General features: G+C 40.4%; 35 protein-coding genes and 1 riboswitch (1 of these 36 running past the window's edge). Of the genes, 2 read left to right on the forward strand and 33 right to left on the reverse strand.

Annotated features, from left to right (window positions below; genetic code table 11):
* The 16 genes from BLV55_RS04375 to BLV55_RS04445 form a co-directional block, all read right to left on the reverse strand.
* Nucleotides 1–574: the 5' portion of a DUF362 domain-containing protein gene (locus tag BLV55_RS04375; RefSeq protein ID WP_093311619.1), read on the reverse strand. Its footprint begins 587 nt before the window's first position; 574 of the gene's 1,161 nt are visible here — the first part of the coding sequence; the start codon lies at nucleotides 572–574; the stop codon falls past the left edge of the window.
* A 158-nt stretch (nucleotides 575–732) separates the two neighbouring features.
* Nucleotides 733–3,924, reverse strand: a complete 3,192-nt coding sequence (carB, locus tag BLV55_RS04380; protein WP_093311621.1) for a carbamoyl-phosphate synthase large subunit — start codon at nucleotides 3,922–3,924, stop codon at nucleotides 733–735.
* The gene (gene carA / locus BLV55_RS04385) at nucleotides 3,915–4,994 is read right to left on the reverse strand and encodes a glutamine-hydrolyzing carbamoyl-phosphate synthase small subunit (protein WP_093311622.1); all 1,080 of its coding nucleotides are present in this window, start codon (nucleotides 4,992–4,994) and stop codon (nucleotides 3,915–3,917) included. The genes carB and carA overlap by 10 nt, the downstream gene beginning before the upstream one ends.
* Nucleotides 4,995–5,035: 41 nt before the next feature.
* Nucleotides 5,036–6,124, reverse strand: coding sequence for an ornithine carbamoyltransferase (argF, locus tag BLV55_RS04390; RefSeq protein WP_093311625.1), 1,089 nt, complete (start codon nucleotides 6,122–6,124; stop codon nucleotides 5,036–5,038).
* 270 nt (nucleotides 6,125–6,394) lie between these two features.
* On the reverse strand, nucleotides 6,395–6,661 hold the full coding sequence (locus BLV55_RS04395; RefSeq protein ID WP_093311627.1) for a Veg family protein: 267 nt from the start codon (nucleotides 6,659–6,661) through the stop codon (nucleotides 6,395–6,397).
* A 170-nt stretch (nucleotides 6,662–6,831) separates the two neighbouring features.
* Nucleotides 6,832–7,683, reverse strand: coding sequence for a universal stress protein (locus BLV55_RS04400; RefSeq protein ID WP_093311629.1), 852 nt, complete (start codon nucleotides 7,681–7,683; stop codon nucleotides 6,832–6,834).
* 345 nt (nucleotides 7,684–8,028) lie between these two features.
* Nucleotides 8,029–8,124: an iron-sulfur cluster biosynthesis family protein gene (locus tag BLV55_RS14740; RefSeq protein WP_242870031.1), complete on the reverse strand. Its 96-nt coding sequence runs from the start codon at nucleotides 8,122–8,124 to the stop codon at nucleotides 8,029–8,031.
* Between the two features lie 71 nt (nucleotides 8,125–8,195).
* On the reverse strand, nucleotides 8,196–9,704 hold the full coding sequence (locus tag BLV55_RS04405) for a leucyl aminopeptidase (protein ID WP_176968254.1): 1,509 nt from the start codon (nucleotides 9,702–9,704) through the stop codon (nucleotides 8,196–8,198).
* A 67-nt stretch (nucleotides 9,705–9,771) separates the two neighbouring features.
* On the reverse strand, nucleotides 9,772–10,971 hold the full coding sequence (locus BLV55_RS04410; protein WP_242870032.1) for an AI-2E family transporter: 1,200 nt from the start codon (nucleotides 10,969–10,971) through the stop codon (nucleotides 9,772–9,774).
* Nucleotides 10,972–11,109: 138 nt separating this feature from the next.
* Nucleotides 11,110–12,444 (reverse strand): glutathionylspermidine synthase family protein, encoded by a 1,335-nt coding sequence (locus tag BLV55_RS04415; RefSeq protein WP_093311633.1) that lies wholly within the window; start codon nucleotides 12,442–12,444, stop codon nucleotides 11,110–11,112.
* On the reverse strand, nucleotides 12,441–13,748 hold the full coding sequence (locus BLV55_RS04420; protein WP_093311635.1) for a glutamate--cysteine ligase: 1,308 nt from the start codon (nucleotides 13,746–13,748) through the stop codon (nucleotides 12,441–12,443). The genes BLV55_RS04415 and BLV55_RS04420 overlap by 4 nt, the downstream gene beginning before the upstream one ends.
* Before the next feature lie 172 nt (nucleotides 13,749–13,920).
* Nucleotides 13,921–15,915: a TRAP transporter permease gene (locus BLV55_RS04425; RefSeq protein ID WP_093311637.1), complete on the reverse strand. Its 1,995-nt coding sequence runs from the start codon at nucleotides 15,913–15,915 to the stop codon at nucleotides 13,921–13,923.
* Nucleotides 15,916–15,922: 7 nt separating this feature from the next.
* Nucleotides 15,923–16,426: a DUF1850 domain-containing protein gene (locus BLV55_RS04430; protein WP_176968255.1), complete on the reverse strand. Its 504-nt coding sequence runs from the start codon at nucleotides 16,424–16,426 to the stop codon at nucleotides 15,923–15,925.
* Between the two features lie 14 nt (nucleotides 16,427–16,440).
* Nucleotides 16,441–17,436: a TAXI family TRAP transporter solute-binding subunit gene (locus BLV55_RS04435; RefSeq protein ID WP_093311641.1), complete on the reverse strand. Its 996-nt coding sequence runs from the start codon at nucleotides 17,434–17,436 to the stop codon at nucleotides 16,441–16,443.
* A gap of 364 nt (nucleotides 17,437–17,800) precedes the next feature.
* The gene (locus BLV55_RS04440) at nucleotides 17,801–19,162 is read right to left on the reverse strand and encodes a sigma-54-dependent transcriptional regulator (RefSeq protein WP_093311643.1); all 1,362 of its coding nucleotides are present in this window, start codon (nucleotides 19,160–19,162) and stop codon (nucleotides 17,801–17,803) included.
* Nucleotides 19,162–21,198: a transporter substrate-binding domain-containing protein gene (locus BLV55_RS04445; RefSeq protein WP_176968256.1), complete on the reverse strand. Its 2,037-nt coding sequence runs from the start codon at nucleotides 21,196–21,198 to the stop codon at nucleotides 19,162–19,164. Before BLV55_RS04445 ends, BLV55_RS04440 begins: the two co-directional genes overlap by 1 nt.
* 294 nt (nucleotides 21,199–21,492) lie before the next feature.
* Here BLV55_RS04445 and BLV55_RS04450 point away from each other — a divergent pair, with 294 nt between their 5' ends.
* Entirely contained in the window at nucleotides 21,493–22,770 is a 1,278-nt protein-coding gene (locus BLV55_RS04450; protein WP_093311649.1) for a LysM peptidoglycan-binding domain-containing protein, read from the forward strand.
* A gap of 128 nt (nucleotides 22,771–22,898) precedes the next feature.
* Here BLV55_RS04450 and tkt read toward each other — a convergent pair whose 3' ends face one another.
* Nucleotides 22,899–24,881 carry a transketolase gene (tkt, locus tag BLV55_RS04455; protein ID WP_093311652.1) on the reverse strand — a complete coding sequence of 661 codons (1,983 nt, stop codon included), beginning with the start codon at nucleotides 24,879–24,881 and terminating at the stop codon, nucleotides 22,899–22,901.
* A 265-nt stretch (nucleotides 24,882–25,146) separates the two neighbouring features.
* Here tkt and panC point away from each other — a divergent pair, with 265 nt between their 5' ends.
* Nucleotides 25,147–25,989 (forward strand): pantoate--beta-alanine ligase, encoded by an 843-nt coding sequence (gene panC, locus BLV55_RS04460; RefSeq protein ID WP_093311654.1) that lies wholly within the window; start codon nucleotides 25,147–25,149, stop codon nucleotides 25,987–25,989.
* Nucleotides 25,990–26,004: 15 nt separating this feature from the next.
* On the opposite strand, the gene purD is transcribed toward panC, so the two are convergent.
* The 16 genes from purD to BLV55_RS04540 form a co-directional block, all read right to left on the reverse strand.
* A complete protein-coding gene (purD, locus tag BLV55_RS04465) occupies nucleotides 26,005–27,258 on the reverse strand; it encodes a phosphoribosylamine--glycine ligase (protein WP_093311656.1) in 1,254 nt (417 codons plus the stop codon).
* Between the two features lie 12 nt (nucleotides 27,259–27,270).
* Nucleotides 27,271–28,803: a bifunctional phosphoribosylaminoimidazolecarboxamide formyltransferase/IMP cyclohydrolase gene (gene purH / locus BLV55_RS04470; protein WP_093311659.1), complete on the reverse strand. Its 1,533-nt coding sequence runs from the start codon at nucleotides 28,801–28,803 to the stop codon at nucleotides 27,271–27,273.
* Nucleotides 28,800–29,435 (reverse strand): phosphoribosylglycinamide formyltransferase, encoded by a 636-nt coding sequence (gene purN / locus BLV55_RS04475; RefSeq protein ID WP_093311662.1) that lies wholly within the window; start codon nucleotides 29,433–29,435, stop codon nucleotides 28,800–28,802. The genes purH and purN overlap by 4 nt, the downstream gene beginning before the upstream one ends.
* Nucleotides 29,417–30,460, reverse strand: a complete 1,044-nt coding sequence (gene purM, locus BLV55_RS04480; protein WP_093311664.1) for a phosphoribosylformylglycinamidine cyclo-ligase — start codon at nucleotides 30,458–30,460, stop codon at nucleotides 29,417–29,419. The genes purN and purM overlap by 19 nt, the downstream gene beginning before the upstream one ends.
* 12 nt (nucleotides 30,461–30,472) lie before the next feature.
* Nucleotides 30,473–31,900, reverse strand: a complete 1,428-nt coding sequence (purF, locus tag BLV55_RS04485) for an amidophosphoribosyltransferase (RefSeq protein ID WP_093312270.1) — start codon at nucleotides 31,898–31,900, stop codon at nucleotides 30,473–30,475.
* A 31-nt stretch (nucleotides 31,901–31,931) separates the two neighbouring features.
* A complete protein-coding gene (gene purC, locus BLV55_RS04490) occupies nucleotides 31,932–32,666 on the reverse strand; it encodes a phosphoribosylaminoimidazolesuccinocarboxamide synthase (protein WP_330386574.1) in 735 nt (244 codons plus the stop codon).
* 3 nt (nucleotides 32,667–32,669) lie between these two features.
* The gene (purE, locus tag BLV55_RS04495; protein WP_093311667.1) at nucleotides 32,670–33,188 is read right to left on the reverse strand and encodes a 5-(carboxyamino)imidazole ribonucleotide mutase; all 519 of its coding nucleotides are present in this window, start codon (nucleotides 33,186–33,188) and stop codon (nucleotides 32,670–32,672) included.
* Nucleotides 33,189–33,217: 29 nt separating this feature from the next.
* Complete coding sequence (locus BLV55_RS04500; RefSeq protein WP_093311668.1) at nucleotides 33,218–34,363, reverse strand: 5-(carboxyamino)imidazole ribonucleotide synthase; 1,146 nt, start codon at nucleotides 34,361–34,363, stop codon at nucleotides 33,218–33,220.
* Between the two features lie 148 nt (nucleotides 34,364–34,511).
* Nucleotides 34,512–34,613: riboswitch (purine riboswitch) on the reverse strand.
* Between the two features lie 115 nt (nucleotides 34,614–34,728).
* Nucleotides 34,729–37,125, reverse strand: a complete 2,397-nt coding sequence (locus tag BLV55_RS04505) for a PocR ligand-binding domain-containing protein (RefSeq protein WP_176968257.1) — start codon at nucleotides 37,123–37,125, stop codon at nucleotides 34,729–34,731.
* A 35-nt stretch (nucleotides 37,126–37,160) separates the two neighbouring features.
* Nucleotides 37,161–39,524, reverse strand: coding sequence for a PAS domain-containing protein (locus tag BLV55_RS04510; RefSeq protein WP_176968258.1), 2,364 nt, complete (start codon nucleotides 39,522–39,524; stop codon nucleotides 37,161–37,163).
* 180 nt (nucleotides 39,525–39,704) lie between these two features.
* Complete coding sequence (locus BLV55_RS04515) at nucleotides 39,705–40,289, reverse strand: TetR/AcrR family transcriptional regulator (RefSeq protein WP_093311675.1); 585 nt, start codon at nucleotides 40,287–40,289, stop codon at nucleotides 39,705–39,707.
* A gap of 300 nt (nucleotides 40,290–40,589) precedes the next feature.
* On the reverse strand, nucleotides 40,590–42,134 hold the full coding sequence (guaA, locus tag BLV55_RS04520; RefSeq protein WP_093311678.1) for a glutamine-hydrolyzing GMP synthase: 1,545 nt from the start codon (nucleotides 42,132–42,134) through the stop codon (nucleotides 40,590–40,592).
* 25 nt (nucleotides 42,135–42,159) lie between these two features.
* Complete coding sequence (gene guaB, locus BLV55_RS04525) at nucleotides 42,160–43,620, reverse strand: IMP dehydrogenase (protein ID WP_176968259.1); 1,461 nt, start codon at nucleotides 43,618–43,620, stop codon at nucleotides 42,160–42,162.
* A gap of 124 nt (nucleotides 43,621–43,744) precedes the next feature.
* Nucleotides 43,745–44,149: a thioesterase family protein gene (locus tag BLV55_RS04530; RefSeq protein WP_093311680.1), complete on the reverse strand. Its 405-nt coding sequence runs from the start codon at nucleotides 44,147–44,149 to the stop codon at nucleotides 43,745–43,747.
* A gap of 48 nt (nucleotides 44,150–44,197) precedes the next feature.
* On the reverse strand, nucleotides 44,198–44,395 hold the full coding sequence (locus tag BLV55_RS04535) for a hypothetical protein (protein ID WP_093311683.1): 198 nt from the start codon (nucleotides 44,393–44,395) through the stop codon (nucleotides 44,198–44,200).
* A gap of 10 nt (nucleotides 44,396–44,405) precedes the next feature.
* The gene (locus BLV55_RS04540) at nucleotides 44,406–45,509 is read right to left on the reverse strand and encodes an aldo/keto reductase (RefSeq protein WP_093311686.1); all 1,104 of its coding nucleotides are present in this window, start codon (nucleotides 45,507–45,509) and stop codon (nucleotides 44,406–44,408) included.
* Nucleotides 45,510–45,898: the final 389 nt, after the last annotated feature.

Here is a 45,898-nt window from a genome sequence, read left to right on the forward strand (position 1 = left end):
TTGCATGACCAAATTCAATAGGATCTGTAAATCGAAAATGAAGCTCTGCTTTTTTCAAACCTGGCATAATACCAAACATATTTTTTACGGCTCCTGTCATCATGGTCATGCTGTGAGTTTTCATCTTGCTTACATTTATAATATGATCCGCCTCTTTTATCGCCTTCATCACGTGAAAATCTTTTAATCGATAACCGGCCGAAAAATAAACAGGGTCAGACTCCAGGTTCCAGTTCAATGAAGCACCGGTTTCTTTAGCTACCGTTGTCATTCCTGTAAGCTGATATATCTTCCTCATCCGACCTTGAAGAAAAGGTCCCGCCGGACTATCACCTAATATTACCAAAGCACCTAGTTCCATCAATAATTCCGTCAATGCTTTCACCAGCTGCGGATGGGTTGTCACAGCTTCCTTAGGTTCTTTTCCTGTCAATAGGTTTACTTTAAGAAATACCAGGTCCCCAGGCTTAATCCATTTTTCAAGACCACCAAGAGCCTCCAAGGATTCTTTGAGTGTCGTTTTCACATGATCCGGAGTATAATCAGGACATTCTCTGATAACAACTTTTTTCAACGAACTTCCTCCTGCCTTCTCTTGCTTCTTTCTATTTATTGTACAATAAAGCTACCATTATTTCTAGTTTTGCTATAAAGATGGCAACACCGCTATTGGGAAGACAAAAACAAATAGAAACTCAAAAGAAGTCGCCAACCTACGGCGACTTCTTTCCTTCACATATTAAGGTATTCTCTTAAAGATCGATAGGACAATTGAATGCCTACCTGTTTTCGCTCCATTACTCTTAAAAAAGCCTCCGCTGTCTCAAGGGTTGTAAAGGTGGGGAGTTTATATAAAATACCCATTTTTCGAAGTTGATGACCTTGGGAATTTGTTTTGCGACTTCCTGACGGTGTATTGACAATAATATTGATTCGCTTATCCCGAATTTCTTTCAAAAGAGATTCTTTTTCTATCTCCTGGCAACGAACCCCATTTTCTTTAAGAAATTTAGAAGTTCCATTCGCGCTGTAACAACGAAATCCAAGCCTTGTATAATCACTGGCCAGTTTGAGACCCGCTTCCTTATCTTCGTCTTTTAATGAAAAATAAATGCCGCCTGTTTCAGGAAGGTGAATGCCAGAAGCGATAAAACCTTTCATTAAAGCTTTTACATAATCTTCATCTATCCCTAATACTTCACCCGTCGATTTCATTTCTGGCCCTAACGCCATATCTGCGTCCGAAATTTTTTCGGCCGAAAAAACGGGAACTTTTACCGCATAATAGGGTCTTGAAGGTAAAATACCTGTCCCATAACCCATTTCCGTTAGCGATTCTCCCAGCATGGCTCTTACAGCCAGCTTCACCATAGGAACATCTGTTATCTTGCTAAGAATCGGTACGGTTCTTGAAGCACGAGGGTTTATTTCTATTACAAAAACGTCTTCTTCCTTTATCACATATTGAATATTGACCAAGCCTGTTATCGCCAACTTTTGAACAATAACTTTTGTCGTCTTTTCTATTTTTTCAAGAATCATTTTACTTGTTTTCTCTGCTGGATAAACAGAAATACTGTCTCCCGAATGCACCCCGGTTTTTTCGATATGCTCCATAATTCCCGGAATCAGGAGATTTTCCCCATCAGCTACTGCATCTACTTCTATTTCAACACCACTGATATATTGATCAACAAACAGGGGATATTTCATAAAAAGTCGCTGCATCTCTTCCAGGTATTCTCTCATTTCATTTTCATCGCCAATAATTTGCATCCCTCTTCCGCCAATAACGTAGGAAGGTCTTACAATCACAGGATATCCTAATGTTTCAGCTTTTCTTATCGCATCTTCCTCTGAATCGGCGGACATTCCTTTTGGCGTTCCGATATTATGTTTTAGCAGAAATTCGTTGCATTTCATCCGATCTTCCGCCAGATCCATTGATGAAAAAGAAGTGCCTAGAATATTGACACCTCTGGCATATAGTTCTGGTGCCAAATTAACAGACGTTTGCCCTCCCAATTGAAGAATAACCCCCTCAGGCTTTTCCTCCCGAACCACATTCATGACATCATCAATATGCAGTGTTTCAAAATAGAGCTTATCCGAGGTATCAAAATCCGTGCTCACCGTTTCCGGATTATTATTCATCATAATTGATTCATATCCAGCTTCTTTTATTGCCCAGGCACCATGAACACAGCCGTAGTCAAATTCAATCCCCTGACCAATCCGAATTGGCCCTGACCCAATAACCAGTACTTTTTTATGATGGCTTATCCTATTCTCATTTTCCTCTTCGTAACAGGAATAATAATAAGGTGTCGCTGCTTCAAATTCACCGCCACAAGTATCCACCATCTTATATACAGGAAAAATAGCATGATCCTTTCTCAATTTTCTAAGTTCAGAAGCTTTTGTTCCTGACAGATCAAGAATTTCTTCGTCAATAAACCCCATCGATTCTGCAGCATAGAGCAATGCTTCGTTCATCTTTTCATCTTTTAGTCGTTTTTCCATATCGATAATATTTTTAATTCCTTGCAAAAACCAAAGATCTATTTGTGTCATTCGAAAAAGTTTCTCCAGTGTGTACCCTCTTCTGACAGCATCCGCCAATGCAAAGATTCTTTCATCATCACAGGCATCTATTTTTCTATCCAACTCACTTTCTGCCAAATGACTCATTTGCGCTAAACGAAGTCCGGTAAAGTTCCCGTCTAAAGACGTAATTGCTTTGAGTAAAGCAGCTTCAAAACTTCTGGCAATGGCCATTACTTCACCAGTAGCTTTCATTTGTGTCCCCAAGGTTCTATTCACATTCTTAAATTTTTCAAAGGGCCATTTAGGAAACTTTACCACCACATAATCTAAAACTGGTTCAAAAAACGCACTTGATTTTTTTGTAACGGCATTTTTAAGTTCATTCAGATGATAACCCACCGCAATTTTCGCAGCAATTTTTGCGATTGGATAACCCACGGCTTTTGAAGCCAACGCACTGGATCTACTAACCCTCGGATTTACTTCAATGACCACATATTCACAACTATTCGGATTCACAGCAAACTGAATATTACATCCACCGGAGACTTTAAGACTGCGAATAATTTTTATGGAAGCCTTTCGAAGCATTTGATATTCCCGATCTCTCAACGTCTGCGAAGGAGCTATCACAATGCTGTCTCCCGTATGAACCCCTACTGGATCCATATTTTCCATATTACATACAATCATGCAATTATCCTGGTGATCCCTTATCACTTCGTACTCTATTTCTTTCCAGCCTGCTACACTTTGTTCTAAAAGTATCTGTCCGATAGGACTAGCCTTCATCCCTCTTTCAGCTATTTCCATTAAAGATTCGTCGTCAGTGGCAATCCCTCCACCATATCCTCCCAAGGTATAGGCAGGACGAATAATCACTGGATACCCCGCTTCCTCTATAAATGTTTTGCATTCGTCTAACCCTGTAGCAATAACACTTAACGCCATCGGTTCATCAATTTCTTCTAATAATTGCTTAAAAGCTTCCCGATCTTCTGCTTTTTTGATTGTTTCGCTTTCTACACCTAACAACTTTACCCCCATAGACTGCAAAATTCCATCGTTTTGAAGTTCCATCGCAATATTTAATGCCGTCTGCCCACCAAAACCAGCCAAAATGCCATCCGGCGCTTCTTTATTTAGTATCTGAAGAATGCTTTCCTTCGTCATAGGCTCTAAATATACTTTATCCGCTAAATCAACATCTGTCATAATGGTCGCAGGATTACTATTGACCAAAATGGTTTCAATTCCTTCTTCTTTAATGGCTTTACATGCCTGTGTTCCCGAATAGTCAAATTCAGCTGCTTGCCCAATCATAATTGGCCCTGATCCCAATATCATTATTTTTTTCAGTTCTTTATTTAAAGGCATTTCTTTCGCTCCTTCATATTTTCAATAAATTGGTCAAAAAGATATTCTGTATCTTGAGGACCAGGAGACCCTTCCGGATGAAACTGAACTGAAAAAACAGGCAGAAATTCATGTTGCATCCCTTCAAGACTATCATCATTAAGATTGGTATGTGTTATCATCATGCCTTTTTTTATGACGCTTTCCGCATCAACCACGTAACCATGATTTTGTGAAGTAATATACGCTTTCTTTTTGAGTTGGTCATATACGCCATGATTACCACCACGATGTCCATATTTCATCTTAAAAGTATTTCCACCAACGGCATGTGCAAGAAGCTGATGTCCCATGCAGATTCCAAAAATAGGCCGCTCTTTTAGCCATTGTCGAATAAGTTCAATACCCGTCACGGCTTCCGCTGGATTGCCAGGCCCATTACTAATCAATAATCCGTCCAGTTCATAGGATTTCATCTCATCAAAGGAAGTATTATAAGGAAAAAGCATGATATCACAACCTCTTATTTTTAAAGCTTCCAATATATTTGCCTTTACTCCAAGATCTAGCACCGCTACCCGACAGCCTTCCCCAGGAATGTGCTTTGGCTTAGAAACGCCAACCTCTTTCATCCAGTCTTCTTCCAACGTGGTTCCTTCTAACAGTTGCCTTAATGTCTCTTCAGCAATTTCTTCATTCGATATCACCGCTTTGATAGCTCCCACTTCTCTGATTCGCTTCGTAATGCTTCTGGTATCCACCTCCGCTATACCCGGCAACCCTAGCTGTTGCATCATATGCTCCAAGGTTGATTCGCTGGAATAATGAGATGGATGTTGAGAAATTGATTTCACAACCATTCCTCTCGCATAAATTCCTTCGGACTCAGACTCTCTTAAAGATATTCCGTAATTTCCTATCAGAGGATATGTCATCGTAACAATTTGACCAGCATAGGAAGGGTCTGTCAAAATTTCCTGATACCCGGTGATAGACGTATTAAAAACCATTTCTCCAACAGCCGTTCCACTTCGTCCAAACCCTTTCCCTCTATAGATGGACCCATCTTCAAACAAAAGTGTTCCTTTCATAACAACGCTCCTTTAAGCCTTGGCTGATTAAACTCGGTTGATTAAAAATGACCAGAAGGCCCCATTGTTGCTACTAACATTGCTTTAATGGTATGCATTCGATTTTCTGCTTCATCAAATACGACAGACTGCTCACTTCTAAAAACCGCATCCGTTACTTCTAATTCTGATATGCCATGTTGATCATATATGCCTTTACCCATACTGGTTTCCGTATCATGAAAAGCTGGTAAACAATGCATAAAAATAGTGTCCGGATTACCCGTTTTACTCATAAGAAACTCATTTACCTGATAAGGCACCAGTAATTCTATACGCTCTTCAAACTGATCTTCTTCTCCCATCGAAACCCATACGTCTGTATAGATAACATCGGCCCCCTTAACTCCTTCTATCGGATTTTCGAACCACTGAATGTTAGCTCCCGTTTCCATCGCCACCTCTTGCATTTCTTGCATTAGGGTTTTATCCGGCGCAAGGCTGGCAGGGGATACGGCTCTGAAATTCATCCCCATCTTAGCGGCTCCTATCATTAGGGAATTTGCCATATTGTTGCGAGCATCACCCACATAGGCAAAGGTTACTTCCTCTAAGGGTTTATCCAGCTTTTCCATGATCGTCATCCAGTCCGCCAATATTTGAGTAGGATGATATTCGTCTGTTAAACCATTCCATACAGGAACACCCGCATGTTTCGCTAGCATTTCTACCGTGTCCTGATGGTAGCCACGAAATTCTATCCCTTCATAATAACGGCCTAATACTTTTGCGGTATCTTCCACAGATTCTTTTTTTCCCATCTGAGAATCCTTCATGTCCAGAAAAGTAGCATTGCCTCCTTCTTGCATCATAGCTACTTCAAAAGCACAACGGGTGCGTGTTGAAGTTTTTTCAAAAAGCAGCACAATGTTTTTCCCTTTAAGCAAGTCATTGTGCCGTCCCAGTTGTCGTTGTTTTTTCAACTCAATAGCCAGATTTAGTAAGCTTTTTATTTCTTCCGGTGTATGATTTTTTAGTGTTAAAAGGCTTTTTCCCTTCCATGGTTTCGCTTTCTGCAGCACATCTAGTAATCTATTATCGCTATCAGCCGCTAAGGAACCGCCTTTATGAGTCCAAAATTGTTTTTTCATTTTAATCACCTCAACACATTTTTTATAATTATACATTCTATAGTATTTTTATGCAAGCTTTTTTATTCAAAAAAATAAAGAGTGATCTCCTGCGACATTTCGTAACAGGAGATCACTCTCTAAGGTTGACCACTCTTCTACGGTGGAGATACTTCTTTTAATTTCCAATAGCAATACCAAAGGTGGTCATTCATAATAATTCATTTTGCTTACTATTTATTCTTCATTTTGAATTTTCATCTACAGTCAAAAAGTCGTCCGAAGACGACTTTAGCTGACTTTGATTGGTCTGTTATTTTCGCAAATGGTGATTTCTACGGTTTCTGTCAGGATATCACAGTAACTGTAGGAAACTTTCCTGTCTGTGTCAAAGTCACCAAAAACCTTGACGATGAAAATACTCGGATAAGTATCTTCTAAGATCCCTTCCCGAACGACAATCCGTTTTCTTCCTTTGTTCGCTTTAAGTGTGACTCTTTTTCCCAGATACCCTTCAATGGTCTTCTTGATTTCGCCCAGCGTATTTCGGTCAGCCAAATCATCACCTCTTTCACCTATTCCTTAAACCAGTTTACCATAAGTGAAAGCGCTTGTCAATTGATTTAATAAACTATTATACATTCCCTCGACAGTCTTGTCAAACAAAAATTAGGTTTTTTCATCAGTTTTTAGTTGTTTTTTGGTTATTTATGCCTATTGCCTTTTCCTTATTTGCCACAGGGAATTAAAAGTACTGGCCTTTTAGAATGTCTGGAAACCGCATCCGAGGTGCTTCCAAGCAATAATGATTTCAACAGCCCAGCGCCTCTAGTAGCCATCACTACCAGTGTTGCATTTTCCTGTTCAGCCGTAGTAGTAATCAGTTTCGAAGGCAATCCCACATCTACTTTTATCTTTACAGTTATCCCTAAAGATCGAAAATCTTCGGCAATTTCTTCAAGTTTTTTACGATAATCTTCCAAAATTCGCTCAACTTCTTCTCTGGTTTCGCCATGCTCTGCCACAGACATCAGGATCATTTCATCAATTCCAGATTTCATTTCCTTTATCTCGTCCAGTACTAATTGTGAACATTTCGAGAAATCTACAGGCACCACAACTTTCTGGAACTTACTAATGCAAATATTTTGCAGTTCTTCATCTTCGTCTTTCCGATACTTTTCTATTAAAACAGGCGTCGTCGTCATGCGAATGAGATCAAAGGTAGTGCTTCCCAGAAATATTTCTCTCAATATACTTTTTCCAATTGAACCTATTAAAATCATCGACGCTTCTTCTTTCTCAGCAATATGGGCAATTTCAGAAGCCGCAAACCCACCTAACACACTGATTTTCGTTGTTATGTTTTTCTTTTTTAGTTCCTCAGCTACTGCTTGAAGTTTTTCTTCTGTTTCCTTTTGAATGGAAACAATGGATCGATCTTCTCCTATTCTCAAATCGATCACATGCACCAGCACTACTTCTTCTAACCCGTTATCCACCAGCTCCTGTACACAGTTGAGTAATTTACTGGATGCGGGAGAAAAATCCATTGCAATCACTACTTTTCTTACTAACATCAGAAATCATCCTCCTTTTGGCTGCTTATTTACTTATCTTATACCCATAAAACGCATTATTTATATACTACCCTTAATCCTTGAAATAGTGCATAAAAAAAAGCGGTTAACACCGCTTTTTTAAGAACTTCTTAGTTTTGTTTTCGTTTAACAACCACCGCTAGTACTTTCACCTGCATAGTTTACCATAAACCTTTTTCCAAGAAAACCAGAACTAAAATCTACCACTACAGAACCAAAGTGTTCATCTGTATTCTCATCAACCACAAATTCAATGTCTTCTACTACCTGCTCTACGTCACCATCTTTTGCCTCGTCCAGAGACAGCGCAAACCTTGGACCTGCTCATCCAATACCAGATACGTAGATTCGTACTTTTTTACCATTCTCATTTTGCTTTAGAATTTCTTTTTTCGCTGCTTCTGTTATCGTGATTTTCATTTCTTTTTCCTCCCTTCCCCCAGGGGCGGGGTCAATATTATTCTACTACTTTCTATTGTTTTTGTCAACCTTCATTCGTTTCTTTTGTTAAAGCCACATGCTACTTGGACTAAAGTTGCAACAGCTGATCCTGTGCCACCTTTTTGCTCATAAGCTACAGGCTCCGAAGTTCGTGCTGTCCCCGCTATATCCAAGTGAACCCATGGTTTCTCTTCCACAAAAGCTTCTAAAAACATACCTGCTGTAATCATGCCTGCACCTTTACCGCCTACATTCGATAAATCGGCAATATCGCTTTTCAATTGATCCTTATACACGTCATCCTTAGGCATTGCCCATAGTCTTTCACCAGCCATTTTACCAGCATCTAACACCGATGCCTGAAAATCATCATCATTGGATAACACACCGGTGTAATGATTGCCTAGTGCCACAACCACAGCACCTGTTAAGGTTGCCACATCAATGATGTGGGTAGCTCCCAACCTTTCAACAAAGGTTAAGCAGTCCGCAAGAACCAACCGGCCTTCCGCATCTGTGTTTAATACTTCAACCGTCTGTCCACTTAAGGACTTCAGAACATCCCCTGGTCTGTAAGAAGAACGAGAAGGCATGTTTTCACAAATTCCTAAGATGCCTACCACATTAGCAAGTGGTCCAATATCAGCAATAGCTGCCATGGTTCCCAAAACAGCGGCGGCTCCTGCCATATCCGTCTTCATTTCTTCCATACCAGCTGCTGGTTTTAAGGAGATTCCGCCACTGTCAAAGGTCAGACCTTTTCCAACCAATCCCAGCATTTGATCTGTATTTTGTGGATCTCCTTCATATCTCATCACTACCAATTTTGGTTCTTTCTCACTGCCTTGAGCTACTCCCAAGAAGCAACCCATTCCGAGCTTTTCAATTTCTTCTTTTCCCATCACTTCTATTTTCATGCCCTTTTTTCGAGCAACCGCTTCCGCTTCCAGCGCCATATTTTCAGGCGTCATTTTATTTGCCGGTTCATTCACTAAGTTTCTAGTTAAGGATATTGCCTCCCCTATGCTTTGACCCATTTCTATGCCCTTCAGGAATTTTTCTTTTTCATCCTGTATAGCTGTATAAATGCGACAAGATGAAACCGTCAGTTCTTCTTCTTTTTCTTTTGTTTTGTACTGATTAAATTCATAGTTGCCTAGAACCAAGCCTTCACTAACAAAGCGTCCCACTTCTTCCGCCTGAAAAGGCAGTGGTTCAATGTTCCAAAAACCTAGTTTAGCACATTTTTCTTTTTTTGACTGCTTTACGGCTTTCGCCGCCGCTTTCTTCAAGGTAAAAACATCGATTTTATCTTTTTTTCCCATCCCTATCAATAACACTTTCCTAACCGGAATTTTTTGATGTGTGTAAATCAATGTTGTTTCATCTCTTTTGCCACAAAAACTTTTTTCTTCAAAGATTTCTGTAAGTTGACCACCTAAGGCTTTATCGATGGCCAGAAAAGAACTGTCCGATCTTTCACTGTCTTCAAATAATGCAATTGCCAAAAGATCAACTTCCATTTTTTCAGGTTTTTGTGCCGATACTTCTATTCTCATATTATCCCTCCAAATCATATTGTATGCTTCTTTTTGTCAGTTATTATATAAATCCTTAAGCATAGCGTCAGCCATGTTCGTGCCCGTTTTCTTCTTCCTTTTGCCGAATCAGAACAATGAATAATTTTCGTAAAAAAAGTCTGATAACACTAAACACCGGGACACCTAGAAACATTCCCATGACACCGAAAAGTTTTCCTCCTATAATAATAGAAAAGATCACCCAGAAAGGTGGCATCCCAACACTGCTTCCTAAAATCTTAGGTCCCAGGTATAGACCGTCAAATTGCTGAAGCGCCAAGAGAAATGCGACCACCCAAAAAGCTTTCACCGGACTGTCTATCAATGTTAATAATCCTGCCGGAATCATTCCTAATATGGGTCCAAAGTATGGAATCATATTGGCTACGCCTACAAATACACTCAGTAATAGCGCATACCGAATATCCATCAAAAGCATTCCAATATAGCACAATATTCCAATAATTAGAGAATCAATAGATTTACCAACAATAAATCGAGAAAACAAGTAATCTGCTTCTCGTCCAAAATCTTTAATTTTCTCCACCTTATCTTTGCGAAAAAATGCACGCAGCACAGATTCCATGCCATTTTTAAAAGATTCCTTATCCGCCAATGCATATACCGAGATTACCAAACCAAGAACAAAATTAAGAAACCCGGAAGTAATTGCCATAGCCCTGTTAATAACAAGAGCAACGGATATTTCCATAATTTCACTGGCTCGATCCAGGTAGCGATCTAAATTTTGCTCGATTGGTTCTGCAAAATCATATAGGTCAATATTAATATGATAGATCTGAATCGTTCTAAACTCCGTTGACCAACGATTAATAAAAGTTTCGATAAACGCGGCATACTCCGGCGCTCTTCTGGCAATATCTCTTACATTAGCAATGATTTGCGGCACAATGATCATAATTAAGGCGGTTAATGCACCTGCAAAAATAAGGTATACGCTTAAAATACTTAGATTGCGCCGTCGTTTTGCACTTTTTTCTTTCCCGAAAATTCTTCTAAAAAACCTGGTTTCAAACCACCTGACTCCTGGATTAAGAAGATAGGCAATAAATCCCGCTATTATAAATGGGCTAAGAAGCTTTCTAAGCCATTTAAATCCAAGCCTCACACTATCAACAAAAATAGTAAGATTATCCACTACATGATAAAAGATAATCGCGATAATAATCGTCAACGATGCATAAAGCGTATATTTTAAGTATTGATGGTCCCATTTAATGCGCAACCAAAACCCTCCCGCCTCTGTTATTATTCTCATGCTTTACAGGCTTTATTATAACGCAATATGCATTTTTCTTCCATCCTAAACAGGATTCTTAATTTCTGGTGGCGTTTAAACTCCACCAGAAGGTTAGAAGCCGTTTTATTTATTCACACGATATGCCGGTACTGTATAACACTCCACCACAGATCCAATAATACTTTTACGCCCTGTTCTGATATAGGGGCCCTGAAACTTTTCATTGTACACAAAACACCCCATCAAGTATTGTTGCTCTTCGAAGGTCACTTCCCCTTTTTCAAACATAGCCATTGGCATTCTAGGAACATGACAATACTGCTGTATCAAGTAGTTCTGTGAACTTGCTTTTTCTAAGAGTTGCTTCCATTCTTCTACTGAATAATCCTGACCTGCATATACTCCTGATGAAGCATACAAATCTTCCGGCTTTATAATATAATGCTGTTTATGATCTACCCATTCTTGCCATTGATCAGGGTTGCCTTTATCTAAAATAGCTGTATAGGGAATATGGTTGCGAATAAAGGCTTTTTCCTCCGGCTCCAAAAAATCATTGACGTCTTCGTTATGCAAAACCGCAAAAAAACGTTTGTTATGAGGTATTTGTGATCGAAAGGGACCTACCACACAAACATTCCCGTCCAAATAGGCGTCTGTCAATGCCTTTGTAGCCGGATACCGTTCTACCGCTTCCCAGCTAACCAATCGACGATATACCGCATCAATGGAAAAGTCTCCAGCCTTAAGCTTGCCTTCCGAATAAGAAAGTTCCCGGACATCTACTATTCGAGTGGGACATCCACAAGTCTCAAAGGCCTTTTGAAATTCGATGAACTCAGACGGTACCTCATCCTGAAACCAGTCAATAATAGCAATGTTCGGAAAGGATTTCTCTCCCGAAAATGCTCGATAATTTTCTAAAAAAGCGGTTGTCCAGCTCTTGAAAAACTCCCCTTCCTTCAGCTCTAACTCATCTAGCGGTGATGTGTTTATGCTTGGTGAAGTCCCAATAATTCGCTGTAATTCTCGGCATTCCGTCATGCCTGAAGAGCCATCCGTATTCATTTCACACAATTGAAAGCTCCCATCAAAATGATAAAAAACATCGATTCGAGTCATTGGTACAGCATAATGGTAGCCGGGATCTTTTAGTATCAATGCTTCCATTAAATCATTAAAACCAAAAAGCCGCCGATAATCCGGTTCTGCTAAATATCGCTCCGTTACCTTCTTTGTGATCTCCAGCATTTTAACTGAAATTTTTTCCAGGTCTTCCCATTGCTCCTCTGTAAGAAAAAAAGGTTGGTAGAGAAATTCCACAGGTTTACCCTTGTATTTTGCAGGCGATGCTTCTACTTCTTTCAGCGCTTCTTGGTAGTCTCTCCAAAATGAGCTTGGATCACGCTTTACCATTTGTTCATATAAGTCAAACCCAATACTGGGAAGTCCCTTCATTTTTTTTCCTCCCCAAATCCTCTATTGGCCGCAAGATACTTCATCCAGTCCGCTTCTTTCTTTGCCCGTTGAAGCGAAATATCCGCCAGCGTTTTTTCTTCTTCAACCAGTACTTCCAATTTGGATAACCAGTTTCTTTCTTCTTTATTGAGGACCCTCTTTGCTAAGTCAAAAAGAATAAGCATTATTTCACGACACGTGTGTCCTTCTATTTTAATCCCATATCCTTTTTCCATTATTTGCCTTCTGTAATTCAATAATTTTTGATCCGTCACATCCTTAGATAATCGATACAGGTAATCCAATGCTTCCTGCTGATAAAATAATCCTTTAATCAGAGCCGTAAAAGCCAAATTGTAAGGAAATGGAATAGAATCCGCCATTCTAATTTCCATATACTGCCTCAGTCTAACATCAGGAAAAACCATAGACAGCAAATGATCCACTTCTTCATCGCTTAGTAAGTCAAAGTTTTCCAGTTCACCAGCTTTTTTGTTTTCCGCATCAATAAAGCGGTTGTCTTTCTTAGTCATAATAGGACAGACATTCAAGATATAACGAGCATACTCTCGATATCCAAAAGACCTGTCCATCACCCCCGGAATCAATCCACTTCTGGCAGGATCCGTTTCATCCCATATAGCTGTTCTCATGCTGTGATGCGTCACCGGATTCCCCTCAAAATAAGGGGCGTTATCGGTTAGCAACGCTAGGACAGGCATTAAAAAATGAGCTACTCTAAACTTTTTACTAAAATCTTCCTCGTTACAGTAATCAATCACTACCTGAAGCGAGGCCGTGCCTTTCATCATATTATGGGCATACCTGCCACGCTTTTTAAGGTATTCCGACATAAAAACATACCGTTCTTTCGGATTAAAAGGTATCTCATTAATGGAAGATTTTGGATGATAACCGATGCATAGTAACCACTGATCCTGAGACTCTGTAATAGGAATAATTTTTTCTAGAAAATTATGATAAATGGAGGCCATCTCTTCTAATTGTGCACATGGTCGAATGCTGATTTCGATCTGCCCCCCCGGTTCAAGGGTAATCTGATAGTCAGGGTGAGACAGTCCTATTAAATGACTTTTCTCCCATATCGGTTCATGTGCTTCATCCTTCATTTGATCAAGAATAGCTTCTATTCCTTTATCCTGTTCATAAGAAACACTCTGCCCACTTATTTTATCAACAACAAAATGCTCCAGTTCCATTCCTATCATTACCGCATCTGGATTTTTTTCTCCTTTTTTAAGTAATTCAATTACTCTGTCTTCTTTATACTGCCATGTATTCATGCTTACACCCGCTTTCCTTGATGTCAAACCTCAAAACGATACTATTACACGTTTATTGCTACCCTCATTCCTTTATTTTACACAGATTCCATCATTTAGCAACAAAAAACCCTCCCCAGAAAACTGGAGAGGGATAAGAAAAGGGCTCCAGAGGGGGCCCTGGAGCAACAAGTTAAGCTTCTGTTGCTGTTGTTCCTGATGGACTCATTTCTTTCTTTTTCTTTTTTACTTTTACATATTGCGAACCTAAAATAATGGCAATAATCAATATTCCAATGGCATCTTGCATCATATTAGCACTAATGAGAAGCAAGGATGCTCCCAAAAGAACTATTCTTTGAATAACCGGTATCGTCGCAAAGAAGTATCCTTCCGCTGCACTGGCCAGTATCGTTACCCCTATAATCGCTGTCGAAGCTACCAATACACCTTCTAAAAAAGTAGTCCCTCTTAAAAGCAAGGCGCTATTATAAACAAACATATAGGGTACAATAAATCCGGCAATCGATAGCTTCATTGACTCAACGCCCGTCTTCATTGCGTTACCACCAGAAATACCTGCGGCCGCAAAAGAAGCCAGAGCTACTGGAGGAGTAATGTTTGCAAACATCGCGAAATAAAAGACAAATAAATGAGCGACAATCGGCTCAATACCCAGTTGGATTAAAGCTGGAGCAGCCATGGTCGCCGTGATGAGATAAGCCGGTATACTCGGTAGTCCCATCCCAAGAATAATACAGGTCAACATGGTGAAAATCAACGTAAACATCAGGCTGGTACCACCTAAAGAAACAATGGTATAGGCCATGCTAAGTCCAAATCCTGTAATGCTAGCCACTCCTACAATCGGCCCAACCGCCGCACAAGCTACAGCTACAGGAACAACGGATCTGGCTCCCGCATCCAAAGATTCAAGGATTTCCTTAAAATTCATCCTAGTAGTAGGTCGCAAGGTACTGATAAAAATCGTTACTAAAATCGTTAAAAAGGCTGAAAAAATAATAGTTCTGCCACTAAAAAACAACATATATACAAGAAATAATAATGGAAGTAACAAGTGACCTCTTTCTTTCATCACTTCTTTTACCGTCGGAAGTTGCTCCTTCGGAATTCCTTCCAATCCTTTTTTGGAAGCTCGCATTTGCACTTGTACCATAATTCCCAGATAATAAAGTAAGGCAGGTAAGATAGCCGCCATTACGATCACCCGGTATTGGACTCCTAACACTTCAGCCATGATAAAGGCAGCAGCTCCCATAATCGGCGGCAAAAGCTGCCCGCCTACAGAAGCAGAAGCTTCCACAGCGCCAGAGAAATCTTCGCTATATCCAGTACGTTTCATAAGTGGAATCGTAAAGGCACCGGTTGTTACCACATTGGCAATAGCGGCTCCATTAATACTTCCCAAAAAACCACTGGCAATGACCGCCACTTTAGCCGGTCCACCTTTTGTATGTCCTGCAGCGGCCATGGCAATGTCATTAAAAAACTGACCCATTCCTGATTTATTCATAATGGCACCAAAAAGAATAAAGAGAAAGATATACGTAGAGGCTACCCCTACAGCTGTACCATATATGCCATCAGTTGTCACAAAGAGATGATTAACAATTTGTTGCCATTGGTAGCCACGATGTCCAAAAAATCCCGGCATATTGCTTCCAAACAACGAATAGGCAATGAAAATAAGTCCTAAGGAAGGCAACGCCCATCCTGTTACTCTTCGTGCCGCTTCTAATACCAAAATGACTAGCACCGCACCAAAAAACAGGTCTGCCTGATTCGGTATCCCGGCCCGATGAACAATCCCCAGATAATCGTAAAATATATACACTGTAACCGATACGGCTAATACCGCACAAACAGCATCATACCAGGACAATTTTTGTCGGCTGGCTCTTTTATGCGCCGGATACAATAAATAAGCTAAGGCTAAGATCATCGCCACATGCAACGATCTGTGTTTCAATGTTACTAGCGTTCCAAAATAGGCCGTATATAAGTGATAAAGCGAAATTGCAATTGCAAAGACGGATATAAAAACAGACATCCCTTTGCTTTTATAGGTTCTTGTTCTTGCTTCGGCATCGTATTTTTCTAGCAATTCCTGCTGTTTTTTCTCATCCAACTCTTCTTCTAACAATATATTATTCTTCATTTCATCCATGCTACCCTCACCTCTCTTCAATGATCATTCTCAAGGATTGGTGATGCGGGAGATCTTCCCCCTTCAATATAATTTCACCATTGTATGTGATTTCAGGAAGTGCTGTATGAGAATGTATCCAATCATAATAATCAATCTGATGGTTTTTTGGTTCAAAAACCATCATCCCTTCCTCGACAAAAAAACCATCTTGATGCTCATGAGGAATTCCTGCACCAAATCCAGCAAATCGACTTTCAATCAAATAAAGGTTTCCTTCCTCATTCAGTTGAAATGTTTCTGACCATTCAATGTGTTCTACCGAGTGAATCCAGTGAAAACCAATCACATCTCCAGCTTGTATAGGACTTTTATACAGCACCGTTTCTTCCGAAGCTTCCCTGATCAGGACCATCCATTCCTTTTCTTGAAAGGCTGAACAGGCAAGTGACAGTAAAGACACGATTGTCACTAAGGTGAAAATGGTTAAAAAGGAGGAGGCAGCCCTCCTCCTACCTGCTGTTTTCGTCATTAGATCCATCACATCTATTCAATCGCTCCGACTTCCTGAAAATACCTTTCAGCGCCTGGGTGTAAAGGAACAATCATTCCATCTTTTACAGATTCCAGATTAATGTGTTGCTTTGCCGCATTGTGAGCACTATGAATAGTAGCAATATGTTCAAAAATTCCTTTTGTTATTTCATAAACAACATCTTCTGGTATTTCATGATGTACCAGCATCAAATTCATGATCGTTGCCGTATTCACATCTTCGTCATTATCATAAGTTCCTGCTGGGATAATTTGTGGTACAAAGAATGGATAGTTTTCTTCCAGATATGCCATTCCTTCTCCTTCAATCGGTACGATCACAATATCATTGGTTGTTCCAAGATCCATCACTGTAGCGTTTGGAATACCACTGGTTACAAAAGCAGCGTCAATCATTCCATTACGCATCTGATCTACCGCTTCACCGTAGTTCAGGTAATCTTCATTAACATCGTCATAACTCATTCCATGAGCTTCAAACATTAACCGAGCATTTAGTTCTACACCAGAATTTGGCGCACCAATACCCACTCGTTTTCCTTCAAGATCATAAAAACTCTCAATACCAGAGTCAGCCATCGCTACCAATTGAACATAGTTGGGATATAAACTCATCAAACCTCTAAGTTCCTCTTTCGGTTCTTGATCTTCAAAAGCTCCAAAAGCTTCATATGCCTGAGTTACAGCATCCGCCATCGCAATTGCCATTTCCGCTTGATTGTTTAACAATAAATTGATATTTTCTACAGATGCCCCTGTAGACTGTGCTGAAGAGCGGAATCCTAAATCATTTTGAATAACACTAGAAAAAGCGCCTCCAATCGGATAATAAATACCACTGGTAGGTCCTGTTGCTACCGTAATAAACAGATCAGACTCCGGAGCAGAAGCTACTTCTTCAGCATCTGTTGCCACATCTTCCGATCCACCTCCACATGCAGCGAGAACCATGGTTAAGGCTAATAAAAGAATTAATAGTTTTTTCATTTCAATCTCCCCTTTTTTCTTTTTTATGTGTAAAGAATGCTTCTCTCTACATATGTTGCAAATATCGTGCCATTTATCAATCTGACACTTATTTTTTTCTGTAAAGTCTGAACACTTTGCAAAATCGCAACTTTGTTAAATTCTTATTTTTTGCTGGCGTAATTTTCCACTCTATTCATTTTTCTTCACATAAAAAAACGGCATATTTTTCCTCAAATATGCCAATAGATGGAGATTATTATGATCTATCTGTGGTACTGACTTATCCTTTGCTTTCATTGAAAAGCATTATCAATACCGGCACTTTTTTCCTGGTCGGCATTTTTTTCCTTCCCCTTTTTCTTGTCTTTCTTGCTGACCGTTGTTACGATTGATGTAACCCATAACGATTTATTTTATTTCTTAGTCCTCTTTCGCTGATTCCAAGGATATCAGCTGTCTTTTTACGATGTCCATTTTGAGATTGAAGGGTTTCAAAAATCACCTGTTTTTCTATTTCCTCCAAAGAAAACCCTACTAATTGCTTAAATGGATTCGTTTTTTTGCTCACAAGATCCGTATTTTGCTGCCTTAGGTTTTCTGGCAAATCCTGCCATTCAATGATATCCCCTTCTGCCATGACACAGGCAGCTTCTAGGATATTGCTTAGTTCCCGTATGTTACCCGGATAATCATATGCCAACATACTTTTCATTGCTTCTTCGGAAATTTTTTTGACTTGATGCCCTTCCTTTTGAAGAACTTCCATGAAATGTTGAAAAAACAGAGGCAAATCCTGTCGTATTTCTCTCAAGGGTGGCAAGAATACGTTAACAACATTCAAGCGATAATATAAATCTTCACGAAACTTTCCATGTTCCACCGCTTCTTTGAGGTCCTGATTCGTCGCAGCCACTACCCGAGCCTTCAGCACTTCTGGTTTGTTGGATCCTAAAGGCGTCACTTCTTTTTCCTGCAATACCCTTAAAAGTTTTGCCTGAAGACCTATGGGCATATCTCCAATTTCATCAAGAAACAAGGTTCCCTGCTCTGCATATTGAAATTTACCAGGCTTATCCGTTACAGCTCCGGAAAAAGCTCCTTTTTTATGTCCAAACAATTCGCTTTCCAATAAATTTTCCGGTATTGCTGCGCAGTTGAGTGCCACAAAGGGATACTTTTTTCGATTCCCCGAATAATGAAGGGCTTTTGCTATCAGCTCTTTTCCTGTACCGCTTTCCCCATATACAAGTACGTTGGTATCCAAATCTTTCAACTTATCCAGAGTTTCAAACACCTTTTTCATCTGAGGGCTTTTTCCAACAATTCCTTCATATCGATACTTCTCTTCTAATTCCTGGCTTAAATACTCTACTCGTTGATTTAATTCCTGATATTCCAGTGCCTGATCAATAATGGAAAGTAGCCCTTCCATCTGGAGTGGCTTCGTAAGATAGGTATAGGCACCTTTTTTAATCGCTTCTACCGAGGTAGCTATCGACCCATAAGCTGTCATGATAATCACTACTAAATCCTTCTGAATGCTTTTCATTTCTTGAAGAACATCGATTCCACTGACACCATCGATCCTAAGATCCAGCAAACAAAGATGAAAACGGCTTTCCTTAAGCCATTCAATGGCCTGCTCCGGTTCTGTCGTTGCTTTTACCTCATAATGATCTTCCAAGGCAAATTCCAAGGACGTGCAAATAGATATTTCATCGTCTAAAATCAATATTCTTTCCATCAGGTCTTCATCCTTTCAAACTGTAGATGCACCGTAGTTCCTTCTCCTTTGATGCTTTCGAAATAGACATGTCCGTTATTTTCTTCAATATATTTTTTTGATAATGTCAACCCCAGACCTGTACCACCTTTTTTTGTCGTATAGAAAGGCTCCATCATCATATTTATCTCTGTCTGATTTAAGCCAATTCCTTCATCACTAATAAGAATTTCGATAAACTCTTCTGTCTCCATTCCTTTTATAGTCATCATAAGAGTTTCTTCCGGTCCTTCCATTTGTCCTTTGGCTTCCATCGCTTCCATCCCATTGAGCATAAAGTTAACCAACACTTGTTTTATCTGATCTCTATCCGCATAGACCAGCAAAGGCTGTTTCACTTCTGCCCTTATTTTCATTCCTTTTTTTTCAAAGCTAGGCTTAAACAACGTCACGCAGGATTCTATGATTTTATCTAAATCCACCCTCTTTTTTTGCGTTTTCTGAGGTTTTGCGTAATCGATTAATCTTTCTATCAATTGACTGACACGATCAATCTCTCTCGGAACAAGCCTCACAATATCCTTTTGAAATTTAGGATTGTTTATTTTGGATGGTAATACTTCCACAAAGGTTTTAATAGAGGTTAATGGATTTCTTATTTCATGTGCAATGCCTGCCACTACCTGATTCAGTGCCCTGCTTTTCTCTTTTTCAAAACCTTGTTCCCTCATCTTCTTCTCTTCCGTTATATCTTCAAAAGAAACAATCGCTCCAACTACTATTTTTTCATAGTTTCTTAATGGATATACCGTATACCTGATATCCATTTTTTTCCAACTCAATTCGTCTCCGATAAACTGAGTTCCTTTTAATAGAACGTCCTCTATTTTATTTTCCAACATATAACGCAATAGCTCTACCTCTTGATAATATCTTCCTTCGGAGGGTTGCATCACATTAATAATCTGGATCGCTCTTGGATTAATAGACGTTATTAGTCCTTCCATATCCATGGTTACAAGCCCTCTGGGGCTGTTTTCTAAAATTTGATTCTTCAACTCTCCCATATTTAAGGTTTCTTGTATTTGTCGGCTTAAATCTTCGTTGGCTCTCTTTAACGCTTTCGTCTTCCTTTGCACTTCTTCTTTTAGCAACCGGTTCCACCACAAGATTCCCAAGAAAATGATGATCCCCGCTCCTCCGAGAATAAATAAAAATCTCAGTAAGTTTTCCAGCCGTCGTTGCAGGTCATTTTCTCCAAACCATTGATCATAAATGGACTGATACTCGCTCTGTCCCCTTGCTTGGGAAATCCCACGATTCAAAAGATTTAAGTCTGTATAATTTTCACTCCGTACAGCCATCGAATATTCTACCGGCATGATAAAACTACTTGTCACCACATAATCTTCTGTTAAATTCGCTTCTTCCAGATAATATTGAAGCACCAGCCGATCGCCAATCAAGGCATCCGCTCGCCCCTTCACCAGCAAGTCAAATGCTTTTTTCTGGCTATGCGTTCCGTTAAAATCAATCCGTCGAACATTTTGCAAAAATTCATATGCTATCGAATTCCGTTGAACGGCAACTAATTTTTCTGCCAGATCAGCAATGTTCTTCACTTCATCTGCCGCATCTTTAGGTACCACCAAGGCAATACTTGAAGAAAAATAAGGTTCCGAAAATTCCATTTCCTGTGCATATCGAGCCTGATAGGTCATCCCCAGAATCATATCAATACGATTTTCCTGTAACCGCTTAATTGCCTCTTCCCTCGACATGGCCTGCCAATGAATTTGAAATAAATTTTGATCGGCCATATACTCCAATAGTTGAATACCAAATCCATCGTACTCTCCCCTCATAAGGGTTTCATATTGAAATGGTGGCATTTCAGGGTCAAAGGCAACTCGAAAAGTTCGTTGCTGCTGTTTGTCATATAGGCTTTCCATTCCCGTATCCGCTCTAACCGTTAACAAGGCCAGTCCACATGTAAAAATCAAGAAAGCGATCATCATGATGTTATTTGCTTTATTTGCTTTTTTTATTTTTCTCACCATAACCCTCTCCCGAAAAACAACTTTCTATCTATTATATAGCAAGAAATCTTTCCTGAATAGTAACCCATTAAACCTCTAATGGCAGCACAAAAAATCCTTCGTTTCTTCTTCAGCTTTACGGGTACATTATTGGTAACGAATCAGTTAACAATCTTTCTTTTCTATCTTTTTACTCTTACTGTTTCTTTTTTCATTGTAAAAAAGGATATTTTACTTATGTATCGAATATAATGGTAGTGGTTTGTGCTTTTCTCTTTCATCATTTTTTTTAGAAAGGAGGCTGCCAATAAAATGCCCCCAGAAAAACTAGTGAATAATCAATATTTAATAGAAGAAACGTTGCATTATGATGCATTTCAACGTATTTATTTAGCTTCTGACCAGTTTACCGAAGCTAAAACACCTGTCTATATTACCGTTTTCAAAGATATGGATGCAGGGTCTCCTATCACAAATGCTTTTTTTGAATACGAAAAAGAATTAAAATCTTTATTTGCTGATTTTTTTCTGATCGATGATGTGCTTTACACCATTTCTCGATGTTGTCCCGGAAAACCACTGGCAAATTTCATCACTAACACCTATCTCAACACCTATGAAAAAGGTATGATTGTCAGCAGTTACTTAAATAAAATAAATGCTTTAGAGCCGCTCCCTCTAATGCTAAAGTATGTTTTATGTTCTTTTGGGAATATTTCTATTATTGACCGCAAAATGGTTTGTTTCAATCATATTCCTTTTTTCTCGCCCCAAGACCTAATTGTTACCCATAAAGAATATATGGAACGTATTGGTGATTTCATTTTAACCATTTATGGCAATTCAACGAACGCCGAACTTACCCCTGCCATCTATGAAATGGATCCAGCCGTAGATGCCATTATCCGTCATTGTTATCATGGAAATTATGAAACGGTGGAAGATATTCAAAATGATTTTAACCCCGTCTTTTTCCGAGCACGAATGAGTCAGGAAGAAACCCGCCAATCCAAACCAAAACCTTTTATCCCTGCCGATGATGCTCCTCTTGTTATGCCTGACCACCCAGATGCACCTAAACGCTCTTTTATCTATACACGTGAAAAAAAGGAAGGACGAAAATCTCGTAAAGCTCGAAAAATACGGCGCTTAGCTATTTCTTCCGCTTTATTACTAGCTGTATTTCTTATTGGTGTCTTTGGCATCAGCCGATTAATAAACCGAGGACCTGCCGATGAGGATTTAATGACGGAAGTAGAACTCCCTGTTGAAAGTCAGGAAGAAGCAGATCCAACATTACCAGAAGATATCGATGATGATTTCACTGATAGCGAAATGACCGATTCTGTGCTACCGGAAACAGAGGATGTTCCAGAAATCCCTCCCCCTGACGAAGCTCAAGAGAGCGAACCACCCCCTCCAGATCAAGAAGATTCACCTAGCCACTATACGGTTCGATCTGGCGACACGCTTTATAGCATCAGCCAGAGAGTCTATGGCGACGGAGGCCGATATCCGGAAATTATGGAAGCCAATAACATCACAGATCCTTCCAGCCTGCGAGCAGGTCAGGTGTTACAGATTCCTTAAGCCAACGAAAACAAAGACGCTTTACGGCTTTTATAAATGAAAATTGAGAACGAATCTTTGAACTAGCAATCAAAAACCGCCGATAATACCGGCGGTTTTTTGATTCAAAATCATTCATTTTTCAACTATTAAAATAGGCTCAATGAAGCTTCTACCACATTGTCAACCGTCAGCCCAAATTTTTCAAACAACACGCCCGCAGGTGCAGAAGCTCCAAAATGATCTAATCCTATCACTTTTCCATCTAAACCGACATACTTATACCATCCCAGAGTAGAGCCTGCTTCTACCGCTACTCTTTTGCGAATTTCCGGTGGCATCACTCTGTCTTTATACTCCTGAGATTGTGATTCAAATAATTCCCAGGATGGCATACTAATAACTCTTGGCTGATATCCCTTTGTTTTTAATATTTCGGCTGCTCCCATCACCAGCTCTACTTCTGATCCGGTAGCCATCAAGAGAATATCTGGTTTTCCATTTTCAGCATCTTCTAAGATATAGGCTCCTTTTAAGGCTTCTTCTCCTGTTTTCTCATACAAAGGCAGCTTTTGTCTGGTAAGAACCAGAGACACCGGCGTTTCCCGCTCCATTAACGCTAATTTCCAACCCATTGCCGTTTCTTTTCCATCAGCAGGTCGAAAAACGATCATATTCGGCAAACTGCGCAACGCCATGAGATGTTCAATAGGCTGATGCGTCGGACCATCTTCTCCCACTCCAATACTGTCATGGGTTAATACATAGGTCAGTGGCTGCTTCATAAGAGAAGATAATCGCATCGCCGCCTTCATATAGTCTGTAAACACAAAGAACGTAGCCACATAGGGCACTAAGCCACCATGAAGAGCTATCCCGTTACCAATAGCTGCCATTGCATGTTCCCGCACACCAAAGCGAAGGTTGGATCCATGAAACTGGTTTGGCAAATAGTCTTCTCTGTCTTTCATTAGTGTTTTGTTGGAGGGTGCCAGGTCAGCCGAACCTCCCACCAGGTTCGGAAGAACTCCTGCCAGTCGGTTGATCATTTCACCAGAAGCACTTCTGGTAGCATCAGCTTTTTCAAAATTCCAAAGACTTTTATCTTCAAGGGCTTCTTTTATTCCAGTATTTCCAAACCACATTTCCCATTCTTTTTCTTTCTCAGGAAACTTTTCAAAATATTCTTCAAGCATCATTTCCCAAGCAGCTTCTTTTTTCATTCCTTCTACTTCAGTCGCTTCTCGTACCTGGTCAACTTCTTTCGGCAATATAAAAGGTTCTTCCTGCCAACTTAAGAATTTTTTTGCTTCCAACAAGTTTTCAGCACCAAGAGGTTCTCCATGTGCCGATGCTTTTCCTTGTTTCGCTGGAGATCCATAACCTATTTCCGTCACTACTTCTATCAAAGAAGGACGTTCTTTCTCTGACTTCGCTTTTTCCAATGCCTCTTGAATGGCTTCAATATCATTACCATCTTTTACTTGTAACACTTGCCATCCATAAGCTTCATACCGTTTTTTCACGTCTTCTCTAAAGGCTAAGGAAGTACTTCCTTCGATGGAAATATCATTGGAATCATATAAGACAACCAGCTTTCCAAGCCCTAGCGTACCTGCCAGAGATGAAGCTTCTGCCGAAATCCCTTCCATTAAACAACCATCACCAGCTAAAACATAGGTGTAATGATCGATTACGGAGTATGTTTCTTTATTAAACTGTGCTGCAAGTTTGGATTCTGCCATTGCCATCCCTACCCCATTGGCAATACCCTGCCCCAGAGGACCAGTGGTCGTTTCTACACCCACAGTATGACCGTATTCCGGATGACCGGGTGTTTGACTGTCCCACTGTCGGAATTGTTTTATTTCTTCCATATTAAGATTATATCCAAATAAATGTAGTAAAGAATACAGGAGCATACTCCCATGACCAGCTGATAAAATAAATCGATCTCTATTTCTCCATGCTGGATTTTTAGGATTATGATTCATTACACGGCTCCATAATGTATATGCCATTGGTGCTGCTCCCATTGGCAGTCCCGGATGACCTGATTTTGCTTTTTCAACGGCTTCAGCCGACAAAACCCTTATCGCGTTAACCGCCAACTGATCCATGTTTTTTTCCATTCAACATTGCCTCCTCTATTATCTCTCATCGTTTTCTGGTATTGCTTCATTGTATCATGTTTACAGAAATCAGAAAAGACTAGTCTTCCCTGTAGCCGTTTCCAAATGATGACAATGACCTATGTGAAAACTTTCCATTATTTTGTTAGATTTTTCTTCTGTAATGATCCCTCTTTTTCTTTCAACATGATACAATAAAGCCGGCTTAAGTCTTAATAATAAAAGTTACTTACCAATAAACAGAAAACCAATGGAGGGGATGACTTTGAAAATCATACGCCAGTTACCCGAAATGCAAGCCTATGCCGAGCAACAAAGAGCCCTCGGAAAAACCCTTGGCTTCGTCCCTACAATGGGAGCTTTGCACGAAGGGCATTTATCTTTGATTCACAGAGCAAAAAAAGAGAATCATCAGGTTATTGTCAGCATTTTTGTTAATCCGACCCAGTTTGGTGTCAATGAAGATTTTGACCAGTATCCAAGAAATTTAGAGGCCGATTCGGCACTCGCCAAAGAAGCAGGGGCGGATGTTATTTTTAGTCCTATCGCCTCCGATATGTATCCTGCTCATTTTTCTACCCGTATCACCATGGGTACGATCGCTGAAGGACTCTGCGGAAAATACCGTTCTGGTCATTTTGATGGTGTTGCAATCGTTGTTAATAAACTGTTTCATTTAGTGAACCCTCATCGTGCTTACTTTGGTCAGAAGGATGCCCAACAAGTTCAAGTGATTCGTCAAATGGTGGCAGATCTGAACATGAGGGTGGAAATCATCGCCTGTCCTATTATCCGAGAAGCTGACGGCTTGGCAATGAGTTCTCGAAATGCTTATTTATCAGAAAAAGAAAGGGTTTCAGCAAGGCTCTTAAATCAAGCCCTTCTGAAGGGTTGTCAGTATATCAAGGAAGGTCATGAGAATCCTCAGGAACTCCATCAGATGATGAAAGAGTTCCTGGAAAGTGATCCTCAGATTCAAATCCAATACATTGAAATCCTTCACCCTACCACATTAGAGCCTGTTTCAACCCTTAAAACACCTTTGATGATCGCTTTAGCTGTTTTTATCGGCAATACCCGCCTTATTGATAATACGATTATTGATTAGTGACACCCTTTCTGTTTATCGAAGCCCGATGTCTTTACGGTAGGTTTTTCCTTTATATTGAATGACATCTACCGCTGCATATGCCTTTTCACGGGCTTCGTCAACCCCTTGACCCAAGGCGGTAACTCCCAGTACCCGTCCGCCATTTGTCACCAGTTCATTATTCCGGATAGTTGTACCAGCATGAAAAATGAGTACTTCCTCCCGAATTTCATCAATCCCATGAATGGGGATTCCTTTTTTATAATCTGCCGGATATCCTTCTGATGCCAGAACAATACAAACAGCCGTTTCTTCTTTCCACTCCAATTGAACTTCTTTTAATCTTTTATTCACTAAATGTTGAAACACCACGCATAAATCGTTTTTAAGCCTGGGCAGCACTACCTGCGTTTCAGGATCACCAAAGCGAACATTATATTCCAATACTTTAGGCCCATCCTTCGTAATCATCAGCCCAATAAAAAGAATGCCACGAAAATCCATGCCTTCCGCTCGAATCCCTTCCAAGGTAGGCCGCAGAATTTTCTGTTCTACTTCTTTCTCCATGGAAACCGTGTATGCTCTATTAGGGGAGTACGTTCCCATACCGCCAGTATTAGGACCTGTATCATGATCACCAATTTGCTTGTGATCTTGAGAACTTGCCATGGGCAGTATGCTTTCTCCATCTACAAAGCACAGCATCGATGTTTCCGTTCCTACTAAAAACTCTTCTAACACCAAATGATTTCCCGCTTGTCCAAAAACTTTTTTTTCCAAAATATCTTCAATAGCATCCATTGCTTCTTTTTTTGTTTGACATATCAGTACCCCTTTTCCCGCTGCCAAACCATCCGCCTTAATAACCAGTGGATACTCAAATGCTTCTAACTTTTCTTTCGCTTCTTCCGAATGAGAGGCTACTTCATATTTCCCCGTAGGTATATCATATTTCTCCATAAACGCTTTTGCAAAAGATTTACTGCCTTCCAACCTTGCACCAGCCTGGTCTGGGCCAACAATCTGAAGTCCGGCTTCACGAAAAGCATCTACCACTCCCTCTACCAGCGGTACCTCCGGCCCAACTACGGTCAGATCGATCTGTTTTTCCAGAGCAAAGTCTTTTAACCCCTCGATATTCTCCACTTGTATCGCAATACCTTCTGCAATCTCGTTAATCCCCGGATTTCCTGGTGCACAATAGATATGCTCTACAACTGAAGACTGCTTTAATTTCCATACCAAGGTATGCTCTCTTCCACCACCGCCAATAACTAATATTTTCACCCGTATCCACTCCTAATGTTTAAAATGTCTCATTCCCGTAAACACCATGCTTATCCCTGCTTTATCACAAGCTTCCACGGAATCCTGATCACGATTAGAGCCTCCGGGCTGAATAATCGCTGTGATTCCATGCTTATCAGCTTCTTCTACACAGTCAGGAAAAGGAAAAAAAGCATCCGAAGCCATGACAGCACCCTTCACCTGGTGAGAGGTGTTTCTCAACGCATTTTGTAATGCCCAGATCCGACTCGTCTGCCCCGGCCCTACAGCAAGGGTTTGTTGATCCTTTACAATTACAATGGCATTGGATTTAATATGTTTCACAATTTTCCATGCGAATTGCAAGTCCTTCTCTTCTTTTTCCGTTGGTTTTTTCTCTGTCGGAACTTCCCTGGCCTCTGATAAAGCTTTATCAGATTCCTGAATCAGCATCCCGCCAGCTATTTTCTTCATATCGAAAGTCGTTCCAGTATCCACTTTGATATCTGGTATTTCCAACAGCCTTATATTCGGCTTTGACGCAAACACTTCTAAGGCTTCCGGTGTAAAAGAAGGAGCTATGATAACTTCTAAGAATATTTCTATCATTTGATCAGCTGTCTCTTTATTAAGAGGACGATTCACAGCTACAATTCCACCAAAAATAGACAGTGGATCTGATTGAAAGGCCTTTTGATAAGCTAATTCTACGGTTTCTGCAGAAGCTACCCCACAAGGATTTGTATGCTTCACCGCAACAGCCGTTGGTTCATCAAATTCTTGCAAAAGACTCAGAGTTTCCGCCGCATCATTGATATTGTTAAAGGATAACTCTTTTCCCTGAATCTGTCTGGCCGTCGGAAGGGTCCCTGAGGTTGATCCAATTTCCCGATAAAAGGCTGCTTGTTGATGAGGATTTTCTCCATACCTTAAATTCTGAACTTTTTCAAAGGTCATGGTTTTGATTTCAGGAAAAGAAACCGGTTCATCTTTGGATAAGTATTCAGCAATCAAGGTATCATAATGACTCGTTAACTGAAACACTTTCTTTGCCAGTCTTTTTCTTGTAGCCAGTTTGGTATTCCCAAACGCTTTCATCTCCGCCAAAACGGTTTCATAGTCTTCAGGATCTACCACCACCGTTACATCCTGATGGTTTTTTGCTGCTGAGCGAAGCATGGCAGGTCCACCTATATCAATTTGTTCTATCACTTCCTGAAAACTCACCCCTTCTTTTTCCATGGTTTCCCGAAAGGGATACAGATTAATAATGACCAAGTCAATCTTTTGAATATCCAACTCTTCCAATGTCTGCATATGTTCCTCTATTTCTCGTCTTGCCAATAACCCTCCATGAATCGCTGGATGAAGTGTCTTTACCCGCCCGTCTAAGCATTCTGGGAATCCAGTAATCTCCGAGACTTCCTTTACCTTAATTCCGTTTTCCACCATCATTTTTGCTGTTCCACCAGTGGATATCAATTCAACGCCTAGATGATCCAATGCTTGCCCAAGTTCTTTTATTCCCGTTTTATCCGATACACTGATCAATGCCCGTTTGATCATCTAACCTCATCTCCTTTAACAAGGATCCGTCCCTGTTGATTTTTTAATTTATTTTTCACAAAAAGTTCCACTGCTTTTGGCAATATCCGATGTTCCACTTCCAATACTTTTTTCCCTATTTCTTCCGGCGTTTCAAGGCCTGTCAAAGATACTGATTCCTGAAGAATAATGGGACCTTCATCCATCCCTTCATTGACGAAATGAACCGTTGCCCCGGTTATTTTCACTCCTCGCTCATGCACAGCCCGATGCACTTTTTCCCCATAAAACCCTTTCCCAGAAAAAGCAGGGATCAGAGAAGGATGTACATTGATGATGCCTTCTTCATAAACCTTTACCACCTTTTCCGGAATTTTTTTAAGGTATCCTGCCAACAGGACCAGATCTATGGAAAAAGCGTGTAAGCGCCTTAGTATTTCCTCTGAAAGCAAGTCTTCCGACATTTCTTTTTCCGGCAAACAATCAACAGGAATTCCTCTTTTTTTAGCCCTATCTAAACCATAGGCTTTCTTGTCGCTGGAAATAACCAAAGCAATTTCCGCCGGAATCTGTCCCGAATCAATGGCATCCATCAACGCCTGCAAATTGGAACCACCGCCAGAAATCATCACAGCTATTCTGACCCGTCGCATAATGTCACCTGCTTATTGCCCGATGTCACCTCTCCAATAACCCAAGCTTGTTGGTCATTAGCACGAAGCAACTCCATCGCTTTTTCTTTTTCTTCCGATGATACTACCAAGATCATCCCAATGCCCATATTAAAAGTTCCGTACATGACTTCTTGATCCAATGGTCCTTTTTCTTTTAGCAAGTGAAAGATGTCTGGAATATGCCAGCTCCCCAACCATATTGTTGCGGCCGTCTCATCAGGAAGAATCCTTGGTATGTTTTCATAGAAACCTCCACCAGTTATATGAGCCAACCCTTTTATAGGCACTTGCTGAATCATTTCCATTATTGGCTTTACATAAAGACTGGTAGGCGTCAGTAAGGCTTCTCCCAAACTAAGCGTCGAATCTCCAAAAGAGCTCCATAAATCCATGCCTTCTTTTTCCAACAACACTTTTCTTACCAAAGAAAAACCATTGCTATGAACTCCAGAGGAAGCCAGTCCAATAATCGCATCTCCCGCCGTAATCGTCTCACCTGTAATCAGTTTGTCTCTATCCACCATTCCGACAGCAAAACCAGCCAAATCGTATTCGCCATTCTGGTAAAAACCTGGCATTTCAGCCGTTTCTCCACCTACAAGGGCACAGCCAGCCTTTTGACACGCTTCTGCAATCCCTGCCACAATAGCCGCCGCCTTTTCCGCTTCCAGTTTTCCTGTCGCCAGATAATCCAGAAAAAACAACGGTTGTGCACCATGACAAAGGATATCGTTCACGCACATTGCCACACAGTCCTGACCAATCGTATCATGCCGATCCATCATAAAGGCCAGCTTTAATTTGGTTCCAACACCATCAGTTCCAGAAACCAGCACCGGTTGATTCATTCCTTTCAAATCCGGTTGAACCATCGCCCCAAAACTACCTAACCCTTGAAGCACTTCTTTTGTCATTGTCTTTTGTACCGCTTTTTTCATTAGTTCAACGCTGCGCTGACCTTCTTCGACATTCACACCAGCAGATTCGTAGGTTACTTTTTCCATTCCAATTCCTCCCTATTGATTCTCCTTATCTAGTCTTTGAAACACTCGTTGTCCATTTTGCTGCTGTGCCTTTTCCGGAAGCTCCATCGGGTAATTACCGTCAAAACAAGCCAAACAAAAGTTTTTTTCCGGTTTTCCCAGCGCTTCCACTAATCCTTCAGGGGTAAGATAATGGAGGCTGTCAGCATGAATAATTTTGCGAATTTCGTCAACGGTTTTTACCGCTCCAATTAATTGATTTCGATCAGGTGTATCAATACCAAAATAACAGCTATAAGCGACTGGCGGTGAACTGACACGAACATGCACCTCTTTAGCTCCAGCCTGTTTTAAGGTTTCCACGATCCGTTTACTGGTAGTGCCTCTTACAATAGAATCATCAATCAGAATCAGTTTTTTACCTTTAATGTTTGCGGCCATCGGCGATAACTTTAGTTTGACCGCCAGTTCACGTATCGCCTGAGTTGGCTGAATGAAAGTCCTGCCAATATAGCGATTCTTTATCAGTCCTTCTCCGTAAGGAATGCCGGAGGCTTCTGCATAACCAAGGGCTACGGGTATGGAAGAATCCGGAACTGCCATTACCATATCAGCTTCTACAGGGCATTCCTTCGCCAGTACCCGACCAGAATTTTTTCTTGCTTCATAGACATTGATCCCGTCTATAATACTATCCGGTCTGGCAAAATAAATATACTCAAAAATACATCCAGCTCTACGAGGCAAAGACTGAAAAAATTCTGACTGAATACCTTCCGGCGTAATAGTCACCATTTCTCCCGGTTCCACATCCCTAACCAGTTCAGCTCCCATAACGTCAAAAGCACTGCTTTCCGATGCCAATACATACCCTTTTTCTGTCTTCCCGATACACAGTGGCCTTAGACCCAAAGGATCTCTCACACCAATCAAACATTCCTCGTTCATAATGACTAATGCATAAGCACCTTTAATCAGCTCCATGGATCTGCGAATAGCTTGATGGATTCCTTCATTACTGTATCTGGCGATTAGGTTAACAATCACTTCCGAATCAATGGTTGTCTGAAAAACAACCCCCGCATCTTCCAGTCTATCTCTCAAAAGCCTGGCGTTTACCAAGTTTCCATTATGAGCTAAGGCAATGGTTCCACCTCTGTAACGAACTACTAAAGGCTGTGCATTTTCAACATCCGATTCTCCAGAAGTAGAGTATCGTACATGGCCAATCCCAATATGACCTGTCAGTTTTTCTAACTCTTCATTATCAAATACCTCTGAGACCAAACCCATATCTTTATGCCACCGGGTTTTATCTCCATCATTCACCGCAATGCCCGCGCTTTCCTGTCCCCGATGCTGCAAAGCATAAAGACCAAAGTAAAGCAGCTCCGCTGTATGATCATCCTCCATCTGAATCACTCCGGCCACACCGCACTCTTCTTTTAATCCATCCCACATCAATTCCTTTGACACAAGAACCCCTCCATTTTCAAACTGCCAATACTTTACTGACTCGCTCCAGCACTTCTTCATAGTGTTCTGATACCTGTCCCATATCTTTTCGAAACCGGTCCTTGTCCATTACTCTTCCTGTCCGAGTTTCCCATAGCCGGCATGTATCCGGCGATATTTCATCAGCCAGCAATACCCCGTCTTTATTCACTCCAAACTCCAATTTAAAGTCGATTAGCTTCAAACCCGCTTTTGAAAATAATTCAATTAATAGCTTGTTAATGGTTAACGCTTCTGAACGAATTTTGTTCAATTCCTCCTCCGTCGCCCATTCCAAGGCAATAATATGATCTTCATTGACAAAAGGATCTCCCAACTCATCCTTCTTCAAAGAATACTCGACAATTGGTTTTTTGAGTACGGTTCCCTCTTTCACCCCTAATTGCCGGGTCATGGAGCCAGCCGCCACATTTCGAACAATAATTTCTAAAGGAATGATTGTTACTGCTTTCACCAACATCTCTCGATCGGATAGCCGTTGAATAAAATGGGTTTTCACTCCTTTTCCTTCCAAGTATGTGTATATCAGTGAAGATAGATGATTGTTCACCTTTCCTTTTCCTTCAATCTGACTTTTCTTTTTTCCATTAAAAGCCGTTGCATCATCCTTAAAATATACAATTACCTTTGAAGCATCTTCTGTGACATAGACTTGCTTGGCTTTCCCTTCATACAACATCTCTTTTTTTTCTATCCCCTTATCCTTTACCATTGCCTATCTCCCCTCCAAGAATCCATCAATCCCCAATTCTTCCAAGGTTTCTGCCTTGTGAAGCACCTGCTCCGTCTGTTGCTTCCGAAAATCTTCCAATTTTTGAGAAACCACTGGATCTTTAATTCCAAGAATTTGTGCCGCCAATAATCCAGCATTTTTAGCTCCATTGATAGCTACCGTAGCAACAGGAATACCCGCCGGCATCTGGACGATCGACAACAAAGAGTCCCAGCCCGATAAAGCGTTGCTTTTTACAGGCACTCCTATCACCGGAAGCGTTGTCATGGAAGCAACCATCCCAGGCAGATGAGCCGCACCTCCCGCTCCAGCAATAATAATTTCTATTCCTCTTTCTTTGGCCTGCTGCGCATAAGAAACCATTGCTTCCGGTGTCCGATGGGCAGATATAATTCTTGTTTCGCATTGGATTCCCAGTCCTTCCAATACCTGCGTCGCCTCTTTCATCACCGGCAAATCCGAATCACTTCCCATAATGATCCCTACTTTGCTTTTTTGCATCCTCGACTCCTCCTAATTCTGTTTTTATCTCAAACGGTTACTTTCAACACCTTGCGGATCTTTTCTGCTTTTTCATTCGCTTCTTCGCTGCTATCCGCCAAGATAGTGACATGTCCCATTTTTCTACCAGGCCTGCTTTCTGTTTTTCCATACCAATGAGGATATACATCAGCTATTCCCATAGCTTCCTCTATGCCTACCAATTTTGCATTTCCACTTTTCACCGGATCTCCCAACAGGTTTACCATCACCGCTGGCTTGAACAAAGTCGGTTTTACCAGAGGCCATCCCATAATCGTGCGAATCTGTTGTCCAAACTGAGAAATATTACAGGCTTCAATGCTGTAATGCCCCGAATTATGAGTTCGGGGAGCAATTTCATTAATCCATAACTGCTGATCTTCCCCAACAAACATTTCAATACAGAAAATACCTGCTCCTTTCAGATGTTTCAAGGTTTTTTTTGCCAGTTTATCAGCTGAATTCAACACTTCCGCTGGCAAGGGAGCTGGTACAATACTTCTATCAAGAATGTTATCCTGGTGAATGTTTTGTCCTACCGGAAAGGTTTCAATATTTCCAAGAGAATCTCTCGCCGCTATTACGGATATTTCCATCTTAAACGCAATGAATTTTTCCGCCATCAGCGGTCTTTCTTTTCCATCTAACAAGTCATAAGAATCATCTAAGACTTCTGGACCATCCACCTTCACATTTCCTTTTCCGTCATAACCACCAAATCTTGACTTCAAAAGAAAAGGATAGCCGAAAAGATCCGCCGCCTCTATCAAATCTTGTTTTTGCTCAATTTTTTTATAAGGTGCAACGGGCAAACAATGACTTTCCAGTTCCTTATTTTGCTGATACTTATCCTGTATCATATAAAGCGTTTCTGGTGAAGGCATTACCTGACATCCTTTGGATTCCAGTTTCATCAACATTTTTGCGTGAATATGTTCAAATTCATAGGTTAATCGTTGGCTTTTTTCCGCCAACTGTTGAATTTTTATTTCATCAAAAAAACGGCCATGAATAAACTCATGTGCCATTCCCTTTGCCGGACAGGTTTTTGAAGGGTCTAAAACAGCAAAAGATAGCCCCATCCGATAACCTTCCATTAATAACATTTTTCCCAATTGTCCACCGCCAACGACTCCAATGTCACAGCGTTTCACAGGTTTTCCCCCTTATCTTTTTACCCGATTTATTAAAAAAGCGATGCAACTCCGTTAAAACGACGAAAAGTCCTGACTAAGATCCCAAGGAGTGAATCAAGCCAGAACTTTTATCAAGAACATACTTTTCAAAAAAGTAATGTTATCTTGTTATACAGGCCTCACTCGTAGTAGAGCCATTTACGGTGACTCTGTAGAAACTGCCGAACCATATTATCAGCATTATAGGATTGAGTTCTTCTTTTTCATCATAACAAAGATCAAACAAAAAGCAAAGGGTTTTTCGAATTTTTTATGTTCCACTCCCCTGTTTATACCTATTATTCTTGAACAATCTTATCATTTTTTGTTTCAATGTTCCGCTTTTAATCTTGGAAGAAAAATCCTTCTTTACAAAAAAGGTGTACACAAGCTTCCACTACCCGAGGTTCATACTTAATCCCACTATATGCTTGTATTTCTTTCAATGCCTCTTCCGTCCCTAAAGCTGGCCGGTAAGGACGATGAGATGAAATGGCTTCCACCACATCTGCTACTATAAGAATTTTTGCACCCATCAATATTTGAGTATCTTTCAATCCTTGTGGATAACCTGACCCATCCAGCTTTTCATGATGCTGTAAAATCATTTCAGCGATTGGCCACTCAAAATCAATATCAATTAAAACCTCATAAGCATTTTGCGGATGGGTTTTGATAAACTCAAATTCTAAGGGAGTTAACTTAGATGGCTTGCTTAGTATTTCTGAAGGAATCATAATTTTACCAATGTCATGTAAAATAGCTGCAATCCACAGACCTTCCAAGGTGTTTTCTGATAATCCCAGGTTCTTCCCGATCGCCATCGCCAGTTGAGCTACCCGCTGTTGGTGCCCATAAATATACATATCTCTTTTTTCCGAAAGCTTTGCAAAACTATTCACCGTTTCTTTTAAGGCCCGCTTTAACTGGTCTTCTTTTTCCTTTTGACCGGAAATATCTTTGTAGGTTGCCTGATACCCTGCCACTTTTCCATCAATCAGTATTGAACCACCTCGGATAATTACTGGTACCCCTTTTCTGCTTTTGGTGTATCTTATCGTCTCCACTTCCAAATTTTGAAGGCGATCCGCTAGTTTTCGAATACGCTCGGCTTCTTCTAATTGTTCCGGCAGCACAATGAGATCATCTATTTTTTTTCCTATACACTCTTCTTTCCCATAGCCAAATAATTTACTGAATGGCTGGTTCACATTTTTAATGACCATTTTATCTGTCAGATGCACAATGCCATCCGGTGACTGCTGAAAAAAAGAGTCAAAAATTTGTTTTTGATATTCAATGGCTTTTTCAAGGTTTTTCTCTTCCGTAATATCTGTAATAATTCCACTAAACGCTACCAGTTTTCCTTGATCATCTCGATGAATAGGCTCACCGCACACCCTTACCCAAAACGGAGTACCATCAGCCGCCTGCATTAGTATCTCGTTTTGATAACTTACCTCTTTTAAAACACTCTCTTCATCCTCTTTTAAGACTTCTCGTCGAATGCTTGGATGAATTTTTTCGTTCCATTCATCCGTTGTGATGATCTCCTTAGAAATTTCTAAGATTTTCCTGCTTCCATGGTCAAGGTAAACCGTCTTATTAACCAAATCCCACTTCCAAATACCTGCCCCACTGCCCTCCAAAACAAATCGAAGCTGCTTCCTGGTAGCAATTAAACGGTTTATACCCTCCCGCCAACTTGTAACATCTGTATGAGTACCTGTAATTCTTAAAGGCTTCCCCTTTCCACACCTCTCCGTTACCTTGCTTCTAGATAATATCCAGCGATAAGTTCCATCTTTGTGTCTCATTCTAAATTCATGCTGATGAAACTCAAACTCGCCATTTTGAAATCGCTTCATTATTTTATGTATTCGTTCATCATCTCCAGGATGAATGTTTTCAGCAAAAAAACGATCGCTATCCTTCACCTCGGATCCTTTATATCCCAGCATATTTGCCCATTGTTCCGTTATAATGATTTTGTTTTCTTCCAGTTTCCAATCCCAGACACCATCTTGACTACCTTCAATGGCAAAAACCCACCTCTCCCTGCTATCTCTTAACTGATCATCTTTCGCTTTTAATGCCTCATATTGATCCATTAGTTCATCCTCAGTTGCTTTCAACTGTTGCAATGATACTTCCTTTTGTTGCCTGGCCGCACTAAGCTCCTGGCGTACTTCAAGCCGCCTCATGATTCCCTGTATCATTTCAGCAACGTATTCTGTCAGTCCACGAAGAAAAGAAACATGATCTGCCAATTGTTCCAAGGTTAATATGGGAACTTCCTGAAGGCTTTCAAGATAAGCATCTTCATCATACTCATAACGACATGCCTGCTTCTTAAAAAAGTCTCTATTCGGTTCTTCCATTTCTTTCAAAAAGAATTCTCCCATCATAAGTGTTGCTATTCTTTCATCCTCTACGACGATGGGAACCGCTACATTAATCAATCCATTGGCACATTTTTGATATTCCAACGTCTCTTCTGTGCTCTCTTTCGCTAGTGTCATCATCTTTCGATTACTGTTTCGACAATGTTCCCTTGATCCAGGCTTTTTTTTATGAAACTCTCTACAAATCTTCTGATGAGATGCTTCTGTCATTGGTTCTCCGTCCTGATCCATTAAAAGGGCTGTTAATCCTGTTGTATTTTGAAAATCTGTCATTATTTGTTGAATTTGAAAAAACTCTTCATATTTTTCCAGCCGGAAAGAATGTGTTACTGACAAAACGCTCACCTCTTCGTTGTAAATCGTAGCCTTTTTCAAAAACTGAAAGATCTTTTTCGAAACAAGAAAAGACATGCTTCTACTACTTCTTCGTCATACCAACTACCCTTAAAATTAGTGATCTCTTCCAAGGCAACCTCTATTCCTAAAGCAGGTCGATAGGGACGATGCGACGATATTGCTTCTACAACATCTGCAACAATCAAAATTCTAGCTTCCGGTAAAATACAATCCTTTTCCAACCCCTGAGGATAGCCACTCCCATCGCAACGTTCATGATGCTGTAAAACAATCTTAGCAACCGGCCAGTCAAATTCAATGTTTTTTAAGATTTCAAAGGCATTTTGAGGATGGGTTTTAATGTATTCGAACTCCAGATTGGTTAGACGCGATGGCTTGCTTAAAATATCCGTCGGAATCATCATTTTCCCTATATCATGCAACAGGGCTGCTGTTCTTAATCCTTCTATTTGATGCTCCTGCCATCCAATTTGTTTTGCAATAGCTACCGCTAACGAGGCCACCTTCTTTTGGTGATCTGCCGTATATAAATCTCTTTTTTCAGATATTCGTGAAAGACCATCCACGGCATCTCTAAGTGTTTTCCGTAATTTTTTTTCTGTTAAAAGCAACTTACTGATATCCGTATAACTGCCTTGTGCTCCTACTACTTTTCCATCTACTATCGCCGGCCCTACACGAAGGACAGCCGGAACGAGTACCCCCTCTTTCGTAATCCTTTCAACCTTGCCTTCATAGTATTCGTTGTGTAACGGCATTTTTGAAATGTTCAACCCCTCATGATAGGTCTTAGCAGGGACTACCAATCGGTCTAGATCATTTCCACAAGCTTCTTCTTCAGAATAGCCAAACATCTCTTCAAAGTGACGGTTAATCATTTTAATGATGTTTTTCCCATCTTCAAACTCAGTATACACTAATGCGTCTGGCGAATAATTAAAAAGAGCTTCCAACTCTTCTTGATGTCTTTTATACCGTTGATCCTTCTCTATTTTTTCCGTTATATCCGAAATCATTCCACTTACCCGAGTCGTGTTTCCCTTTTCATCATAAGCAACGGCTCTGCCTCTATCCAATACCCATCGAATGGATCCATCCGGTCTAAGGATTCGATATTGCTGAACAAAGCTTTTTTGCGCTTTAAGCTTTTGAGCTTCTTCTCTTAAAGCTTTTTCTCTGTCTTCCGGATGAATCAGATTTTGCCACGCTTCAACAGACAGATGATTTTGTTCAATTCCCCACAAATTCTTGGTTATATCAGAAACCGTCACTTCCTTTGTTTTCAGATCCGTATCCCACCATCCATTCCCGCTGGCGTTAATAGCCATCTCGGTGCGTCGCTGACTATCTTTTAATTTTTTCTCTAATCTTCGACTTTCCGTAATATCTCTCTGAGTGCCTACGATTCGAACCGGTCTACCTTCCCGATCCCATTCGAACACCTTGCCCCGAGTTTGTATCCACCGGTAAGCTCCATCTGCCGCTCTCATTCGAAACAAATAGTCCTTTTGAATATAATCGCCTCTAAGAAAGCCTTCCAAGGTTTCTTCCACTTTTTTCATATCTTCCGGATGAACCAAAGACTTAAAAAACTGAAAAGTTCTTTCGGATTTTCTTGGATCATAGCCTAGCATCTCTGAATATCGATCTGAAATGTAGTTGTTCCCCGAAGGAATATGCCAGTCCCACACACCGTCTTGACTGGCTTCTACGGCTTTTTTATACCTATCTTCTGTTTCGATGATTTCTCTTTCTTTTTCTTTCAGCTCATCATAGCGACTACGCAGCTCTTCTTCCGAAGCTACAAGCTGCTGGTAAGCTCCTTCCAGTTCCTGATTGTTTTCAATCAGCTCTTTTTCTTCTTCTATTTGATCTTTTTTAACTTTTTCTACAGAAATAGCAAAAGAAATCAACCGATGGATCATCCTTAAATGAGACAATGCTCTTTCTTTATCGACAACTGAAATCTCCATGATTTTTTCCAGGTATTTTTCCTGGTTATACCCATATTCTTCAGCTTGCTTAATAAAAAAGGTTCTCTTCGGTGCTGTCAGAAAAAAAGGGCCTCCAAAAACACATCCTACCTTTTCTTGATTTAAGTATACATTTTTCACTGCATATCCTATTCCCATGGGACATACAGCCAGCATTCCATCTGTATCTAACAAGGTTTCGCGACAATGTTTTTGCAAGTTCTCATGGCATTGGGTATTGCTTCTTTCATAGGCCTGATGAAAATCAGCACAAACTAAGTGTTGTGCCGATGAAGCAATAAGCTTCGCATCCACATCCATAAACATCGCTGATAAACCCGTCATTTTTGAAAGGTTCTGAAATAACCGACTAATTTTTTTCTTTGACTGCGTTGAAAGCTTCATCATGACTCACCTTTATTCATCAAATGAAATTAATATTCCATAGCTTTATTATTTATCTAAAGAATCTTTTACCTAATTATACGATATTTTTTACGTCTTTCCCTTTTTTTTTCAAAATTTATGTATAAAAAAAGCGAGTCCATACCCGAGACTCACTTTTTTTATTTTCTTTAGGAATAATCACTTGATTCCATTCCAAAAAAACTCCCATGCTTTATCCTCATGCTCTTCAGACAGTTCTTTTTGTCCGCTGATCAGCTGTAGCATATAGCCTGTCACAAAACGATGAAATGCTTCTAAGATATCCTTCATATCTGCCTTAGGCATTTTCTTCTTTTGACTGGAAGCAACAAATTCACTCACTTTCTCAGCATATTGTTTTCTCCAGGTCATATGCATTTCTTGAATTCTTTCACCCATTGACGCCACTGGGAACAATACGTTTCTTAAAAGGAAGGTGTATTCTTCTTTTTGTTTGCGATAATAGTCCAGCAAAGCTTTGTAAATATACAATAATCTTTCTTCCGCAACTTGACTCGGGCAGCTTTCAATAGCTGCTTCAATTACTTCCTGGTGCAGAGCTTCTGCTTCCTTTATCATCTGCATATACAACAGTTCTTTCGAATCAAAATAGTAGTAAAAGGATGGTGCCGTGATTCCAATTTCATTGCAGATATCCCGTATAGTAGTAGCTTCATAGCCTTTTTCATTAAAAAGTCTCATGGAAATTCTTTTGATTTTTTCTGCTGACTGATGCTCTTTCAATATTTACACCTCTTTCTACCTATCGTTAGTTGTTCCTATTCTATCTTTTATAATGCAAGAAATCAAGTAATTTTCTATCAAATCGAAAAAATAATTTATTTATTGCCACAATAATTCATTGACCTTCGGATTCAAACTTTACCTTTCCTCCTATTATGCCTTAGTCATACTGATAAATCTACTAGTGTTTGAAAGAATTTTCTAAAAATCGACCAAGTAGCTCCTTTAGACTCCCTGTTTAGGCAAAAGTCCCTAGATCACTTAAAAAGTGTTCTAGGGACTTTTAAGTTTTGCTTGCTTTTACTCCCACTCGACCGTTGCTGGTGGTTTAGACGTAATATCGTATACAATTCGATTCACATGATCTACTTCATTTACAATTCGGTTAGATATTTTTTCCAGAACATCATGAGGAATTCTTGCCCAGTCAGCTGTCATGGCATCTGAACTGGTGATAGCACGAAGAGCCACTGTATGGGCATAGGTGCGTTCGTCTCCCATAACACCAACAGTCTGAACATTTGGTAGTACAGCAAAGTATTGCCAGATTTGACGGTCTAAGCCTGCATTTTTAATTTCTTCCCGCATAATGGCATCGGCTTCCCGTACAATCTCAAGTTTTTCTTCTGTGATCTCTCCCAATACCCTAACAGCCAAACCTGGTCCTGGGAAAGGTTGTCTCCAAACAATATCTTCCGGCAAACCAAGGGCAGAACCAACGGCTCGAACTTCATCCTTAAATAAATACTTAAAAGGCTCTATCAATTGAAAAGTCATATCTTCTGGCAATCCGCCCACGTTATGATGACTTTTGATCACTGATGCTGTATCGGTACCGCTTTCAATAATATCCGGATACAAGGTTCCCTGAACTAAAAAGTCCATCTCTCCCAGTTTGTTGGCTTCTTCTTCAAATAGACGAATAAAGGATTCCCCTATAAACTTTCGCTTTATTTCAGGATCCGTTACGCCTTTTAGACCTTCAAGAAAACGTTGATGGCCATTAACACGAATAAAGTTCATTTTGAACTGCTCTTTGAAGATTTTTTCCACTTGTTCTGGTTCATCTTTTCTCAATAGTCCATGATCTACAAATACACAGGTTAACTGATCGCCAATGGCACGATGTACCAAAACAGCCGCTACTGAAGAGTCAACACCACCAGAAAGTGCACAGAGTACTTTTTTATCCCCTACTTGATGACGAATTTCTTCGATTGTTTCTTCAATAAAGTTTCCTGTAGTCCAGTTGCCTTCACAGCCGCACGCTTTATAAAGAAAGTTTCTAAGGATATCGGTGCCAAATTCTGTGTGTTCTACTTCTGGATGAAATTGCAACGCATAGCATTTTCTCTCAGCGTCTTCCATCGCCGCCACCGGACAGTCTTTGGTTGAAGCTGTAACTCGAAATCCTGCCGGTGCTGCTTTAATAGAGTCTGTATGACTCATCCAACACACCAATTCTTTTCCGATATCCGCAAAAAGAAGCGTGTCGTTTTCAAGAGCAAGGCTGGTCTTGCCATACTCTCTTTTGTTTGCCCTGGCAACTTCGCCACCAAAGTTCATTGCCATCAGTTGTCCACCATAGCATATTCCCAGAACAGGAACAGACAGGTTGAAAATCTCCGGATCACACTTCGGTGCTTTTTCTTCATAAACGCTGGCTGGACCACCTGTTAAAATAATTCCTGTCGGTTGTTTCTTCTTCACTTCTTCGATGCTTATATGATAAGGGACTACTTCGCAGTAAACCTGACATTCCCTCACACGTCTTGCAATTAACTGATTGTATTGTCCACCAAAATCAAGAATAAGAATGTTTTCTTTTGCTGATACTGATTCCATTGTTCTACTTCCTTTCCACTTTTCTTTAATTAGTTTCTTTCACACTATAATTAGGGGCTTCCTGGGTGATAAAAATATCGTGAGGATGACCTTCCACCAAAGAAGCTCCTGATATTTTTACGAAACGTGCCTTTTTCCGAAGGCTTTCGATATCCGGGGTTCCACAATAACCCATGCCGGATCTTAGGCCTCCCATCATCTGATAGACAGAATCTTTCAGATAGCCTCTATAAGGCACCATGCCTTCTACACCTTCCGGAACTAGTTTTTTATCATCTTCCTGAAAGTACCGGTCTTTACTGCCTTGTTTCATTGCTCCCATTGAACCCATTCCACGATATGTCTTAAAGTTTCTGCCTTTATAAATAACGGTTTCACCAGGACTTTCTTCTGTTCCTGCGAACAAAGAGCCAATCATTACAGTACTTGCCCCGGCGGCTAATGCTTTTACAATGTCACCAGAATACTTAATACCTCCGTCAGCAATAACAGGAACACCGTAAGCATCCGCTGCTTCAGCACAGTCAGCAATCGCTGTGATCTGAGGAACTCCAACACCGGTAACAACTCGTGTGGTACAGATAGATCCGGGGCCTATCCCTATTTTCACCGCATTAGCTCCAGCTTCAATTAGCTCTCTGGTAGCTTCAGGGGTTGCTACATTACCGGCAATAATTTGTAATTCCGGATGGCTTTTTCGAATGGACGCTACGGATTCCAACACTCCTTTGGAATGACCATGAGCCGTATCTACTACAATAACATCCACCTTGGAACTTACCAAGGCTTTAACCCGCTCCATCATATCTTCTGTTACACCGACAGCGGCACCAGCCAATAGCCTTCCGCCAGAATCTTTGGCTGAGTTTGGGTATTTTATAGATTTTTCTATGTCCTTGATAGTAATAAGTCCTTTTAGATTTCCTTGTTCATCCACAATTGGCAGTTTTTCAATTTTGTGTACCATTAGAATGTTCTGAGCTTCATCCATGGTAACACCTTCTTTAGCGGTTATCAGATTCTCAGAAGTCATTACACGAGAAATGGGTAAGTTGTAGTCTTTAACAAACCGGATATCTCTATTCGTAATAATACCGACCAATTTTCCTTTTACGGTAATCGGAACACCGGAAATATGGTATCTTTCCATTAATTCTAATGCATCTGCCACCATATGATCTGGTGATAAAAAGAAAGGATCCACAATAACGCCATGCTCGCTTCTCTTAACTTTATCCACTTCCAAGGCCTGTTCTTCTATGGTCATGTTTTTATGAATGATCCCAATTCCACCTTCTCTAGCCATCGAGATAGCCATCTTTCCTTCTGTCACCGTATCCATCCCGGCACTTAATAAAGGAACATTGAGCTGTATCTTTGGAGTCAGCTTTGTTTTAAGTGACACCTGCGCCGGCAGTACCTCTGATTTTCCAGGGATTAGCAACACATCATCGAAGGTCAATCCCTCTTTCAGTATTTTCTCCATTATGTTAAATCCTCCTTTGTTATGATGATCAAACCAAAAACAATTATGATAAAGCCCCAACTTCCGTCTTGTCTGTTTTCTAATTATTTACTCCTTAGAAAATGATGACCTGTAGAATTTGGGGTTAGGTTTGTCTTGCTTTTTTCTCTTCTGTTTTATTCAGAAAAGTCTCTTTATTAATGATATATCGATCATGGATCCCTTCTCCAATCTTTTCTTCATCATCGTAAGCTGTCACTTCAAAGGTTAGCTGCTTTCCTTTGACCGCAATCAATTTCGCTTCTGCTCTAACCTTCATTCCCTTAGGCGTGGCCGCTATATGACGAACATCTAAACGGGTACCTACAGTGCTCCATCCATCTGGTAGATGTTGATCAGCAATTTTAAGTGCTGCATTTTCCATCACACCAATCATAGCAGGCGTAGCAAAAACGTCTATTCCACCACTGCCATAAGCTACCGCTGTCTTTTCCTCTGTCACCGTCAGCTCTGTCTTTCCCAGAATCCCTATTTCCAGATTAAACTCCATTTCCCATCCTCCATTCGGATTGATTTTTCCATTTTTAACGCTATTATCTTACCTTAAAAACCAGTACACATAGCCGCAATTGTCACATATGTAATTTTTTGCCGGTTTATTCGCCCAGTCAAATCCCAGAAAAGTAGCACCTGCTGTATTCATTAAGGTTTCTCTTTCCCAGAACTCATCAGCACTACACACGGGACAGGCAAGGGGATTGCCTTTTATTTCAACTTTTCTAGCATTTTTCTTCACTCTGTTCACCTCATCTTTTTTGCATCAATTGATGAATTTCATCCAATCGTTGAATAATGGGAAGTTTTTGTGTGCACAATGATTCACAAATACCACAAGCGGTACAGTCTCCAGGCAGTAAATCTTCCTGCTTTAATTCATCTTTTTCCTGATACCATCGAATCTGCTGAAACATTTCCTTTTCTCCCATTAATAAATACAAATTGTAGGCTTCCATGTAATAATTCATCTTGATTTTTAAGGGGCATTTGCGACAATACTGACAGTTTGTGCAAAGCTGGTCTGCATAGTCTGTCATTTTTTCTTGGATTTCTTTTCTTTTTCCCTCGGATACTTCTAAAGGACGTTCAATGATTCGAAGGTTTTCATCAATCTCGTCTTTTGTTCCCATTCCTGCTAGTACCACTGTAATTCCTTCCTGAGCAGCATTGAAACGAAGTGCTGCCTGTGAAACAGTTTCTTGTTCATCTTCCCTGATAAACGCAAAATAATCCTGGTGCCTGGGAATTAACCCGCCTTCTAAAGGGTTCATTGTCACAACCCCTATATTATTCTTGACAGCCGCATCAACACCTCTTTGCCGGACAGGATGGTTGATTACATTATAACCAAGTAGCACACCTTCAAAGACTTCGTCGTTTATAATTTTCTCGATGTCTTCTCCCTTGCAGTGCGTGGAAAAACACAGGTGATCTATCAAGCCTTCTTCCTTTGCTTTTATCGCTCCTTCATAAGGGCCTCCCGGAGCCATCACCCGATCATATTGGTCTAAATCCATAATACACCACATATGATAGAAGTTGATTTTTTCCAAACCCATTCGTTTGAGGGAATTCTCTAACCGTTTTCTTACGTCCGATGCGGTTTGATCACTGTTGATACTGCTTTTTGTCGATACAAAAAATGGGGCCGGCATCTTTTGAAAAGCTTTTCCAAAAATATCTTCACTGCGATCTTCATTATAAAAGGGGGCTGTATCAAAATAGTTAATCCCACAAGCACTTGCATGACGGACTACTTCAGCCGCATAATCATTATCTTTTCCGAAACGCATCCCTCCCATACCTAGGACAGAAACATGTTTTCCAGTTTTCCCATAAGGTCTGTAGATCAAGAACAACACCTCCCAGCGATGAGTCGTTATATAATGAAACGGTTTATAATACTCCAATTATACTGTATTTCATACTACACGTCCATACATATACGTAAATCATTAATATCCCGCATCAAAAAAACAATCGAGCCTCTCTAGTATTTCTCAGAAAGGCTCGATCAAACAAAATTGAATCCTCTTACAACAGACAAGCTATACAGTTTTTTCACTCCTTCAAAACTAACCTGCATTGAATTCCTTCTTTCACTGGTCTTATTACCGTAGCGTCAACGGCAATTGTTCCTATGTTGCTTGAAACAAACCACTTTTACTTCGATACTTCGAACTACTCAACTACTCAACTACTCAACTACTCAACTACTCAACTACTCAACTACTCAACTACT

It is taken from the genome of Tindallia californiensis (assembly GCF_900107405.1).
Taxonomy (GTDB): domain Bacteria; phylum Bacillota; class Clostridia; order Peptostreptococcales; family Tindalliaceae; genus Tindallia; species Tindallia californiensis.

What these genes read in the sequence shown, in the direction of transcription:
- carB (WP_093311621.1), bottom strand. Translation starts at nt 3,924, where the DNA reads ATGCCTTTAAATAAAGAACTGAAAAAAATAATGATATTGGGATCAGGG.
- carA (WP_093311622.1), bottom strand. Translation starts at nt 4,994, where the DNA reads ATGAAAGGAACACTTTTGTTTGAAGATGGGTCCATCTATAGAGGGAAA.
- argF (WP_093311625.1), bottom strand. Translation starts at nt 6,124, where the DNA reads ATGAAAAAACAATTTTGGACTCATAAAGGCGGTTCCTTAGCGGCTGAT.
- BLV55_RS04400 (WP_093311629.1), bottom strand. Translation starts at nt 7,683, where the DNA reads ATGTTAGTAAGAAAAGTAGTGATTGCAATGGATTTTTCTCCCGCATCC.
- BLV55_RS14740 (WP_242870031.1), bottom strand. Translation starts at nt 8,124, where the DNA reads ATGAAAATCACGATAACAGAAGCAGCGAAAAAAGAAATTCTAAAGCAA.
- BLV55_RS04405 (WP_176968254.1), bottom strand. Translation starts at nt 9,704, where the DNA reads ATGAGAATAGAAGTATCGGCACAAAAACCTGAAAAAATGGAAGTTGAT.
- BLV55_RS04415 (WP_093311633.1), bottom strand. Translation starts at nt 12,444, where the DNA reads ATGAAGGGACTTCCCAGTATTGGGTTTGACTTATATGAACAAATGGTA.
- BLV55_RS04420 (WP_093311635.1), bottom strand. Translation starts at nt 13,748, where the DNA reads ATGAATACATGGCAGTATAAAGAAGACAGAGTAATTGAATTACTTAAA.
- BLV55_RS04425 (WP_093311637.1), bottom strand. Translation starts at nt 15,915, where the DNA reads ATGGATGAAATGAAGAATAATATATTGTTAGAAGAAGAGTTGGATGAG.
- BLV55_RS04430 (WP_176968255.1), bottom strand. Translation starts at nt 16,426, where the DNA reads ATGACGAAAACAGCAGGTAGGAGGAGGGCTGCCTCCTCCTTTTTAACC.
- BLV55_RS04435 (WP_093311641.1), bottom strand. Translation starts at nt 17,436, where the DNA reads ATGAAAAAACTATTAATTCTTTTATTAGCCTTAACCATGGTTCTCGCT.
- BLV55_RS04440 (WP_093311643.1), bottom strand. Translation starts at nt 19,162, where the DNA reads ATGGAAAGAATATTGATTTTAGACGATGAAATATCTATTTGCACGTCC.
- BLV55_RS04450 (WP_093311649.1), top strand. Translation starts at nt 21,493, where the DNA reads ATGCCCCCAGAAAAACTAGTGAATAATCAATATTTAATAGAAGAAACG.
- tkt (WP_093311652.1), bottom strand. Translation starts at nt 24,881, where the DNA reads ATGGAAAAAAACATGGATCAGTTGGCGGTTAACGCGATAAGGGTTTTG.
- purH (WP_093311659.1), bottom strand. Translation starts at nt 28,803, where the DNA reads ATGATCAAACGGGCATTGATCAGTGTATCGGATAAAACGGGAATAAAA.
- purN (WP_093311662.1), bottom strand. Translation starts at nt 29,435, where the DNA reads ATGCGACGGGTCAGAATAGCTGTGATGATTTCTGGCGGTGGTTCCAAT.
- purM (WP_093311664.1), bottom strand. Translation starts at nt 30,460, where the DNA reads ATGGAAAAAGTAACCTACGAATCTGCTGGTGTGAATGTCGAAGAAGGT.
- purF (WP_093312270.1), bottom strand. Translation starts at nt 31,900, where the DNA reads ATGTGGGATGGATTAAAAGAAGAGTGCGGTGTGGCCGGAGTGATTCAG.
- purC (WP_330386574.1), bottom strand. Translation starts at nt 32,666, where the DNA reads ATGGTAAAGGATAAGGGGATAGAAAAAAAAGAGATGTTGTATGAAGGG.
- purE (WP_093311667.1), bottom strand. Translation starts at nt 33,188, where the DNA reads ATGCAAAAAAGCAAAGTAGGGATCATTATGGGAAGTGATTCGGATTTG.
- BLV55_RS04510 (WP_176968258.1), bottom strand. Translation starts at nt 39,524, where the DNA reads ATGAAGCTTTCAACGCAGTCAAAGAAAAAAATTAGTCGGTTATTTCAG.
- guaA (WP_093311678.1), bottom strand. Translation starts at nt 42,134, where the DNA reads ATGGAATCAGTATCAGCAAAAGAAAACATTCTTATTCTTGATTTTGGT.
- guaB (WP_176968259.1), bottom strand. Translation starts at nt 43,620, where the DNA reads ATGGAGAAAATACTGAAAGAGGGATTGACCTTCGATGATGTGTTGCTA.
- BLV55_RS04530 (WP_093311680.1), bottom strand. Translation starts at nt 44,149, where the DNA reads ATGGAGTTTAATCTGGAAATAGGGATTCTGGGAAAGACAGAGCTGACG.